The sequence below is a fragment of the Streptomyces sp. NPDC058637 genome (assembly GCF_042717325.1).
Classification (GTDB): domain Bacteria; phylum Actinomycetota; class Actinomycetes; order Streptomycetales; family Streptomycetaceae; genus Streptomyces.
In genome coordinates, this window is sequence record NZ_JBHXRD010000042.1 from 1 (window position 1) to 55035 (window position 55035).

General features: G+C 72.0%; 54 protein-coding genes, 2 pseudogenes and 1 riboswitch. Of the genes and pseudogenes, 31 read left to right on the top strand and 25 right to left on the bottom strand.

Annotation, left to right across the window (positions count from 1 at the left end; all coding sequences use genetic code 11):
- Positions 1–40 precede the first annotated feature (40 nt).
- Positions 41–1561 carry an Rv2231c family pyridoxal phosphate-dependent protein CobC gene (gene cobC / locus ACFWVP_RS30845; protein WP_384501269.1) on the bottom strand — a complete coding sequence of 507 codons (1521 nt, stop codon included), beginning with the start codon at positions 1559–1561 and terminating at the stop codon, positions 41–43.
- Positions 1562–1638: 77 nt separating this feature from the next.
- On the opposite strand from cobC, the gene ACFWVP_RS30850 reads away from it, so the two are divergent.
- Positions 1639–2361 (top strand): ZIP family metal transporter, encoded by a 723-nt coding sequence (locus tag ACFWVP_RS30850; RefSeq protein ID WP_384501270.1) that lies wholly within the window; start codon positions 1639–1641, stop codon positions 2359–2361.
- A gap of 14 nt (positions 2362–2375) precedes the next feature.
- On the opposite strand, the gene ACFWVP_RS30855 is transcribed toward ACFWVP_RS30850, so the two are convergent.
- The 7 genes from ACFWVP_RS30855 to ACFWVP_RS30885 form a co-directional block, all read right to left on the bottom strand.
- A complete protein-coding gene (locus ACFWVP_RS30855; protein ID WP_384501271.1) occupies positions 2376–3722 on the bottom strand; it encodes a cobyrinate a,c-diamide synthase in 1347 nt (448 codons plus the stop codon).
- Positions 3716–4324, bottom strand: coding sequence for a cob(I)yrinic acid a,c-diamide adenosyltransferase (gene cobO / locus ACFWVP_RS30860; RefSeq protein ID WP_384501272.1), 609 nt, complete (start codon positions 4322–4324; stop codon positions 3716–3718). The genes ACFWVP_RS30855 and cobO overlap by 7 nt, the downstream gene beginning before the upstream one ends.
- A complete protein-coding gene (locus ACFWVP_RS30865) occupies positions 4324–6345 on the bottom strand; it encodes a putative cobaltochelatase (protein ID WP_384501273.1) in 2022 nt (673 codons plus the stop codon). Before ACFWVP_RS30865 ends, cobO begins: the two co-directional genes overlap by 1 nt.
- Positions 6342–8027 carry a cobyric acid synthase gene (locus ACFWVP_RS30870; RefSeq protein WP_384501274.1) on the bottom strand — a complete coding sequence of 562 codons (1686 nt, stop codon included), beginning with the start codon at positions 8025–8027 and terminating at the stop codon, positions 6342–6344. Before ACFWVP_RS30870 ends, ACFWVP_RS30865 begins: the two co-directional genes overlap by 4 nt.
- Entirely contained in the window at positions 8024–8971 is a 948-nt protein-coding gene (locus ACFWVP_RS30875; RefSeq protein ID WP_384501275.1) for a cobalamin biosynthesis protein, read from the bottom strand. The genes ACFWVP_RS30870 and ACFWVP_RS30875 overlap by 4 nt, the downstream gene beginning before the upstream one ends.
- 140 nt (positions 8972–9111) lie before the next feature.
- Positions 9112–9241: riboswitch (cobalamin riboswitch) on the bottom strand.
- A gap of 148 nt (positions 9242–9389) precedes the next feature.
- Positions 9390–9605: a hypothetical protein gene (locus ACFWVP_RS30880; protein ID WP_384501276.1), complete on the bottom strand. Its 216-nt coding sequence runs from the start codon at positions 9603–9605 to the stop codon at positions 9390–9392.
- Between the two features lie 12 nt (positions 9606–9617).
- Entirely contained in the window at positions 9618–10880 is a 1263-nt protein-coding gene (locus tag ACFWVP_RS30885; protein WP_384501277.1) for an anion permease, read from the bottom strand.
- Between the two features lie 279 nt (positions 10881–11159).
- Between ACFWVP_RS30885 and ACFWVP_RS30890 the strand changes: the two genes are divergently transcribed.
- The 3 genes from ACFWVP_RS30890 (at position 11160) to ACFWVP_RS30900 (ending at position 14514) form a co-directional block, all read left to right on the top strand.
- On the top strand, positions 11160–11819 hold the full coding sequence (locus ACFWVP_RS30890) for a class II aldolase/adducin family protein (protein WP_384501278.1): 660 nt from the start codon (positions 11160–11162) through the stop codon (positions 11817–11819).
- A 68-nt stretch (positions 11820–11887) separates the two neighbouring features.
- Positions 11888–13018, top strand: a complete 1131-nt coding sequence (locus ACFWVP_RS30895; RefSeq protein WP_384501279.1) for an alpha/beta hydrolase — start codon at positions 11888–11890, stop codon at positions 13016–13018.
- A 185-nt stretch (positions 13019–13203) separates the two neighbouring features.
- Positions 13204–14514, top strand: coding sequence for a hypothetical protein (locus ACFWVP_RS30900; RefSeq protein WP_384501325.1), 1311 nt, complete (start codon positions 13204–13206; stop codon positions 14512–14514).
- Positions 14515–14544: 30 nt separating this feature from the next.
- On the opposite strand, the gene ACFWVP_RS30905 is transcribed toward ACFWVP_RS30900, so the two are convergent.
- The gene (locus ACFWVP_RS30905; protein WP_384501280.1) at positions 14545–14955 is read right to left on the bottom strand and encodes a VOC family protein; all 411 of its coding nucleotides are present in this window, start codon (positions 14953–14955) and stop codon (positions 14545–14547) included.
- 403 nt (positions 14956–15358) lie between these two features.
- Between ACFWVP_RS30905 and ACFWVP_RS30910 the strand changes: the two genes are divergently transcribed.
- The 3 genes from ACFWVP_RS30910 (at position 15359) to ACFWVP_RS30920 (ending at position 18490) form a co-directional block, all read left to right on the top strand.
- Positions 15359–16957, top strand: coding sequence for an ABC-F family ATP-binding cassette domain-containing protein (locus ACFWVP_RS30910; protein WP_384501281.1), 1599 nt, complete (start codon positions 15359–15361; stop codon positions 16955–16957).
- Between the two features lie 359 nt (positions 16958–17316).
- Complete coding sequence (locus tag ACFWVP_RS30915; RefSeq protein WP_006123601.1) at positions 17317–17538, top strand: helix-turn-helix domain-containing protein; 222 nt, start codon at positions 17317–17319, stop codon at positions 17536–17538.
- A gap of 160 nt (positions 17539–17698) precedes the next feature.
- A complete protein-coding gene (locus ACFWVP_RS30920; protein ID WP_384501282.1) occupies positions 17699–18490 on the top strand; it encodes an enoyl-CoA hydratase/isomerase family protein in 792 nt (263 codons plus the stop codon).
- 21 nt (positions 18491–18511) lie between these two features.
- Here the strand turns inward: ACFWVP_RS30920 and ACFWVP_RS30925 are convergent, their stop codons facing one another.
- On the bottom strand, positions 18512–19246 hold the full coding sequence (locus ACFWVP_RS30925) for a hypothetical protein (protein ID WP_384501283.1): 735 nt from the start codon (positions 19244–19246) through the stop codon (positions 18512–18514).
- Between the two features lie 104 nt (positions 19247–19350).
- On the opposite strand from ACFWVP_RS30925, the gene ACFWVP_RS30930 reads away from it, so the two are divergent.
- The 5 genes from ACFWVP_RS30930 to amaP are packed head-to-tail and all read left to right on the top strand — an operon-like array spanning position 19351 to position 21685.
- Positions 19351–19845, top strand: coding sequence for an Asp23/Gls24 family envelope stress response protein (locus ACFWVP_RS30930; RefSeq protein ID WP_384501284.1), 495 nt, complete (start codon positions 19351–19353; stop codon positions 19843–19845).
- Between the two features lie 31 nt (positions 19846–19876).
- Positions 19877–20068 carry a hypothetical protein gene (locus ACFWVP_RS30935; protein ID WP_384501285.1) on the top strand — a complete coding sequence of 64 codons (192 nt, stop codon included), beginning with the start codon at positions 19877–19879 and terminating at the stop codon, positions 20066–20068.
- On the top strand, positions 20065–20418 hold the full coding sequence (locus ACFWVP_RS30940; RefSeq protein WP_384501286.1) for an Asp23/Gls24 family envelope stress response protein: 354 nt from the start codon (positions 20065–20067) through the stop codon (positions 20416–20418). The genes ACFWVP_RS30935 and ACFWVP_RS30940 overlap by 4 nt, the downstream gene beginning before the upstream one ends.
- Positions 20415–21101 (top strand): DUF6286 domain-containing protein, encoded by a 687-nt coding sequence (locus ACFWVP_RS30945; protein WP_384501287.1) that lies wholly within the window; start codon positions 20415–20417, stop codon positions 21099–21101. The genes ACFWVP_RS30940 and ACFWVP_RS30945 overlap by 4 nt, the downstream gene beginning before the upstream one ends.
- Positions 21102–21106: 5 nt before the next feature.
- Positions 21107–21685 carry an alkaline shock response membrane anchor protein AmaP gene (gene amaP, locus ACFWVP_RS30950; RefSeq protein WP_384501288.1) on the top strand — a complete coding sequence of 193 codons (579 nt, stop codon included), beginning with the start codon at positions 21107–21109 and terminating at the stop codon, positions 21683–21685.
- 24 nt (positions 21686–21709) lie between these two features.
- Here the strand turns inward: amaP and ACFWVP_RS30955 are convergent, their stop codons facing one another.
- The 5 genes from ACFWVP_RS30955 to ACFWVP_RS30975 all read right to left on the bottom strand — a co-directional run bounded on the left by ACFWVP_RS30955 (position 21710) and on the right by ACFWVP_RS30975 (position 26502).
- A complete protein-coding gene (locus ACFWVP_RS30955; RefSeq protein ID WP_384501289.1) occupies positions 21710–22465 on the bottom strand; it encodes an SDR family oxidoreductase in 756 nt (251 codons plus the stop codon).
- 4 nt (positions 22466–22469) lie between these two features.
- Positions 22470–24263 carry a glycoside hydrolase family 15 protein gene (locus tag ACFWVP_RS30960; RefSeq protein ID WP_384501290.1) on the bottom strand — a complete coding sequence of 598 codons (1794 nt, stop codon included), beginning with the start codon at positions 24261–24263 and terminating at the stop codon, positions 22470–22472.
- A gap of 70 nt (positions 24264–24333) precedes the next feature.
- Entirely contained in the window at positions 24334–25128 is a 795-nt protein-coding gene (locus ACFWVP_RS30965) for an SURF1 family protein (protein WP_384501291.1), read from the bottom strand.
- A gap of 69 nt (positions 25129–25197) precedes the next feature.
- Positions 25198–25431: a hypothetical protein gene (locus tag ACFWVP_RS30970; protein ID WP_078850781.1), complete on the bottom strand. Its 234-nt coding sequence runs from the start codon at positions 25429–25431 to the stop codon at positions 25198–25200.
- A gap of 63 nt (positions 25432–25494) precedes the next feature.
- Entirely contained in the window at positions 25495–26502 is a 1008-nt protein-coding gene (locus tag ACFWVP_RS30975; protein ID WP_384501292.1) for a DEDDh family exonuclease, read from the bottom strand.
- Positions 26503–26645: 143 nt separating this feature from the next.
- Between ACFWVP_RS30975 and ACFWVP_RS30980 the strand changes: the two genes are divergently transcribed.
- The 4 genes and pseudogenes from ACFWVP_RS30980 to ACFWVP_RS30995 all read left to right on the top strand — a co-directional run bounded on the left by ACFWVP_RS30980 (position 26646) and on the right by ACFWVP_RS30995 (position 30248).
- The gene (locus ACFWVP_RS30980) at positions 26646–27365 is read left to right on the top strand and encodes a VIT family protein (protein ID WP_384501293.1); all 720 of its coding nucleotides are present in this window, start codon (positions 26646–26648) and stop codon (positions 27363–27365) included.
- A 260-nt stretch (positions 27366–27625) separates the two neighbouring features.
- Complete coding sequence (locus ACFWVP_RS30985; RefSeq protein ID WP_384501294.1) at positions 27626–28516, top strand: sterol desaturase family protein; 891 nt, start codon at positions 27626–27628, stop codon at positions 28514–28516.
- A complete protein-coding gene (locus tag ACFWVP_RS30990) occupies positions 28513–29184 on the top strand; it encodes a lysoplasmalogenase (protein ID WP_384501295.1) in 672 nt (223 codons plus the stop codon). Before ACFWVP_RS30985 ends, ACFWVP_RS30990 begins: the two co-directional genes overlap by 4 nt.
- Before the next feature lie 21 nt (positions 29185–29205).
- Positions 29206–30248 (top strand): annotated as a pseudogene (locus ACFWVP_RS30995) (zinc-dependent alcohol dehydrogenase family protein).
- 106 nt (positions 30249–30354) lie between these two features.
- Here ACFWVP_RS30995 and ACFWVP_RS31000 read toward each other — a convergent pair.
- Positions 30355–31884, bottom strand: a complete 1530-nt coding sequence (locus tag ACFWVP_RS31000) for a S8 family serine peptidase (RefSeq protein ID WP_384501296.1) — start codon at positions 31882–31884, stop codon at positions 30355–30357.
- A 301-nt stretch (positions 31885–32185) separates the two neighbouring features.
- On the opposite strand from ACFWVP_RS31000, the gene ACFWVP_RS31005 reads away from it, so the two are divergent.
- From ACFWVP_RS31005 to moaA, 3 genes are all read left to right on the top strand, one after another.
- On the top strand, positions 32186–32551 hold the full coding sequence (locus ACFWVP_RS31005) for a DUF485 domain-containing protein (RefSeq protein ID WP_384501297.1): 366 nt from the start codon (positions 32186–32188) through the stop codon (positions 32549–32551).
- Positions 32548–34185 carry a cation acetate symporter gene (locus ACFWVP_RS31010; protein ID WP_384501298.1) on the top strand — a complete coding sequence of 546 codons (1638 nt, stop codon included), beginning with the start codon at positions 32548–32550 and terminating at the stop codon, positions 34183–34185. The genes ACFWVP_RS31005 and ACFWVP_RS31010 overlap by 4 nt, the downstream gene beginning before the upstream one ends.
- A 174-nt stretch (positions 34186–34359) precedes the next feature.
- The gene (gene moaA / locus ACFWVP_RS31015) at positions 34360–35349 is read left to right on the top strand and encodes a GTP 3',8-cyclase MoaA (protein ID WP_384501299.1); all 990 of its coding nucleotides are present in this window, start codon (positions 34360–34362) and stop codon (positions 35347–35349) included.
- Here moaA and ACFWVP_RS31020 read toward each other — a convergent pair.
- Positions 35332–35580, bottom strand: a complete 249-nt coding sequence (locus ACFWVP_RS31020) for a hypothetical protein (RefSeq protein ID WP_351181222.1) — start codon at positions 35578–35580, stop codon at positions 35332–35334. The two genes, moaA and ACFWVP_RS31020, sit on opposite strands and share 18 nt — an antisense overlap.
- Positions 35581–35771: 191 nt before the next feature.
- Entirely contained in the window at positions 35772–36176 is a 405-nt protein-coding gene (locus tag ACFWVP_RS31025) for a DUF3099 domain-containing protein (RefSeq protein WP_384501300.1), read from the bottom strand.
- A gap of 210 nt (positions 36177–36386) precedes the next feature.
- Between ACFWVP_RS31025 and ACFWVP_RS31030 the strand changes: the two genes are divergently transcribed.
- On the top strand, positions 36387–36671 hold the full coding sequence (locus ACFWVP_RS31030) for a GlsB/YeaQ/YmgE family stress response membrane protein (RefSeq protein ID WP_384501301.1): 285 nt from the start codon (positions 36387–36389) through the stop codon (positions 36669–36671).
- Positions 36672–36751: 80 nt separating this feature from the next.
- Here the strand turns inward: ACFWVP_RS31030 and tyrS are convergent, their stop codons facing one another.
- From tyrS to ACFWVP_RS31045, 3 genes are read right to left on the bottom strand one after another with little or no spacing between them, the layout of a single operon-like run.
- Positions 36752–38020, bottom strand: coding sequence for a tyrosine--tRNA ligase (gene tyrS, locus ACFWVP_RS31035; RefSeq protein WP_384501302.1), 1269 nt, complete (start codon positions 38018–38020; stop codon positions 36752–36754).
- 54 nt (positions 38021–38074) lie between these two features.
- On the bottom strand, positions 38075–39469 hold the full coding sequence (locus ACFWVP_RS31040) for a metallopeptidase TldD-related protein (RefSeq protein ID WP_384501303.1): 1395 nt from the start codon (positions 39467–39469) through the stop codon (positions 38075–38077).
- The gene (locus ACFWVP_RS31045) at positions 39466–40989 is read right to left on the bottom strand and encodes a TldD/PmbA family protein (RefSeq protein WP_384501304.1); all 1524 of its coding nucleotides are present in this window, start codon (positions 40987–40989) and stop codon (positions 39466–39468) included. The genes ACFWVP_RS31040 and ACFWVP_RS31045 overlap by 4 nt, the downstream gene beginning before the upstream one ends.
- 222 nt (positions 40990–41211) lie before the next feature.
- Between ACFWVP_RS31045 and fabG the strand changes: the two genes are divergently transcribed.
- The 3 genes from fabG (at position 41212) to ACFWVP_RS31060 (ending at position 43225) form a co-directional block, all read left to right on the top strand.
- The gene (gene fabG / locus ACFWVP_RS31050; protein ID WP_384501305.1) at positions 41212–41931 is read left to right on the top strand and encodes a 3-oxoacyl-[acyl-carrier-protein] reductase; all 720 of its coding nucleotides are present in this window, start codon (positions 41212–41214) and stop codon (positions 41929–41931) included.
- Between the two features lie 5 nt (positions 41932–41936).
- Positions 41937–42704 carry an enoyl-ACP reductase FabI gene (gene fabI, locus ACFWVP_RS31055; protein WP_384501306.1) on the top strand — a complete coding sequence of 256 codons (768 nt, stop codon included), beginning with the start codon at positions 41937–41939 and terminating at the stop codon, positions 42702–42704.
- A 152-nt stretch (positions 42705–42856) separates the two neighbouring features.
- Complete coding sequence (locus ACFWVP_RS31060) at positions 42857–43225, top strand: hypothetical protein (protein ID WP_384501326.1); 369 nt, start codon at positions 42857–42859, stop codon at positions 43223–43225.
- A gap of 36 nt (positions 43226–43261) precedes the next feature.
- Here the strand turns inward: ACFWVP_RS31060 and ACFWVP_RS31065 are convergent, their stop codons facing one another.
- Complete coding sequence (locus ACFWVP_RS31065; RefSeq protein ID WP_384501307.1) at positions 43262–43936, bottom strand: FadR/GntR family transcriptional regulator; 675 nt, start codon at positions 43934–43936, stop codon at positions 43262–43264.
- 130 nt (positions 43937–44066) lie between these two features.
- On the opposite strand from ACFWVP_RS31065, the gene ACFWVP_RS31070 reads away from it, so the two are divergent.
- The 4 genes from ACFWVP_RS31070 to ACFWVP_RS31085 all read left to right on the top strand — a co-directional run bounded on the left by ACFWVP_RS31070 (position 44067) and on the right by ACFWVP_RS31085 (position 46488).
- Positions 44067–45350 carry a CynX/NimT family MFS transporter gene (locus ACFWVP_RS31070; RefSeq protein WP_384501308.1) on the top strand — a complete coding sequence of 428 codons (1284 nt, stop codon included), beginning with the start codon at positions 44067–44069 and terminating at the stop codon, positions 45348–45350.
- A 17-nt stretch (positions 45351–45367) separates the two neighbouring features.
- A complete protein-coding gene (locus ACFWVP_RS31075; RefSeq protein ID WP_384501309.1) occupies positions 45368–45484 on the top strand; it encodes an SGM_5486 family transporter-associated protein in 117 nt (38 codons plus the stop codon).
- Positions 45485–45654: 170 nt separating this feature from the next.
- On the top strand, positions 45655–45861 hold the full coding sequence (locus tag ACFWVP_RS31080) for a hypothetical protein (protein ID WP_384501310.1): 207 nt from the start codon (positions 45655–45657) through the stop codon (positions 45859–45861).
- A 108-nt stretch (positions 45862–45969) separates the two neighbouring features.
- Positions 45970–46488 (top strand): SixA phosphatase family protein, encoded by a 519-nt coding sequence (locus tag ACFWVP_RS31085; protein ID WP_384501311.1) that lies wholly within the window; start codon positions 45970–45972, stop codon positions 46486–46488.
- 77 nt (positions 46489–46565) lie between these two features.
- Here the strand turns inward: ACFWVP_RS31085 and serB are convergent, their stop codons facing one another.
- The gene (serB, locus tag ACFWVP_RS31090) at positions 46566–47813 is read right to left on the bottom strand and encodes a phosphoserine phosphatase SerB (RefSeq protein ID WP_384501312.1); all 1248 of its coding nucleotides are present in this window, start codon (positions 47811–47813) and stop codon (positions 46566–46568) included.
- Between the two features lie 280 nt (positions 47814–48093).
- Between serB and ACFWVP_RS31095 the strand changes: the two genes are divergently transcribed.
- On the top strand, positions 48094–50697 hold the full coding sequence (locus tag ACFWVP_RS31095; RefSeq protein WP_384501313.1) for an FHA domain-containing protein: 2604 nt from the start codon (positions 48094–48096) through the stop codon (positions 50695–50697).
- Positions 50698–50835: 138 nt separating this feature from the next.
- On the opposite strand, the gene ACFWVP_RS31100 is transcribed toward ACFWVP_RS31095, so the two are convergent.
- Complete coding sequence (locus ACFWVP_RS31100; protein WP_384501314.1) at positions 50836–51588, bottom strand: transglycosylase SLT domain-containing protein; 753 nt, start codon at positions 51586–51588, stop codon at positions 50836–50838.
- A gap of 498 nt (positions 51589–52086) precedes the next feature.
- On the opposite strand from ACFWVP_RS31100, the gene ACFWVP_RS31105 reads away from it, so the two are divergent.
- The 3 genes and pseudogenes from ACFWVP_RS31105 to ACFWVP_RS31115 all read left to right on the top strand — a co-directional run.
- Entirely contained in the window at positions 52087–53232 is a 1146-nt protein-coding gene (locus ACFWVP_RS31105; RefSeq protein ID WP_384501315.1) for a GAF domain-containing sensor histidine kinase, read from the top strand.
- A complete protein-coding gene (locus ACFWVP_RS31110; RefSeq protein WP_384501316.1) occupies positions 53225–53869 on the top strand; it encodes a response regulator in 645 nt (214 codons plus the stop codon). The genes ACFWVP_RS31105 and ACFWVP_RS31110 overlap by 8 nt, the downstream gene beginning before the upstream one ends.
- A gap of 36 nt (positions 53870–53905) precedes the next feature.
- Positions 53906–53980, top strand: a pseudogene (locus tag ACFWVP_RS31115) (chaplin family protein); the annotation flags it as partial.
- Positions 53981–54213: 233 nt separating this feature from the next.
- Here ACFWVP_RS31115 and ACFWVP_RS31120 read toward each other — a convergent pair.
- Positions 54214–54996, bottom strand: coding sequence for a hypothetical protein (locus tag ACFWVP_RS31120; protein ID WP_384501317.1), 783 nt, complete (start codon positions 54994–54996; stop codon positions 54214–54216).
- Positions 54997–55035: the final 39 nt, after the last annotated feature.

Genomic DNA, 55035 nt, shown 5'->3' on the forward strand with positions numbered 1-55035 from the left:
GTGCTCGCACGAGTGAGCACCGCTCCCCGCCCGGGGGCCGTCAGTCCGCGGCCCGCCGCGGCAGCCCCTGCAGCGCCAGATCGAGCGCCTGCAGGAACCGGTTGGTCGTCACCCGGTCACGCACGGCCAGCCGCAGCCAGTCGCCGCCCAGCCCGGGGAAGGTGTCCCCGCGCCGCGCCGCGAAGCCCAGTGACCGCAGCCGCTCCCGTACCTCGTCCGCCCGGTCCAGCCGGAGCAGGACGAACGGCCCCGCGGCCGGCTCCACCACCCGCACCTCACCGAACTCCGCGAGCCCGGCCAGCAGATGCGCCCGGTCCACCGTGACCCGGTCCGCCGCGTCGGCCGCCTCGACCAGGGCCCGCGGCTCCACGCACGCCTCGGCAGCCGCCAGCGCGGGCGAGGACACCGGCCACAGCGGCTGCGCCTCCTGGAGCAGGGCGACCGTCGCCGGATCCGCGAGTACGTAGCCGATCCGCAGCCCCGCCAGACCCCAGGTCTTGGTCAGGCTCCGCAGGACGACGAGCCCCGGGACGTCCGTACGCCCGCACAGCGCCTCCCGCTCGCCCGGAACGGCGTCCATGAACGCCTCGTCGACCACCAGCGTCCGCCCGGGCCGCGCCAGTTGCTCCAGTACGCCGGCGGGATGCAGCACCGACGTCGGATTGGTCGGATTGCCGATCACCACCAGGTCCGCGTCCTCGGGCACCGCCGCCGGATCCAGCCGGAAGCCCTCCTCCGGCCGTAGCACCACGCGTCCGACCTCGTGCCCGGCCGCGCGCAGCGCCGCCTCCGGTTCGGTGAACTGCGGATGCACCACGACCGGACGTCTGGCCGGCAACGCCCGTGCGATCAGCACGAACGCCTCCGCCGCGCCCGCCGTGAGCAGGACCCGTTCCTCCGGGAGCCCGTGCCGTCCGGCGACCGCCGCGCGTGCCGGACGCCCGTCCGGATAGGCGGCGAGCGAGCCCAGCGACGCGGCTATCCGCTCCCGCAGCCACGCGGGGGGCGTACCGGTCCGCACGTTCACGGCGAGATCGGTCAGGTCCAGGCCGCGTACTTCCGCGTCACCGTGGTGCCGCAGATCGGGCCCGGCGCTGTCGGGATGCTTGGTGTGCTTCGTGGGGGGGAGCATGGCAGCCATGGTGAACGGCCGGACGCGATTCGTCGACGCCGGGGTGCCGATCCGTGCGGACCGGCGGGCCACCGCGCAGGTCGCCGACGCCGACTTCCGCTTCGCGACCAGGAGTTCGTCCGCACCGGCGAGTGCGGCGGCCTCCGCGACGGACGGCGTCCCCGTGGCGGCCAGCGGCGCCCCCGACGGGTTCGGTACGCCAACGGCCGCCAGTGCCGCGGCCGTCCAGGAACGCACCGGCACGCCCAGCCCCGCCGCCGCACCCGCGATGCCCGGCTCCTCCGCCCTGGTGTCGAGCGTGGCCAGCTCCACCACGTCGGCGGCGGACAGCCCGGCCGCGCCCAGTGACTCCCGGACGAGCGCGAGCACCTCCGCGGCCGGGACACCACGACGGGCACCGACGCCGACGACCAGCGCGGCGCGGGTCATGAACGGGTCCTTCCGGGGAACACAGGTAAGGGCGGCCTCAGGTGCGGGACCGGGGGGCGATCGGCTAGCAAGGCCCCATGGCGGTATTCGTCGCGCTCGGCGCGTTCCTGATGACCCTGGCGGGTGGCTGGGTCGCGCAGCGCGTCACCGACCGCCGCCACCTGGTGCTCGGCTTCGCCGGAGGGCTGATGCTCGGCGTCGTCGGCCTCGACCTGCTGCCCGAGGCGGTGGAGGCGGCGGGCCAGGAGGTCTTCGGCGTCCCCGCCGCACTGCTGCTGTTCGTCGGGGGCTTCCTCGCGGCCCATCTCGTCGAGCGTTCGCTGGCCGTACGCCAGGCGGCACACGGGGCGGGCCAGGAACGGGTGCCGCAGGTCGGGATGACGGCGGCGGCCGCGATGGTCGGCCACAGCCTGATGGACGGCGTCGCGCTCGGCGCCGCCTTCCAGGTCGGCGGCGGCATGGGCGCGGCCGTCGCACTGGCCGTTATCACCCATGACTTCGCCGACGGTTTCAACACGTACACGATCACCAGCCTCTACGGGAACGCCCGCCGCAAGGCCCTCCTGATGCTGTACGCGGACGCGCTGGCCCCGATCGTGGGCGCGGCGACGACCTTGCTGTTCACCCTTCCGGAGGAACTGCTCGGCTGCTATCTCGGATTCTTCGGCGGGGCGCTCCTCTACCTCGCCGCCGCCGAGATCCTGCCCGAGGCCCACCATGAGCACCCGGCCCGCTCCACGCTGCTGTGCACCGTCGTGGGCGTGGGCTTCATCTGGCTGGTGGTCGGCGTCGCGGAGTGAACCCGCGACGCCGTTCACGCGCGGCACCGCTCCACGAACCGCCGGGCCACAGCGGGCTCGGCCGCCCAGTGGGTGTGCAGATAGCTCGCGTGCACCCCCTGCTGCACGAAGCCCTCCACCCGCCGTTCCGGCTGATGCAGGCCCCAGGCGGGCGTCGCACCCGCACCCGGCTCCAGCACCGTGCGGTGGAACTCGTGCCCGCGCAGCCGCGTCCCCGCCACCGCCAGCACACTGTCGGACACCGCCACCGCCTGCCGGTAGCCGAGCGTGAGGCGCTCTGACATCCGGGCCGACGCGTCCAGCACCCCGCACATCGGACGCCCGTCCAGCTCACGCGCCAGATACAGGAGCCCCGCGCACTCCGCCGCCACCGGGGCGCCGGACCCCGCCAGTTCGGTGACCGCCCTGCGCAGCGGCTCGTTCGCCGACAGCTCCGGCGCGTACACCTCCGGGAAGCCGCCGCCGATGACCAGCCCCGCCGTGCCCGCGGGCAGCTTCTCGTCGCGCAACGGGTCGAAGACCACCACCTCCGCGCCGGCCGCCGCCAGCAGCTCGGAGTGCTCCGCGTACGCGAACGTGAACGCGGCGCCGCCCGCCACCGCGACCACCGGCCGTGCCCCCTGCCCGGCCCGCGGCTCCGGCTCCCACTCCGCGTCGGGCAGCGCGGGCGCCGTACGGGCCAGCGCCAGCAACGCGTCCAGATCGCAGCCGGCCGCCACCCGCTCGCCCATCGCCCGTACGGCGTCGACGGCATCGGCCTGCCGCTCGGCCACCGGCACCAGACCCAGGTGACGCGAGGGCGTCACCACCTGCGGAGCCCGCCGCAGCGACCCCAGCACCGGCAGGCCCGTCTCGTCGAGGGCCTCCCGCAGCAGCGCCTCGTGCCGGTCGGACGCCACCTTGTTGAGGATCACCCCGCCGATCCGCACCTCCGGATCCCAGGAGGCGAAACCGTGCACGAGCGCCGCGACCGAACGGGACTGCGACGACGCGTCGACGACCAGCACGACAGGAGCCCGGAGCAGCTTCGACACCTGCGCGGTCGAGGCCAGCTCACCCTGCCCCGAGGCGCCGTCGTACAGCCCCATCACGCCCTCGACGACCGCCAGACCGGCACCGGCCGCCCCGTGCGCGAACAGCGGGGCGATCAGCTCCGGACCGCACATGTACGCGTCCAGATTGCGCCCCGGGCGGCCGGTGGCCAGCGCGTGGTAGCCGGGATCGATGTAGTCGGGTCCCACCTTGTGCGGCGACACGGCGAGACCCCGCCCGGTGAAGGCGGCCATCAGACCCGTGGCGACCGTGGTCTTGCCGGTGTTGGACGCCGGTGCCGCGATGACCAGACGGGGGACACTCACCACTCGATGCCCCTCTGGCCCTTCTGGCCCGCGTCCATCGGGTGCTTGACCTTCGACATGTCCGTCACCAGGTCGGCGGCCTCGATCAGCTTCGCCGGAGCGTTCCGCCCGGTGATCACCACGTGCTGCGTGCCCGGGCGGTCGCGCATCACCTCGACGACCTCGTCGGTGTCTATCCAGCCCCAGTGCATGGGGTAGGCGAACTCGTCGAGCACGTACAGCTTGTAGGTCTGCGCCGCCAGGTCGCGCTTGACCTGCTCCCAGCCCTCCCGGGCCTTCTCCTCGTTGTCGGAGTTGTCGCCGTGGATGCCCCGCTGGACCCAGGACCAGCCCTCGCCCATCTTGTGCCAGTCGACGCTGCCGCCCTCACCGCTCGCCCCGAGCACCCTCAGCGCGTTCTCCTCGCCGACCTTCCACTTCGCCGACTTCACGAACTGGAACACCCCGATCGGCCAGCCCTGGTTCCAGGCCCGCAGCGCGAGCCCGAAGGCGGCCGTCGACTTGCCCTTGCCGATGCCCGTGTGCACGAACAGAAGAGGACGATTACGCCGCTGACGTGTCGTCAGCCCGTCGTCCGGTACCGATACAGGCTGTCCCTGTGGCATTACGCGGCCCTCCCGGCTGCTTGAACGTCCTTGACCAGCCCGGCGATCGAATCGGCCCGCAGCTCGTCGAGCGTGACCGCGGTGCCCCCCAGATCCCGGGCGAGCTGTGCGGCGAGCCCGAGGCGCACGATCCCCGACTCGCAGTCCACGACGACGGACGCCGTGCCCTCGGCGGCGTGCAGCCGCCCCGCCCGCGCCGCGAGCGCCACCGGTTCGGGGCCACCCGTCGCCCGGCCGTCCGTCACCACGACGAGCAGCGGACGCCGCGACGGATCACGCAGCCGCTCCACGCGCAGCACGTCGTGCGCCCTCAGCAGCCCTGCGGCCAGCGGTGTACGCCCGCCCGTCGGCAACGACTCCAGCCGGGCCGCCGCCGCGTCCACCGACGACGTCGGCGGCAGCACGACCTCGGCGTCCTTGCCGCGGAACGTCACCAGCCCCACCTTGTCCCGCCGCTGGTAGGCATCCAGCAGCAGCGACATCACCGCGCCCTTCACCGCGCTCATCCGCTGCCGGGCCGCCATCGACCCCGAGGCGTCCACCACGAACAGCACCAGGTTTCCCTCGCGCCCCTCCCGCGTCGCCTGCCGCAGATCGTCACGCCGTACGACGAGCCCCCGCCCGGACCGCCCGCGCGCCCGCTGGTGCGGCGCCGCGGCCTGCACGGTGGCCGCCAGGTGCAGCTTCGTCAGGGCGCCCTCCGGCCGCCTGGCCCCGGTGGTCCGCCCGTGCTCCGTACGGGCCCGGGACCGTCGCCCGGCCGCACCCTCGCCGAGACCGGGCACGCTGAGCATCTTCGTACGGAACGGCTCCGAGGCGCGTACGGGCTGCTGCTCCCCGCCGTGCGACGGCGAGGGCCGCCCCTGCTCCGGGGCCTCGCCACCCTGCCCCGGACCGGAGTCACCGCTGCGGTCCGGGGCGTCGGGACCGGAGTCCTGCGGAGGCACCCCGCCACCGCCGCCGGGCCCGTCGGGATCGGGATCGGGCTCGCCGTCGCCCTCGCCCTCGTCGCCCGCCGCGTCCTTGAGCGTGTCGTCCAGCTTGTCCTCGTCCAGCCCCGGCGCGTCGAACGGATTGCGGCGGCGCCGGTGGGGGAGCGCGAGCAGGGCGGCCCGCCGCACGTCCTCGGCGGTGACCTCCTCACGCCCCGCCCACGCGGCCAGCGCGGTCGCGGTCCGGGCCATGACGATGTCGGCACGCATCCCGTCGACCTCGAACGCCGCGCACGTGGCCGCGATCTGCCGCAGCACACCGTCCCCGAGCACCACCCGGGGCAGCAGGACACGCGCGGCGGCGATCCGCTCCCGCAACGCGGCCTCCTCCGCGGCCCACCGGCCGGCGAACCCGGCGGGATCGTCGTCGTACGCGAGCCGCCGCCGCACGACCTCGACCCGCTGATCCGTGTCGCGGGAAGCCGCCACCTCGACGGTCAGCCCGAAGCGGTCCAGCAACTGCGGGCGCAGCTCCCCCTCTTCGGGGTTCATCGTCCCGACCAGCAGGAACCGCGCCGCATGCCGTACGGAGACGCCCTCGCGCTCGACGTACGAGGCACCCATGGCCGCGGCGTCCAGCAGCAGGTCCACCAGGTGGTCATGGAGCAGGTTGACCTCGTCCACGTACAGGATCCCGCGGTGCGCGTCGGCCAGGAGCCCCGGCTCGAACGCCTTCACGCCCTCCGAGAGGGCCCGCTCGATGTCGAGCGCGCCCACCAGCCGGTCCTCCGACGCGCCGACGGGCAGCTCCACGGTCCGCGCCGTCCGTGACACGCCGGTACCGGCCTCGTGCGGACCGTCGGGACACGCCGGATCGGGCCCGGCCGGGTCACACGAGAACCGGCACCCGGAGACCACGGACACCTCAGGCATCAGCGCGGCGAGGGCCCGCACGGCGGTGGACTTGGCGGTGCCCTTCTCACCCCGCACGAGCACCCCGCCGACGGCCGGACTGACGGCGTTGAGCAACAGCCCCAGCCGTAGATCGTCCTGTCCGACGATGGCGGTGAAGGGATACGGGGTACTCACAGTGCCTCCTCTGTCACGTGCACAACATCTCCAGCCACACCGGACGTCCGCTCCACGAACTCCGAACCACCCGGCTCCCGCTCCGCGGCCCGGGGCACGAGAACAAGCCCCTCCGGCGATCGAGGACCGGGGTCCGGGGCGGAGCCCCGATCACGGGAGGCCCCCCGGGGCGCCCCCGGCGGCACGAACGGCAACCCCCGCGGCGCCCCCTCGGAGATCAACCGCCACAACGCGTCCGTGTCCGCGTGCTCCTCGACCAGATCCCCCAGCCGATCCAGCTGCTCCTCCCGCAACGCCGCGAAACTCGTGTCCGGGGCGGCCACGAACCGCCGTCCCGCCGCCCGCGCCACCTCCTCCAGGAACCGCCGCCTAAACCCGTCGCTCTCCAGTGACCCGTGCCAGTGCGTCCCCCACACCGAGCCCACCCGGCACCCGTCCAGGAACGGCTCACCGCCGCGCACCTCGGCGACCCCGTGATGGATCTCGTACCCCTCCACGGGCTCCCCGAGCGCCGAGCCGACCGGCCGGCCCAGCACCTTCTCCCGGCCGAAACGGACCCGCACCGGCAGCAGTCCGAGCCCGTCGACCAGCCCCGCCCGCGACTCCACCTCGTCCTCGATCGACTCACCCAGCACCTGGAACCCGCCGCAGATGCCCAGCACCGGACGCCCCTCGGCGGCCCGCCGCGCCAGCGCGCCGGCCAGCCCCCGCTCACGCAGCCACGCGAGCGCCTTCACCGTGCCGCGCGTACCGGGCACGATCACCAGGTCCGCGTCCGCCAGCTCCTCGGCCCGGTCCACGAACCGCACCACCACACCCGGCTCGGCCGCCAGCGCGTCCACATCGGTGAAGTTCGACATCAGCGGCACGGCACACACCGCGACCCGCAGGACGTCCTCCCCGTGCGGCGGGGCGACGACCGACTCCCGGACGGCGCCGCGCATCGACACGCGCAGCCCGTCCTCCTCGTCGATGCCCAGACCGTGGGCGAACGGCAGCACCCCGTACGTCCGCCGGCCCGTGAGCTCGTACAGCATGTCCAGGCCGGGCTCCAGCAGCGAGACGTCACCCCGGAACTTGTTCACGAGGTACCCCGCGACCAGCTCCTGGTCCTCGGCGGCCAGCAGCGCCGTCGTACCGAAGAACGAGGCGAACACACCGCCCCGGTCGATGTCCCCGACGACCAGCACCGGGAAGCGCGCGGCCCGCGCGACACCCATGTTCACGATGTCCGTACGCCGCAGATTGATCTCGGCCGGACTGCCGGCCCCCTCGCAGATCACGGCGTCATACGTGCCCCGGAGCTGCTCCAGACAGTCCACGACCGTCCCGAACAGGGCTTCCTGGCGCCCCCCGTGATAGCCGCGCGCACTCATCTCACCGACCGGCCTCCCCATCAGGACCACCTGACTGGAACGGTCGCCGCCGGGCTTCAGCAGCACCGGATTCATCAGCGCGGTCGGCTCCACCCGGGCGGCCTGCGCCTGCATCGCCTGGGCGCGGCCGATCTCGGCACCCTCACGGGTGACGAAGGAGTTCAGCGACATGTTCTGGGCCTTGAACGGCGCGACCTTCACCCCCCGGCGCACCAGCCACCGGCAGATCCCCGCCGTGACGACGCTCTTGCCCGCGTCCGAGGTGGTCCCCGCGACCAGCAGTCCGCCGCCCGGTCCTGCGCTCATGCCCGACCCCTCCGTCCCACGGCCAGCCGCCCGGCCACACACACGCCGAGGGCCAGCACACTCACGCGGCGCGACAGCCGCACCGCGCGTTCGATGTCCGCGACCCGCACGTCCCGGCCCGCCTCCCCGTTGAGCACGGGCCGGTGCTCGACCCGTCCGCCGTACGCGAGGGTCCCGCCGAGCCGTACACCGAGCGCACCGGCGAACGAGGCCTCGACCGGGCCCGCGTTGGGGCTCGGATGCTTCCCGGCGTCGGCCCGCCAGGCCCGTACGGCCGCGCGCGGCTTTCCCCCGGAGGCCGCCGCGAGCACGGCCGTGAGGCGCGCGCCGGGCCAGCCGGCGAGGTCGTCGAGCCGGGCGGAGGCCCAGCCGTAGCGCAGGTGGCGCGGCGACCTGTGACCGACCATGGCGTCCAGGGTGTTGACGGCCCGGAACCCGACCAGGCCGGGCACCCCGCCCAGCGCACCCCACACCAGGGCCCCCACGACGGCGTCGGAGGTGTTCTCGGCGACGGACTCCACCACCGCGCGGGCGATCTGCCGCCCGTCGAGGGAGTACGGGTCACGGCCGCACAGGTGCGGCAGCCGCTCCCGGGCCAGCTCGATGTCACCGGCGGCGAGAGCGCCGCCGATGGCGCGGGCCTCGCGGCCCAGCGACGTACCGCCGACGACGGACCAGGTGGCGGCGGCGGTCAGGGCCACGGCCGCGGCGGGACGGTTCCGTACGGCGCGGGCGGCCAGGGCGGCGGCGCCGGCGGCGCCCCCGGCGCAGACCAGCGCGTGCAGGGCGCCCCGGCCGCGGTCGTCGCGCCACAGCCGGTTCTCGACGCCTGCCGCGGCCCGCCCGAAGGCGGCGACGGGATGGCCCCGCCGGGGATCACCGAGCAGCAGGTCGCCGATCAGACCGGCGGCGGCGCCGTACGCGAAGATGCGGTCGGCTCGCACGGCTCAGCCGGCCGTCGCGCCTCGGAGGACCTTCGTCACGGGTGGCGCAACGGGTGATGCAGGGACCGACGCACGGCAGCCAGGCATGGCAGATGTCCTCACTCAGGGTCCGCGCCCTGGTTCGACGTGACCGGCGACGAGAGTCTCCTGGCTTCCGGATCCGCGGCTTCCCCGGCCTTCCGGCCCGCGATGGCGGGCCGTGACCTCCATGAGGGGGCTGCTCCCCGGTGACAGTGGCGGGACCGCGCCGGATTCGCACCGGCTTCCTCTCCTGTCGCCGTAAACGGCTCCGGCAGTCCACCACGCCCCGCGAACGCCCGTCAACCTGCCGTTGACCTGCGAGGCTTCAGTGTGCGCAGACGCACACCGGGCCGGACACACAGGTGTGTGTCCGGCCCGGTGCGACCACCTGCGGTGGTCAGGCGACGATCAGATAGATCCCGTACGCCACGGCCGCCACGCACAGCGCGAAGGAGGCGTACGCGCCGGAGCGCGTCATCACGGAGGAGGCGCCCCCCGCCGTCGGCGCCTTGGCGAGACCGATGATGCCGAGGGTGAAGAGGCCGACCAGTGCGACGGTGACCACGAGGCTGACGCCGAAGACGGAAGCGAGAGCTGCCCAGTCGATGTTCATGCGGATCTGTCCTTACACCGTGGCCGGTCGGGCCGGGTCGGCCGGGGTTCCGGCCGTCGGGGCCGGGGCCGGGATGGTGGTCTTGAGGTCCGGGACGCCGGAGCCGACGGGCGGCGGGCTGACGGCCGCGATGGCGGTGGTGACGACACCCGCGGGCTCGGCGTCGGTCGCGTTGACGTTGGTGTGGTCGACCGGCTTGCGGCGCGACAGCGTCCAGATGGCTCCGGAGCCCGCCACGAGGAGCACCGCGACGACGCCGACGCCCCACGGGCCCTGCTTCGTGAGGAACTCCGCGCCCGCGCCGATCAGACCGGCGGCCGGCAGGGTCAGGCCCCAGGCGACGAACATCCGGGTGGCGGTGGACCAGCGGACCACGCCGCCCTTGCGTCCGAGGCCCGCGCCCATCACGGCGCCGGAGCAGGACTGGGTGGTGGAGAGCGAGAAACCGAGGTGCGAGGAGGCCAGGATGACGGTGGCCGCACTGGTCTGGGCGGCGAAGCCCTGCGGCGGCCTGAGGTCGGTGAGGCCGCTGCCCATGGTGCGGATGATGCGCCAGCCGCCGAGGTAGGTGCCCATCGCGATGGCGATACCGGCGGAGGCGATGACCCAGACCGGCGGGTTGGAGCCGGGGGCGAGGACGCCGCCGGTGACCAGGGCCAGGGTGATGATGCCCATCGTCTTCTGCGCGTCGTTGGTGCCGTGGGCGAGGGAGACGAGACCGGCCGAGGCGATCTGGCCTGCCCGGTAGCCCTTGGCGGTCGACTTCAGCTGCGCCTCGTCGGTGATCTTCCGGTTGAGGCGGTACGTCAGCTTCGTGGCCAGCAGCGCGGCCAGACCGGCGACGAGAGGGGCGGCGATCGCGGGCAGCAGGACCTTGGTGACGACGGTCCCGCCGTTGATGGAGGACCAGCCGGCCGACATCACCGCGGCGCCGATGAGCCCGCCGAAGAGTGCGTGGGACGAGCTGGAGGGCAGGCCCACCAGCCAGGTCAGGAGATTCCACAGGATGGCGCCGACGAGCGCCGCGAAGATGACCTCGGTTCTGAGGCCGTTCTCGTTGATGATCCCGCCGGAGATCGTCTTGGCGACCTCCACCGACAGGAACGCGCCGACGAGGTTGAGAACGGCGGACATGGCCACCGCTGTCTTGGGCTTGAGGGCGCCGGTCGAGATGGTGGTCGCCATCGCGTTGGCGGTGTCGTGGAAACCGTTCGTGAAATCGAACACGAGAGCTGTCACGACCACAATCGCAAGCAGCAGCGTGATGTGTTCCATTTACCCAGGCAATCGTTCGACGTCAGTGGCTGTAGGAACGTAAGCAACCTGGATGAACGGAAGGTGAACTAGGCAGGGCGTTGTGGTGACCCCAAGCGCGTACGGGTATTCCGCTTGTGTGTGCGAGGAGTTGCCGGGACCCTTTGTGGCACTGCGGGTACCGGCCTCCGGCCGACCCCCGCGCGCCTGCCAACTGCCGGATTTGTCCCATTGAAGAGACGTCGGTCACGTCACCGGGACGGCCCCGGCGGAACGACCCGGCCGGCCTAGGATCACCGCATGAGCGACCAGGATCGGGACGCGATCGCACAGGCATGGGCCGGCGTCGTCGCCACGGCCCGCAGGACGGCCGCGGAGGGGCTGGTCGTCGGCACCTCGGGGAACGTCTCGGCACGGGTCGGCGGGACCGTCCTGGTCACCCCCACCGGGGTGCCCTACGACCGGCTGGGACCCGACGACGCCGTCGGCGTCGACCTCGAAGGGCGCCAGGTGCTCGGCGAGCTGGCGCCGACCAGCGAACTCCCCCTCCACCTGGCCGTCTACGGCAGCACCGGCGCCGCGGCCGTCGTCCACACCCACGCCGTGCACGCCACCGCCGTCTCCACGCTCGTCACCGAGGTGCCGCTCGTGCACTACGCCGCCGCGATGCTCGGCGGGCCGGTCCGCACTGCCCCCTACGCCCGCTACGGGACACCCGAGCTCGCGCGCCACATGCTCGCCGCCCTGCGTGACCGCACCGGCTGCCTCCTGCGGAACCACGGCACCGTCACCTACGGGGACACCCTCGAAGAGGCCTACGACCGCACCGCCCAGCTCGAATGGCTGTGCCGGCTCTGGCTCACCGCGAGCTCCGTGCCGGGCCACAGCCCGGCACTGCTCACCCGGGCCCAGCTGCGTGACGTCCAGGACGCCCTGGAGGACTACGGCCAGCCCGGCTGACGGCGGGCCCGGAACCGGACGGCCCCGCCCCACTGGCCGTCCGGACCGCGGGCCGGGACACTGGAGCCGTGCGCCCGGCAACAGCGACGGCAGCAGCCGTCACCACGATCCTCGGCGTCGGAGCGGCAGCGGTCGCGGCCGGCCGGTACGCCAGCGACGCCGCCCTCGGCGCCCCGTCGCCCCGCCCCCTCCCCGGAGACCGCAGACTCACCGTGCACGCCACGGCGGCCGGGCAGATCACCCTGACCCGCTCCTTCGCCGCCCTGCGCCCCGGCACGTACGGACTGACCGGCCGCGGCGTCCACGCCGTCGTCGGCCCGCCGACCGGACAGGCGTCGGACGGCTCCGCCGACACCGTCGTACGGAGACTGGAACGCGTCGACCGCGGCAGCCTGGTGCGGGGCACCAAGGTCCGCATGACTCCGCAGATCCACACCGGCGACCCGCTCGACGCCCTCGGCCTGGCCTACAAGGAGGTCGAGATCCCCGGCGAGCTGGGCTTCCTGCCCGCCTGGTTCGTGCCCGGTGCCCGCGACACCTGGGTGATCACCGTGCACGGCCTCGGCACCAGCAGGGAACACCCGCTGAACGTCATGGGCTTCCTGCACGAGCAGCAGCTCCCCGTGCTCGACCTCGCCTACCGCGGTGACGCCGGCGCCCCCCGCTCCCCGGACGGCCTCGGCCACCTCGGCGAGTCCGAATGGCGCGACCTCGACGCGGCCATCCGCCACGCCGTGCGTTACGGGGCCGAGAACGTCATCGTCCACGGCTGGTCCACCGGTGCCTCGATGGCCCTGCACGCCGCGGTCAACTCCGCCCTCCGGGACCGCATCAGGGGCCTCGTCCTGGACTCCCCGGTCCTGGACTGGGAAACCACACTCCGTGCCCTGGCCCGCGCCCACGGCGTCCCCGCCGCGCTGCTGCCCCTCGCCGTCCGGGCCGCCCAGGGCCGGACGGGGCTGCACGGCGCGCCACTGCTGGACACCTCGCTGCCGAGGGCCCTGCGCACCCCGACCCTGATCGTCCACGGCCCCGACGACACCCTGGCCCCCTGGCAGCCGTCCCTGGAACTCGCCGAGCTCCGCCCCGACCTGGTCACACTGCACTCCGTACCGCAGGCTCCGCATGCGGCGATGTGGAATGCAGATCCGGCCGGCTACGAAGAGGCCCTCAGGCGCTTCCTCACGCCCCTGATGTGAGGTGATGGGACGGATCGGCCCGGTTGGTGACCGGCCCGGGAACCCTGCCCGGCCCTCTGCGGCCGGCTTCCGTTTGGGCTTTCGGGCCGTCAGGGGCAAGACTGCTCCTCGTGACGTCCCGTACCCCGCGCGACTCCAGGCTGCGACTTGTCCGCCCGCGACCCCTTGCCACCGCCCGCAAGGCCGTGACCACCCGGCGCACCAGGCCGGCCCCCCGCCCACCCGAGGGCACACCGCCCCCGGCGGAACTGGCCCGCCAGGCCAGGGTCGTGCTGGCCGACGCCGTGCGGATCGCCCACTGGGCCGCCGACGGCGCGAGCCCGGGTGCCGCCCCGCTCGCCACCCAGGCCCTCGAACGCGCCGCGGCGGCGCTCGACGCGACTCCGGCCCAGATCCAGGCCGGCTGGGACCGCGCCCGGCTCGCCGGACTCATCGAACTCCACGGCGACACCGCGCGCCCCGGCTGGCGGCTGCGCGCCTGGGACCGCGACGACTCCGCCGTGCTCCGCGGCTGGGTGGCGCTCTTCGACGCCTGGTCGCTCGTCCACGCGGCGCCCGAAGGCATCGAGGCCGCCGCGGTCGCCGAAGCCGTCGAGGCCGTACCCCAGGTGCTGTCCCTCCTGCAGCTCTCGGCGGGACCCGTCACCGTGCCCGCCCTCCTCGACCTCCTCGGCCAGCGCGTCGCGGAACTCCGCGAGGAGCGCTGCGAGGTGCCCTACGGGCCGGAGCAGCGCACCGAACCCGGCCCCGGCCCGGCCGCCGGACAGCCCGCCGACCTGAACGCGCTGCTGCTCGACTGGGCCCTGGAAGGCCTCGCGGCCGTCGGCGCCCTCACCCTCGGCGCCGGACAGGCCACCCTCACCCCCCTCGGCAACTGGGCGGTCTGGGTCAAGCTGGAGCAGATCTGCGTCGCCGCCCAGAGCCCGGCCGGCAACATCGAACAGGCCGCGGCCGACATGCTGCTCGGCTGCGCGCGGCTCACCCCGGGCCCCGCCCGCGCCGAGTACCGCGCCTGGCTCGCCGCCCGGACCGTCGGCAGCGCCGTGGCCGAACTGCTCGCCGTCGCCCGCGGTGAGGACGCCCTGCTGCGCGGCCTCGCCTTCGAGGCGCTACGCGTCGTCGGCGCCCCCGCCGAACCCGTGGTGCGCTCCGTCGCCACCGAGCCACAGCTGCGCCCGTACGCCCTGCTCTGGCTCGCCGAGTACGAGGGCGCCGACCCGGACGACGCCCAGGACGTCCTCAGCCGTGAGGAAGCCACCTGGCTCTGGGTCGACACCGCGGCGGCCGTGGCCGATCACGGTGAGACGGGGCTGCTGGTCCGCCACCTCGACTCCGCCGTCCAGGGCACCGTCCCCGCGCTGCTCGACGAGGTCAGGGCCATCGGCCACCCGCGCACCGTCCAGGTGCTGGTCGCCCTGGCCGCCGCCCACCCGGACCCGGCCCTCGCCAAGGCCGTGCGCCGCGCGGCCTTCCAGGTGCACACCGGCGGCGTGTAGCCGCCGGACGCGGCACTCCGGGGGGCGCGGTCAGGCCGCGGCCCCCGGGGCGTACGTCCCGAAGCTCCAGACGTTGCCCTCCGCGTCGCGGGCCATGTAGTCGCGCGAGCCGTAGTCCTGGTCGGTGGGCGGCATCAGGATCTCCACCCCGTGCTCGACCGCCCGCGCGTGGTGGGCGTCCACGTCGTCCACGACCACGTAGACCCCCGAGGGCCCCGCGCCCGCCATCGCCTCGGCGAACACACCCCCGCCCCCCTTGGAACCCAGCATCACCCTGCCGCTGCCGCAGGACAGCTCGGCATGGAGCACGCTGCCGTCGTCGCCCGCGTACACCGCTTCCTCGGTGAACCCCAAGGCCCGGGTCGGGACCTCGATCGCGGCCTTCGCGTCGTCGTACAGGAGCGTCGGAAAGATCGTCGGTGCACCACCCGCGCCGGCCATCGCCCACACCCTCTTCCTGAGTCGTCCGTGGATCCGTGGTGATCTGCGTCTCAGTCTTCCACCGGGCACCGGCAGCGCGCGCCCGTGCGGGTCCCGGATCGGCGAACGTGTCGCGGCGGCTCGGACCACCGGTCGTCGCCGACCGCTGGGCTGCGGCTGCCGCCGCCGCAGGGCCGTCCCGGGTGTCCGCCTCCATGGACTCGGCCGGGTATCGATCAGTTCGATGTGGTATGCCCTTTCGTGTGACGTACCGCGGTGACGCGGTCACGGACCGGAGCACGCGGAAAAGCAGGTGGACACCGCCAGTAGAATGAGCCCCATGGCAATTCTCCTTGTGCATTAGACGGCGTCGAGTCGTGACCCGTAAGTCCCTCCGCCGTCCATACCGCCCTGGAGTTTTTCCGTGATCACCGCTTCCGGTATCGAGCTGCGCGCCGGTGCCCGCATCCTCATCGAGTCCGCCTCCTTCCGTATCGCCAAGGGTGACCGCATCGGTCTCGTCGGCCGCAACGGCGCCGGCAAGACCACCCTCACCAAGTGCCTCGCGGGCGAGGGGACCCCGGCCGGCGGCACCATCACGCGCGGTGGCGAGGTCGGCTACCTCCCGCAGGACCCGCGCACCGGCGACCTCGAGGTCCTGGCCCGCGACCGCATCCTCTCCGCCCGCGGCCTCGACGAGATCCTGCGCAAGATGCGGGAGAACGAGGAGCGGATGGCGAACGGCAAGGGCGCCACCCGTGAGAAGGCCATGAAGCGCTACGAGCGCCTGGAGACGGAGTTCCTCACCAAGGGCGGATACGCCGCCGAGGCCGAGGCCGCCACCATCGCCGCCGCGCTGAGCCTGCCCGACCGGGTGCTCGGCCAGCCGCTGCACACGCTCTCCGGTGGTCAGCGCCGTCGTGTCGAGCTCGCGCGCATCCTGTTCTCGGACGCCGACACCCTGCTCCTCGACGAACCCACCAACCACCTGGACGCCGACTCCATCGTCTGGCTGCGCGACTACCTCAAGAGCTACCGCGGCGGCTTCGTCGTGATCTCCCACGACGTCGAGCTCGTCGAGACCGTGGTCAACAAGGTGTTCTACCTCGACGCCAACCGGGCCCAGATCGACGTCTACAACATGGGCTGGAAGCTCTACCAGCAGCAGCGCGAGGCCGACGAGAAGCGCCGCAAGCGCGAGCGTCAGAACGCCGAGAAGAAGGCCGCGACCCTCAACGCCCAGGCCGACAAGATGCGCGCCAAGGCGACCAAGACCGTCGCCGCCCAGAACATGGCCAAGCGCGCCGACCGGCTGCTCTCGGGCCTGGAGGCCGTCCGGGTCTCGGACAAGGTCGCCAAGCTGCGCTTCCCGGACCCCTCCCCGTGCGGCAAGACCCCGCTCATGGCGGAGGGCCTGTCCAAGTCCTACGGTTCGCTCGAGATCTTCACCGACGTGGACCTGGCCATCGACAAGGGCTCCCGGGTCGTCATCCTCGGCCTCAACGGCGCCGGCAAGACGACCCTGCTGCGCCTCCTCGGCGGTGCCGAGAAGGCCGACACCGGCGAGATCATCCAGGGTCACGGCCTCAAGCTCGGCTACTACGCGCAGGAGCACGAGACGCTCGACCCGGAGCGCACGGTCCTGGAGAACATGCGCTCCGCGGCGCCCGACCTCGACCTCGTCGCGGTCCGCAAGACGCTCGGCTCGTTCCTGTTCTCCGGTGACGACGTCGACAAGCCGGCCGGAGTGCTCTCCGGTGGTGAGAAGACCAGGCTCGCCCTGGCGACCCTGGTCGTGTCGTCCGCCAACGTGCTCCTGCTGGACGAGCCGACGAACAACCTGGACCCGGCCAGCCGCGAGGAGATCCTCGGGGCCCTGCGGACGTACAAGGGCGCGGTCGTCCTCGTCACCCACGACGAGGGCGCGGTCGAGGCCCTTCAGCCGGAGCGGATCATCCTGCTGCCCGACGGGGTCGAGGACCTCTGGGGTGCCGACTACCGCGACCTGGTCGCCCTCGCCTGATCCCCGCCCGGGGCGTCCCGCGCCTCCCCGGCGCCCGGTGATCCACCGCGTATGGATCATTCGGCCCATCGGTGATCCATCATCTGGGTGAGCGGGTCTCGTACCCCGGCGCGGCGCCCGGCGGACGGCTGCCATTCGCACACGTCCGGGGCCCTCATCCCTCTACGGCCCTGACCTGGCGGTTTTTCCGGGAGCCCGCCCCGGATGTCTCCGAGAGCTCACGGAATCTCGCACTCCGGTTGTGCCGGGCCGCTCCAGGGCGCCGAAACCGGTCGTACGGACCTTGCCGAATGGGTGGCCAGGAAGCCGGGTAGGGGTGATCATGAGAGTCCAGAGCGCACTTCCTTGAGGAGGCACGGGTGGCCGAGACTCTGAAGAAGGGCAGCCGGGTAACCGGCGCCGCGCGCGACAAGCTCGCGGCAGACCTGAAGAAGAAATACGACTCCGGTGCGAGTATCCGGGCGCTGGCCGAGGAAACCGGCCGTTCCTACGGGTTCGTCCACCGGATGCTCAGCGAGTCCGGAGTCACGCTGCGGGGACGCGGCGGAGCGACTCGAGGCAAGAAGGCCGCTTCGGCCTGACGGCGGGCAGCGGTCCGGGACGGGTGTGCGTACGCCCGTCCCCGGGGCTCACCGGAACACCGGGTGGCCACCCGGCCGACCATGAGGTCGTCCGGGTGGTTACTGTTCAGTTCAGTTACTTGCCAGTAAGTGCTGACTGCACCCGATCCGGAGGCGTCCCATGACCTCGCTCGACTCTGTGCTCGACAAGGACGGCGTACGGCTCACCGTCGAAGACGCGGTTGCCACGGTGACACTCACCAACCCGGCCAAGCGCAACGCTCAGTCTCCCGCTCTGTGGCGGGCGTTGGCGGAGGCCGGACGGGCACTGCCCGGCAACGTGCGGGTCGTCGTGCTGCGCGGCGAGGGCAAGTCCTTCTCCGCGGGCCTCGACCGGCAGGCGTTCACCCCTGAGGGGTTCGACGGTGAGCCGTCCTTCCTCGACATGGCGCGCGGCCCGGAGTCCGAGCTCGACGCGACCATCGCCGAGTACCAGGAGGCTTTCACCTGGTGGCGCCGCAACGACATCGTGTCGATCGCCGTCGTCCAGGGGCACGCGATCGGGGCCGGCTTCCAGCTCGCCCTCGCCTGCGATCTGCGGATCGCCGCCGAGGACGTGCAGTTCGCCATGCGTGAGACCAGCCTCGGGCTCGTCCCCGACCTGACGGGCACCCACCCCCTGGTGAGCCTCGTCGGCTACGCCCGTGCGCTGGAGATCTGCGCCACCGGCCGCTTCGTGCACGCGGAGGAGGCCGAGCGCACCGGCCTCGCCAACCTCGTCGTCCCCGCCGACCAGCTCGACGGGGCGGCCCATGACCTGGCAGCGGCCCTGCTCGCCGCCCCGCGCGACGCGGTCGTCGAGACCAAGGCGCTGCTCGGCGGCGCCACCTCCCGTACGTACGAGGAGCAGCGCACCGCCGAACGTGCCGCGCAGGGCCGCAGGCTGCGCGACCTCGCCGGCGTCACGGACTGACCGGCGGGCCGGCCCTGCCCCTCACACGGGGGCAGGGCCGGCCCGGTCGACGACGGCCGTGGACACCTGATCCACGACGGCCGTGACCAGCACGGCCACCGTCGGGCCGCCGTCCACCGCGCCGGTCACCGCCTTCCGCACGGCCTGTGCCACATCGAGCGCCCGGTGGTCCCCGGCCGTCGCCAGCTCCACCCGGACGTGCCCGGCGCCGGACTGCACCGCGTTGCCCAGGACCCGCGTCAGCGAGACGACCCCGGGCACCGCGGCGGCCGTCGTCCCGGCGACGCCGTCCGGCCTGGCCTCACGCACCTCGGCAGGGGATCGTCCGACACGCCCGGGCTCCTCGTCGAGTAGTGCCGTCACCCGGAGGTCGACCTCGTCGACCACCAGTCCGAGGCGTTCGGCCGCCGCCGTCAGCAGCGCGGAGCGCAGCGCGTCCGCGGTGGCGGGCAGGGGCCGCCGGGCCGTCGCGGAGAATCCCGCCTCGATCCGCAGGGGACCCGGCGGCAGAGCGCTGGGCGGGCCCGGCACCACCGGATCCGGGGCACCGTCCGCGTAGGCCGGGGCGATCCTGAGCGTCCCCAGCACCGCGCCGGAGCCCACCGCGGCGTCCCGCAGCGCCTCCGCCGCCGCCCGTTCCGCGATCCAGGAGCCGTCCGCGGCGCCGCCCAAAGGGAGCAATCGGCCGAGGCCGAGCCGCTGGCGTACCGCGGCGGTCCATCCGTCGGCCCGGTCCGGGCTGTCAGCCTTTGTCATCACCCCAGCCTGCCGCATCCACGGCGCGGGACGGGGCAAGCGCACCTAATGTGGGCACCGGAAGTTCAGCTAGTCCAACCCTGCCCACGAAGGGAAGAGCGGCGATGAGCGAGACCCCGGAGCGGTACCGGCCCGACAGCGCGAGCAGTGCGTCAGGCGGGGAGGACGGCAGGAAGAGCCCGCTCGCCAAGCGCGGCGGGGGAGACCCCGCCACCCGCGGCCGTACCACCATCGCCGACGGCGTGGTCGAGAAGATCGCCGGAATGGCGGCGCGCGACGTCGTCGGCGTCCACGCCATGGGCAGTGGCTTCTCCCGTACCTTCGGCGCGGTACGCGATCGTGTCCCCGGCGGCGGCAAGTCCGTGACCCGCGGCGTCAAGGCGGAGGTCGGCGAATCGCAGACCGCCCTCGACCTGGAGATCGTCGTCGACTACGGCGTGTCGATCAGCGACGTGGCACGCGACGTGCGTGAGAACGTCATCGCGGCGGTCGAGCGGATGACCGGCCTCGAAGTCGTCGAGGTCAACATCGCCGTCAGCGACGTCAAGCTGCCCGACGAGGACGACGACGAGCCGGAGCCCGAGCCGCGTCTCCAGTAGGCCTCCCACCCGAGGAAGTTGAGGAGCAACAATGAGCATGGCTGTGGTCGGCCTGATGGCCGGCATGGCGCTCGGTTTCGCCGGATACTTCGGCGGCTTCGGGGCCTTTCTGCTGGTGGCCGCGCTGGGCGCGGTCGGCTTCGTCGCCGGCCGCTTCCTGGACGGGGACCTGGAACCCGGCGACTTCTTCCGGAGTCGCGAGCGCGGCGGCCGGCGCCGGTGACGGCGGTGACGGGCCGGGGCGCCCCCGCGGAGCGCGGGGAGACCCGGATCGCCGACCGGGTCGTCGCGAAGATCGCCGCGCAGGCGGCGAAGGAGGCGGTCGCCGAGCGGCCCGAGGCGGGTGCCGCACCGCGCGCCACGGTCACCGTGCACCGGGACACCGCCCGGGTCAGGGTCAGCCTGGAGCTCGGCTACCCCTGTGACATCGGCCGCCGGTGCCGGGCGGTGCGTCGGCGTGTCGCCGAACGGGTAGAAGCACTGGCGGGGATGGAGGTGCCCGAAGTGGCGGTGCGGGTCGAGCGGTTGCACCCCACGGGAGCCGGCGCCGCACCCGAGGGGAGCATCCGATGAGCGAGCCCCACGACCAGCCGGACAGCACGCGGCGCCTGCCCACGGTCGAGTCCGTGCCGGCCGGCGGCGCACGCACGATGGACCAGTCCGCGTCGGGCTCGTCGTACGAGCCCGTTCCCGTGCCCGACCGCCCCGGCGGCCGGGCGGGCCGCTTCTGGTCCCAGCGCCGGATCCCCGCCGCCCTGGTGGCCCTGGTGGTCCTCGGTGGCGCCGGACTCCTGCTCTACGACGTGGCCGCCGTCCGGGCCGACCACCCGGCCATGCGGTGGCGGCGCTCACTGGCAGACGACCTGGCGAGCCGTCATCTCGACGACGTCTGGGTGCTCGCGGGCTCCGCCGCGGCGGCGGCCCTCGGCCTCTGGCTCCTCTTCCTGGCCCTCACCCCCGGGCTGCGGGCGCTGCTGCCGATGCGCCGCGACCACGCCGGTGTCCGGGCCGGACTCGACCGGAACGCCGCAGCCCTGGTCCTGCGCGACCGGGCCGTGAAGGTGCCCGGTGTGCAGTCCGTACGGGTGAGGACGAGCCGCCGCAAGGCGACCGTGCGGGCCGTCTCGCACTTCCGTGAACTCGACGACGTCCGGGCGGACCTGGACACCGTGCTGGGCGCCGGTATCAAAGAGCTGGGACTGGCGAAGCCGCCCCGGCTGTCCGTGTACGTCCGCCGTCCGGCGAAGAAGGGGTGAGCCGCGTGATGGGAACCGTCAACCGGGTACTGCTCGGTCTGGCAGGGCTGATCCTCCTCGTCGTCGGCGGTGCCGTCCTCGCGACGGGGCTCGGCCTCTCCGTACCCTCCTGGTGGCCCTTCGACGGCAAGGACGACGTGCTGCTCAGCCGGTCCGACCGGTCCCGGTGGCGGGACGAGGGCTGGTGGTGGCCCGCCGTCATCGCGGTCCTGGCCGTCCTGGTCGTCCTCGCGCTGTGGTGGCTCCTCGCCCAGCTGCGCCGCGCGCGTCTGGCCGAGGTGCTCGTCGACAGCGGTGACGGCGAAGGCGCGCTGCTGCGGGGCAGGGCCCTGGAGAGCGTCCTCGGGAGTGAGGCCGCGACCCTGGACGGGGTGTCCGAGGCCAAGGTGAGACTGACCGGCCGGCGCACCGCCCCGCAGGCCCGGATCCGGCTGTTGATGGAGCCGCACGCCGCCCCGGAACAGGCACTGCGGGGTCTCACCGACGAGGCGCTTGCTCATGCGCGGACCTCGGCGGGCCTGGACGAACTGCCCGCCGAGGTCAGGCTCAGGGCGGTCAAGCACCGTGCGGAGCGGGTGAGCTGACGACCCGCCCGCGCGGGAGCGTCCTCAGAAGCCGTGCCGGGCGCCGCCGTCGACCGGCACCATGATGCCCGTCAGGTAGGAGGCGGCGGGGGAGAGCAGGAAGGCCGAGGTCTTCCCGAACTCCTCCGGCGTGCCGTAGCGGCGCAGCGGGATGCGCGCCTCGTTCGCCGTACGGGACGCCTCCGCGTCCCCGGAGAGCGCGTCGAGCTCGCGCACCCGGTCGGTGTCGATGCGGGACGGCAGGACGCCGACCACGCGGATGCCGCGCGGTCCCAGCTCGTCGGCGAGGGACTTGGCGAAGCCGGCGAGGCCGGGGCGCAGTCCGTTGGAGACGGTCAGTCCGGCGATCGGCTCATGCACCGAACCGGACAGCACGAAGCCGATGACACCGCCGTCGCCCAGCGCGGCGGCCGCCGTACGGGCCAGACGCACGGCGCCGAGGAAGACCGACTCGAAGGCGGACCGCCACTGCTCGTCCGTGTTGTCGGCCACGAAACCGGGGGCGGGGCCGCCCACGCTGATGAGGATGCCGTCCAGCCTGCCGAAGCGTTCCTTCGCGGTGTCCACCAGACGCTGTGCGGCCGCCGGGTCCGCGTTGTCGGCGACGAGACCGACCGCGTCCGGGCCCAGCTCGGCCGCCGCGGCCGTGACCCCCTTCTCGTCCCGGCCGGAAATGATCACCTTCGCGCCGTCCGCGGCGAGTGCGCGCGCGGTGGCGTTGCCCAGGCCACGGGTCGCTCCGGTGACGACGTACACGCGGTCCCTCAGTCCAAGATCCATGGCCCTATCCTGCCGCGTCCTCCCCGGCGAGGTCGACCGCGCTGTTCACCAGCCCGATGTGGCTGAACGCCTGCGGGAAGTTGCCGAGCTGGCGCCTGGCCACCGTGTCGTACTCCTCGGCCAGCAGCCCCACGTCGTTGCGCAGTTCCAGCAGCCGCTCGAAGAGCTCCTCCGCCTCCTCCTCACGGCCGGTCCGAAGCAGCGCGTCGACCAGCCAGAACGAGCAGGCGATGAACGCCCCCTCGTCGCCGGGCAGACCGTCCACGGACACGCCCTCGGTGCTGTAACGGCGGATCAGCCCGTCACGGGCGAGCCCGGTGCGTACCGCGTCGACCGTGCCGGTGACCCTCGGGTCGTCCGGCGGCAGGAAGCCGGTCCGCACGATGAGCAGCGTCGAGGCGTCCAGCTCCTGGGACCCGTAGTACTGGGTGAAGGTGTTGCGGACGGGGTCGTAGCCCTTCTCGCAGACCTCCGCGTGCACGGCGTCCCGCATCGCCCGCCAGCGGTCGGCGTCGCCGGGCAGCTCGGGGTCCTCCTCCAGGCTGCGCACCGCACGGTCGGCCGCGACCCAGGCCATGATCTTGGAGTGGACGAAGTGGCGGCGCTGCCCGCGGATCTCCCACAGCCCCTCGTCCGGCTCGCGCCAGGTGGACTCCAGGAAGCCGAGCAGGCTGAGCTGCAGGTTCCAGGCGTGCGGCTTGTTGCCGAGCCCCGCCTGGCGGGCCACCCTGAGCGAGTCGATGACCTCGCCGTACACGTCGAGCTGACGCTGGCGCACCGCCGCGTTGCCCGTGCGGACCGGCCGGGACTGCTCGTAGCCGCTCAGCCACGGCAGTTCCGTCTCGGGGAGCCTGCGCTCGCCCGCGAGCCCGTACATGATCTGCAGGTCCGCCGGGTCGCCCGCGACGGCCCGCAGCAGCCAGTCCCGCCAGGCCGCCGCCTCCTCCAGATAGCCGGCCGAGATCATGGCACCGAGCGTGAGGGTGGAGTCCCGCAGCCAGCAGTAGCGGTAGTCCCAGTTCCGTACGCCCCCGATCTCCTCCGGCAGCGATGTCGTCGGGGCCGCGACGATGCCACCGGTGGGCGCGTACGTGAGCGCCTTCAGGGTGATCAGGGACCGGAGCACGGCTTCCCGGTGCCTGCCCGTGTACGTGCACGTGGCCGACCACTCGGCCCAGTCGTCCAGCGTGTGCCCGAGCGCCTCGTACGGGTCGATCAGCTGCGGGCGCGGGGAGTGGGAGGGGTGCCAGGTCAGGACGAACGCGACCTTCTCGCCCTCGGTGACCGTGAAGGAGGAGCAGGTGCTGAACTGCTGGCCCCACGTCTTGACCGGCGGTTCGCTGCGCAGCCAGACCGAGTCGGGGCCCGCGACGGCCACCCGGTGGCCGTGGGAGCGGCGCATCCACGGCACCACGGAGCCGAAGTCGAAGCGCAGCCGCAGGACGGAGCTCATGTCGACGCTGCCGCTGACGCCCTCGATGATCCGCATGACGTCGGGCGCCTTGTCGCGCTGCGGCATGAAGTCGATGACCTTGACCGTCCCGGTCCGGGTCTCCCAGAAGGTCTCCAGGACCAGGGAGTCGTCCACGTAGGCGCGCCGGGTGCAGGTGTCCGTGGTGTCCGTACCCTGGGGGGCGATCCGCCAGTGGCCGTTGTCCTCGTCGCCGAGCAGTGCGGCGAAACAGGCGCCCGAGTCGAAGCGGGGCAGGCACAACCAGTCGACAGAACCGTTCCTGCCGACCAGCGCGGCGGTCTGCAGATCACCGATGAGGGCGTAGTCCTCGATACGTGGGGTCACGCTCTGGCGTCTTCCCGTACCGGGGCCCCGCTAAGCAGCGAGAACCGGTACAACACGCCGGTGTGACGCGTCAGGCGGCCGCGTGCTCCGGCTGTCCGGCCCTCTCGGCGTCCTTCGCGGCCTGTTCGAGGTCGCGCTTGTCGCGGCGGGCGAGGATGACCCAGCCGACCGGGACCGCTGCGGCGAACAGCCACCACTGCACGGCGTACGCCATGTGGGAGCCGATGGAGCTGTCGTCGGGAGCCGCGATCGTCTCGGGGCTGCCGTCGGCCGGCTCCGGCCCGGTCAGTTCGAGATAGCCGCCCAGCACCGGCCGGCCGAGCAGCTGCGACTGCTGGGAGCTGTTGATGAGCATGACCTGGCGGTCCGGCAGGCCCTCCAGGTCCTTGATGCCACTGGCGCCCGTCGTCTCGTCGGCCTTGAGCCGGCCGGTGACGGTCATCTCGCCCTTCGGCGGGGCCGGGACGTCGGGGTAGGCCATCTGGTCGGCGGCGGCCGGGATCCAGCCGCGGTTGACCAGGACCGTGCCGCCGCCCTTGAGGTTCAGCGGGGTCAGGACGAGCACGCCGATGCTCTCGTCCCGCGAGGTACGGCGCCGTACGACCACCTCGTGCTCGGTGTCGAACGTGCCGGTGGCCGTCACCGCCCGCCAGTAGTCGGAGCGGGGAACCGTGTGGCCCGGCGAGGTGAGACGGGTCACCGGGACCGGATCGGCGTCCAGGTTCTTCGTGATCAGCGCGTTCTGCTCGACCCGGTGTTCATGCCGGTGCAGCTGCCAGAAGCCGAGCTCGACCATCGTGGGGATCAGGGCGAGGACGAGGAGGGTGAGGATCACCCACTGCCGGGTCAACAGGAAGCGGTACACCCCATGACCGTACAACCGGGGTCATGGGGTGCGGCACGGAGGGGTCCCCGTGCGGTCGGGCCCGGCCCGTCACACTTTGTCCACGATGCCCGCCCTTCCCTCGGCGCGGGCGCAGTGGCCGCCGCAGTACCAGTGGCCGTCGGCCTCGACGCCCTGGCCGATGACCTGGACCCGGCAGTGCTCACAGATGGGTGCCATGCGGTGGATGGCGCAGGAGAAGCAGTCGAAGACGTGCACCGCGCCCTGCGCGTGCACCTCGAAGGACATCCCGTAGTCGTTTCCGCAAACCTCACAACGTGCCATGCGCCACAGGGTGGGACGCGAGGCGGCGCCGGGCGAGCGGATGCCGGGCGAGTCGCGTCCGGTTCACTCCGATGACGGTGAGGGCTTCGGCACGGAGACCGTCCGGGCCGGAGCCACGTCCCTCAGCAGGTGGGTGAAGGCGCTCTCCTCCAGGATCGGCGTGCCGAACGACTTCGCCTTCACCGTCTTCGAGGTGTCCGCGTCCGGGTCGTTGGTGACGAGCAGGCTCGTCAGCCGGGAGACACCGGTCGCCACGTGCAGACCCGCCTCCACCGCGCGGTCCTCCAGAAGCTCGCGGTCGATCGAGGTGTCCCCGGAGAACGCCACCCGCATGCCCTGCATGAGGGGTTTGTTCGACTCGTACCGTCCCGGGTTCGGATACGGGCAGGCGGGGCGCTTGCGCGAGGGGCGCCAGCCGTTCTGGTTGTGCGAGGGCTGATGGCCGGTGCGCGGGGTGACCGGCGAGTCGTACCACTCGGTCAGCGGACGGCACTCCAGCAGCGGCAGCCGCAGCTCGTCCCGGGCCGCCGCGTGCAGGCTCGGCCGGAACGCCTCGGCCAGCACCCGGGCGTCGTCCAGCGCGTGGTGCGCGTGCTGCTGCACCACGCCGAAGTGCGCGGCCAGCGACGCCAGCTTGTGGTTGGGCAGCGGGAGCCGGAGCTCCTTGGAGAGCGCGATGGTGCACAGCCGCTGCTCGACGGGGGCGGTGACCGCCGCCCGCGCGTACTCCCGGGCGAGCATCGACCAGTCGAACGCGGCGTTGTGCGCGACGAGCACCCGCCCGGCGAGCCGCTCGGACAGCTGCGCGGCGACCTCCGGGAAGAGCGGCGCACCCTCCAGGACGTCGCTGGTCAGCCCATGGATCCAGACCGGTCCGGGATCCCGCTCGGGATTGACCAGCGTGTACCAGTGGTCCTCGACGTCACCCCGCGCGTCCAGGCGGTAGACGGCAGCGGACACTATCCGGTCGTCGCGGGCGAGTCCGGTGGTCTCCACGTCGACGACCGCGTACCCCTTGGGGTAGGCGGCCGGCCACGGCGTTGCGGTCTGACGGTCGTCGAGCATGGTCACAGAGAATACGGGCCGCGACTGACAGCTCCCTATTCGGGCGGTTCGCGACGGCGAACCGGCCGAGGTCTCCGCGCAGTTGGCCGAAGGTGTCGGGAGGGCGGGTCGGGGCGCGCCGGAAGCGGTCGCGGTGAGACGCTCGCGGGGTGACGGAGACACAGGCGCAGACCCACGAGGAACCCCACGAGGGCGGTCTCGGCACCCGGCTCAACTGGCTGCGGGCCGCGGTCCTCGGCGCCAACGACGGCGTCGTCTCCACCGCGGGCCTCGTCGTCGGCGTCGCCGGGGCCACCGGTGACCGCGGCACCCTGCTCACGGCGGGCCTGGCCGGGCTGCTCGCGGGGTCCATGTCGATGGCGGCCGGTGAGTACGTCTCGGTGTCCACCCAGCGCGACTCGGAGCAGGCCGCGCTGGCGACGGAGAAGCGCGAGCTGGAGGAGACCCCGGAGGCCGAACTCGCCGAACTCACGGGACTGCTGGAGGCGAAGGGGCTCAGCGGCGAGGTCGCCCGTGAGGCCGCGGTCCAGCTCACCGAGCGCGACGCGCTGCGCGCCCACGCCGAGGTCGAACTGGGTATCGACCCCGACGAGCTGACGAACCCGTGGCGCGCGGCGGGGGCGAGCTTCCTGGCGTTCACGGTGGGCGCGCTGCTGCCGCTGCTGGCCATCGTGCTGCCGCCGGTCCCGCTGCGGCTGCCCGTCACGGTGGTGGCGGTGCTCGCGGCCCTCGCGTTCACCGGCTGGTGGAGCGCGAGACTGGGCGAGGCGGCGGTGGGGCGTGCGGTGCTGCGGAACATGGGCGGGGGAGCGTTGGCCATGGCGGTGACGTACGGGGCGGGGGCGCTGCTGGGTGCGGCGGGGGTGTGAGGACGGGCACCTGGGGGGGCATGCCCGGCTCGGGTACGGCCTCCCGGGGGCCGCGCTCGGCCCGGGTGCGGTGACCGGCCAGGTGTGGGAGACCAACTTCCTTACCGCGTACGTGCGTTCGTCACCACAGGGGTTGGCGTGCCGAGATCCCGCGACGGCGCTCGTTGGCGGAAGGTGCCAAAGGCTGCTGACAACGCGTCTCGCATACTTGTCGGTAACAACATCTAGCCCCGGCCCGTCCGCGGCCCTACGGTGCTCGCATGGAGCCGAACCTGCCCGATGTCGTGCTGTGGTCGATCCCGGCCTTCGTCCTGCTCACCGTCCTCGAAATGGTGGTCCACCGGCTTCACCCGGACGACGACGCCGCCGGGTACGACGCCAAGGACGCCACCACCAGCGTCACCATGGGCCTCGGCAGCCTGGCCTTCGACCTGCTGTGGAAGATACCCGTCGTCGCGATCTACGCGGCCGTCCACGAGCTGACCCCGCTGCGCGTACCCGTCCTTTGGTGGACGGTCCTGCTGATGTTGCTCGCCCAGGACTTCTTCTACTACTGGTCCCACCGCGGCCACCACGTCGTCCGGATCCTCTGGGCCTGCCACGTGGTCCACCACTCCAGCCGGAAGTTCAACCTCACCACCGCGCTGCGCCAGCCCTGGACCTCGCTGACCGTCTGGCCGTTCTACGTCCCGCTCATCGCCTGCGGCGTCCACCCGGCCGCGCTCGCCTTCTGCTCCTCGGTGAACCTCGTCTACCAGTTCTGGGTGCACACCGAGCGGATCGACAAGCTGCCCCGGCCCTTCGAGTACGTGCTCAACACCCCCTCGCACCACCGGGTGCACCACGCCTCCCAGGGCGGCTACCTCGACCGTAACTTCGGCGGCATCCTGATCGTCTGGGACCGGCTCTTCGGATCCTTCACCGCCGAGACCGAGCGGCCCGTCTTCGGCCTCACCAAGAACATCGCCACCCACAACCCGCTCCGCGTCGCGACCCACGAGTACGCCGCCATCGCACGGGACGTGAGGGCGGCGACCACCTGGAGCGAGCGGGCGGGCCGGATCTTCCGCGGTCCGGGCTGGCAGCCCGCCGGCCGGGCCGGCGCAGCCGTGGCCGTACGGCCGCGCGCGACCGCCGAGCACGCCGGATGAGCCCCCGCGCCGGACTCGTCCGTCCGCTCCTCGTCGCCTTCCTCACCGTCTCCGCCGTCCACCTGGCCGGGCTGGCGGCCGGCGTCGACGCCGCCCACCTGGTCACCAAGCCGCTGCTGATGCCGCTGCTCGCCGCCTACGCCGCGGCCCGGGGCGGCCCCCGGCTGCTCATCGCCGCGCTGCTGTTCGGCTGGGGCGGGGACGTGCTGCTGATGCCCGGCGCGGACGCGGCCTTCCTCGCCGGGATGGGCTCCTTCGCCGTCGGCCACGTCTGCTACCTGCGGCTCTTCGGCCGTGCCCGCGCCTCGCTGCCGGCCGGACTCGCGTACGCCGCCCTGCTGGTCACCTTCGTCGCGCTCCTGTGGCCCGGCCTGCCGGGCGAACTGCGCATCCCGCTGACCGGCTACAGCCTGCTCCTCACCGCGATGGCCTGGCGGGCCGGTGCCCTCGGCCGGTACGCGGCACTCGGCGGCGCGCTCTTCCTGCTCTCCGACGCGCTCATCGCGACGGGGATCGCCGACTGGCCCCAGCTGCCCGCGCACGACTTCTGGATCATGCTGACCTACCTGGGCGCGCAGTACCTGCTCACCCTGGGGGCGCTCCGGCGTCACGGGAATTCCACCGGCGCCGTCCCTGGGGCGTACCGTGAGACGGGTATCAGCATCTGAGACGAGCGAGGACCCCCACGCATGCGCGCCACCGTGATCCATGCCCCCCACGACATACGTGTGGAAGAGGTGCCCGACGCGGCGATCCAGCAGCCCACCGACGTGGTGCTGAGGGTCCTGCGGGCCTGCGTCTGCGGCAGCGACCTGTGGGCCTACCGAGGCGAGTCGGCCCGGAAGCCGGGCCAGCGCATCGGCCACGAATCCTCGGCGTCGTCGAGGAGGCGGGCCCCGGGGTCAACGGCTTCGCCGTCGGCGACCTCGTCGTCGCCCCGTTCGTCTGGTCCGACGGCACCTGCGCCTATTGCGCCGAGGGCCTCACCACCTCCTGCCCGCAGGGCGGATTCTGGGGCTCCGTCGGATCCGACGGCGGCCAGGGCGAGGCCGTCCGGGTCCCGTTCGCCGACGGAACCCTCGTCAAGCTCCCGCCGGCCGCCGCGTCCGACGACCGGCTGCTCACCGCGCTCCTGGCACTCTCCGACGTCCTGGGAACCGGACACCACGCCGCGGTCGGCGCGGGTGTGCGGCGCGGCGGCACCGTCGCGGTCGTCGGTGACGGCGCGGTCGGCCTGTGCGGTGTCATGGCCGCCAAGCGGCTCGGTGCCGAGCGGATCATCGCACTGGGCCGCCACCAGGTCCGTACCGACATCGCCCGCGCCTTCGGCGCCACCGACGTCGTCGCCGAACGCGGCGAGGCCGCCCTCGCCGCCGTACGGGAACTCACCCGGGGCGAAGGCGCCCACGGGGTGATCGAGGCCGTCGGCACCGAGCAGTCCATGCGCACGGCCATCGACATCGTCCGCGACGGCGGCTCCATCGGATACGTCGGCGTCCCGCACGGCAGTGGCACCGGGCTCGACCTCGGCGTCATGTTCGACCGGAACATCACGCTGCGCGGCGGCGTCGCCCCCGTCCGCGCGTACATCCCGGAGCTGCTCCCCGACGTGCTGGACGGCACCCTCGACCCGTCGCCCGTCTTCGACCTCACGGTCGGCCTGGACGAGGTGCCCGGCGGTTACAAAGCGATGGACGAGCGTACGGCGCTGAAGGTCCTCATCAAGCCGTAGGGCCGGGAAACCACGGCCGTAGGGCCGTGGAACCACAGTCGTAGGAACGTGAGCAGGGGCCGGGGAGTCAGTCTCCCCGGCCCCTGCTCACCCGGTGGTGCGGGTGTTACCTGCGGACCGCGTCCAGCGCGTCCACGACACCGGCTCCGTAGAAGCCGTTGTACTGCGTGCCGCCTTCGCAGACCGCGTCGACGGTGCCGTCACCGTTGATGTCGTACGGCGCTCCGCACGCGGTGGCGTCGGCCTGGTGCGTCAGCAGGGCCTTCACCGTGCGCGCCGAGGCGTGCGGGTGGGTCGACTTGATCAGGGCCGCGACACCCGCGACGTGCGGGGAAGCCATCGAGGTACCGGCCTTGTAGCCGAATCCGCCGCCCGGCAGCGTGGACAGGATCAGTCCGCTGGTGGCCGGGGCGTCGGGCGTCTGGTAGATCGTCGAGTCGCCGCCCGGGGCCGCCACGTCGATGACACCCAGGCCGTAGTTGGAGTACGAGGACTTCAGGCCCTTCGCACCGGTCGCGGAGACCGTCACGACGCCCGGGAGCTGCGTCGGGATGTCGGGGCAGAGACTCGGGTCGACGGTCCGGGTGACCGGGTCCGTGTCGTTCGGGCTGCTCGCGTCCACGATCGCGTCGGACGCCAGGTCGAACCGGGAGTTACCGGCAGCCGCCACGTTGACGGTGCCCTTGCTCTCCGCGTAACGGGTCGCGCGGGTGATCGCGTCGACCAGGGCACCCTGGTCGGGATCGTTCTTGCAGTTGAACATCCACGGGTCGGTGTAATAGCTGTTGTTCGTCACGTCGACACCGTGGTCGGCGGCCCACATGAAGCCGCAGACGACGGCCTCCGTGTAGAACCAGCCGCCCGGCGTGGACACCTTGATGCCGGAGACCTTCACGCCCGGCGCGACACCGGTGACTCCCGCGCCGTTCTTCGCCGCGGCTATGGTGCCCGCGACGTGCGTGCCGTGGTCGCTCTCACCGGCGGCCGGCCGCCAGGCGCCGTCCGTCGTGTCCGGCGCGCCGGACACACAGTTCACCGACGCCGCACGATCGAAGTTCGGCGCCAGGTCCGGGTGCGTGTCGTCGACACCGGTGTCGATGACGGCGACGGTGACCTTGCTGCTGCCCAGCGACTTCTGATGGGCCTTGTCCGCCTTGATGGCCGGCAGGTCCCACTGCAGGGGCTCCAGCGGGTCCTGGTCCGCAGCCGCGTCCGCCGCGGCGGACCGCGCCTGCTCGGCGGTGAGGGGCTGCTCGACCCCGATGTCCTTCGTGGCCTGCGGGAGGATCGGGCTGGTCCGCGTGGACCCCGCCGACTGGACACCCTTGGCCTTGCGGATCACCGGGCCGAAGTCCGGGTTCTGCGAGTGGACGACGATGACGCCGATCTTGTCGTACGACGTCACGACGGTGCCGCCGGCCTCGGCTATCGCCTTCTTCACCTGCTTGACGGTGCCGTGACCGGCCCGCGTGTTCACGACGTACGACAGCTTCGGGCCGTCGGTCGACACCGCCGCGGTCGGCTCGTCCGCCGGAGCGGCCGTCGCGGTCCCCGGAAGGAAACCGAGCGACGCCGTGAGCGCCAGTCCGACGGGCAGCGTGAGTGCGCGTGTCCGTCCGGATGCCAGATGAGCCATGGGTTCTCCACATCATCCGTGCCTGTCGACCGGACACACGGCGTGTCCGGTCGGGTACATGACGAGTGAAGCTATCGCTGATCATCCCGGTGTATCAACAAATACGGGCAAGTGAGTTCGAGGTGTGACCTCCAGGAGGCGCATCCGCGGACGTCCTTCCGAGAACGGCGAATCTGCGGTGAACCGCTTCACCGTGCCCTCCGTGCCGTTGTCAGGGAGTCGCACGCCGGCCACCACGAGCAGAGGACTCCCCGTGAAGACCACCGTCCCGACCACCGCACCCGCGTCGCGAGGAGAATCCGTGGCTACCGATGCACCGCCGCCCCCGGGCCCTGAGGACGACAGTCCCGTCCAGCCCACGACCGAGGCATTCCTCGAGACGCAGAACAGTGCGGAATTCGCCGAACTGCGCCGCTCCCACCGCTCCTTCGCCTTCCCGCTGACCGTCGGCTTCATCACCTGGTACCTGCTGTACGTGCTGCTGTCGAGCTACGCCGGCGACTTCATGGGCACCGTCGTGGTCGCCAACTTCAACGTGGCGTTCGTGTTCGGCCTCGCCCAGTTCGCCACCACGTTCCTCATCGCCTGGCTGTACTCGCGCCACGCCTCGACGAAGCTCGACCCCAAGGCGGAGGCCATCAAGTCCCGTATGGAGGCCGACGTATGAGCGCCGTGTACCACTCGCACTCCGTGATCCAGCTCGCCGCGTCGTCCACCTCGGAACACCGGCCGCTGATCATCAGCCTCTTCGCGGTCTTCGTCGCCGCGACCCTCGCCATCACCGTCTGGGCGGGCCGGCAGACCAAGAGCGCCTCCGACTTCTACGCGGGCGGGCGCCAGTTCACCGCCTTCCAGAACGGCCTCGCCGTCTCCGGCGACTACATGTCCGCCGCGTCCTTCCTCGGCATCGCCGGCGCCATCGCGCTCTTCGGCTACGACGGCTTCCTCTACTCCATCGGCTTCCTCGTCGCCTGGCTCGTGGCGCTGCTGCTCGTCGCGGAACCGCTCCGCAACTCCGGCCGCTACACCATGGGCGACGTCCTCGCGTACCGGATGCGGCAGCGCCCCGTCCGTACCGCCGCGGGTGTCTCCACCATCGTCGTGTCGATCTTCTACCTGCTGGCCCAGATGGCGGGCGCGGGCGTCCTCGTCTCGCTGCTCCTCGGCATCACCAGCGACGCGGGCAAGATCCTTATCGTGGCGCTGGTCGGCGTCCTGATGATCGTCTACGTCACCATCGGCGGGATGAAGGGCACCACCTGGGTGCAGATGGTCAAGGCCGTGCTGCTCATCGCGGGCGCACTGCTGATGACGTTCATGGTCCTGTGGAAGTTCAACTTCAACGTCTCCGACCTGCTGGGCACCGCGGCCGAGAAGAGCGGCCACGGCGCCGCGTTCCTGGAGCCGGGCCTCAAGTACGGCGCCACGGACATCTCGAAGCTGGACTTCATCTCCCTCGGCATCGCGCTCGTCCTGGGCACCGCCGGCCTGCCGCACATCCTGATCCGCTTCTACACCGTGCCGACCTCCAAGGCCGCCCGTAAGTCCGTCAACTGGGCCATCGGCATCATCGGGGCCTTCTACCTGATGACGATCGCCCTCGGCTTCGGCGCCGCGGCCCTGATCGGACCCGAGGAGATCAAGGCGAAGAACCCGGCGGGCAACGCGGCGGCACCTCAGCTCGCCGAATACCTCGGCGGTGTGGGCACCACGGGCGGCGCCATCATGCTCGCCGTCATCTCGGCCGTCGCCTTCGCCACCATCCTCGCCGTCGTCGCGGGCCTCACCCTCGCCTCCTCGTCCTCCTTCGCCCACGACATCTACGCCAACGTCATCCGCAAGGGGAAGGCCACCGAGAGGGAGGAGATGCGGGCCGCGAAGTGGGCCACCGTCGCCATCGGTGTCGTCTCCATCGCACTCGGCGCGATGGCCCGCGACCTCAACGTGGCGGGACTCGTCGCCCTGGCCTTCGCCGTCGCCGCGTCCGCCAACCTGCCGACCATCCTCTACAGCCTCTTCTGGAAGAAGTTCACCACCCAGGGCGCCCTGTGGTCGATCTACGGCGGACTCTTCTCGTCCGTCTTCCTGGTGCTGTTCTCCCCGGTCGTCTCCGGCAAGGCCAGCTCGATGTTCCCGGGCGTCGACTTCGCCTGGTTCCCGCTGGAGAACCCGGGCCTCATCTCCATCCCGCTGGGCTTCCTGCTCGGCTGGATCGGCTCGGTCGTCTCCAAGGAGGAGCCCGACGCCGCGAAGTACGCCGAGCTGGAGGTCAAGTCCCTCACCGGCACCGGAGCCCACTGACGCCGGAGCCCGTCGTCACACGCGCGGTACCGCTCACGGGCCCCGTCGTAGAGATCTACGACGGGGCCCCGGCGCACCTCGTGCCAAACGGGCTTCCCTCGATGTCACCGCTCTCGCGTAGTCTCGTAGACGTCAGACCGCAACCGCGTACACCACCGGGGGAGGGGGCCCACAGTGCTCATCGACACCTACGGCCGGGTCGCCACCGACCTGCGTGTTTCACTGACCGACAAGTGCAATCTGCGCTGCACCTACTGCATGCCCGAAGAGGGCCTGCAGTGGCTCTCCAAGCCCGACCTGCTCACCGACGACGAGATCGTCAGGCTCGTCCGGATCGCCGTCACCGATCTCGGCGTCACCGAAGTCCGCTTCACCGGCGGCGAGCCGCTGCTGCGTCCCGGCCTGGTCTCCATCGTCGAGCGGTGCGCCGCTCTGGAGCCCCGCCCCCGGATGTCCCTCACCACCAACGGCATCGGACTCAAGCGCACCGCCGCGGCCCTGAAGTCGGCGGGACTGGACCGGGTCAACGTCTCCCTGGACACCCTGCGGCCCGACGTCTTCAAGACGCTCACCCGCCGCGACCGCCACCAGGACGTGCTCGACGGACTCCGGGCCGCCGGTGACGCCGGACTCACCCCGGTCAAGGTCAACTCCGTCCTCATGCCGGGACTCAACGCCGACGAGGCCCCCGAGCTGCTCGCCTGGGCCGTGGACAACGCCTACGAGCTGCGCTTCATCGAGCAGATGCCCCTCGACGCCCAGCACGGCTGGAAGCGCGACGGGATGATCACAGCAGGTGACATCCTCGCCTCGCTGCGCACCCGCTTCACCCTCACCGCGGAGGACGAGGAGACCCGCGGGTCGGCCCCCGCCGAGCGGTGGACCGTGGACGGCGGGCCGCACCGCGTCGGCGTCATCGCCTCCGTGACCAGGCCCTTCTGCCGGGCCTGCGACCGCACCCGGCTGACCGCCGACGGCCAGGTCCGCACCTGCCTCTTCGCGCGCGAGGAGACCGACCTGCGTGCCGCCCTGCGCTCCGGCGTGCCGGACGAGGAGATCGCCGGGATCTGGCGGCTCGCGATGTGGGGCAAGAAGGCCGGCTCCGGACTCGACGACCCGTCCTTCCTGCAGCCGGACCGCCCCATGTCAGCGATCGGCGGCTGAGGACTCCCACTCCGCGAGCGGCACGACATCCTTCAGGAACCCGCGCACCCCGAGGAAAGAGGAGAGGTGCTCCCGGTGCTCGTCACAGGCCAGCCAGGTCTTGCGGCGCTCCGGGGTGTGCAGCTTCGGGTTGTTCCAGGCGAGCACCCATACGGCATCGGCGCGGCAGCCCTTGGCGGAACAGACCGGTGCACCGGTGGCGCTCTCGGCGGAAGTCTCGGGGAGGTTCACGACCTCAACCCTAGGGCCTCTCGTCCGGCCTGCTGACGGCATCCCCGCCGGAGAAAGGGCGACGCCGAGCAGCCACGGGGGGAGCTGCCCGGCGTCGGTCCGTCGCTCCGACGGGGGATGCGGAGCGCGTACGAAGTATGTCACGGGGACCGGGGTGCGGCGCACGGGAACTTCGTGATTGACCCCGGCCCCTATCGGGCTTCGCGGCCCGTCCCGGCGTCGTCGTTCCCCCGCGGATCCGTGTCGCCGGCCGGCGCTCCGGCCTCCTCGGCAGGCTCCGCCCGACCGGTCGCGGAAGCCGTGCCGAGAGCGGGCCGCATCGGCGCGGATACAAAGGTCGAAGGGAGCGAAGGGACGCTCTCCCGTCCCGCGTTGGCGATGACCACCGCGACATAAGGGAGCAGGACGCCCAGCGCGAGCGCCACCACGGCCACATGCCGCTCCACGTTCCACAAGGTCGCGGCCAGCACCACGGAGACGGTCCGTACGGACATCGAGATGATGTAGCGCCGCTGCCTGCCGCGCACGTCGTCGGCAAGCCCCTGCCGGGCGCCGGTGATCCGGAAGACCTCCGCGCCGTTCCGCTTCCGCACCATGTTCCACCACCGGATCGCCGTGCCGGACCGCCGCGGACCGGGCCGCTCCTACGGTACGCCCGGCATGCGCCGGGTTCGAGACCGGGGCGTGTCCCGGTCCGACCGGGCCAGCACCGCCGTGGCACGTACGGCCCTGTCCGGCATGCGCCGTACGCCGGGCGGGCCGAGACTGGGCGAACGTGCGCACATCGCGCCGCGCAAGGAGGCGTTATGAGTTGGTTGTGGGCCATCATCGTGGGGCTGATCCTGGGCCTGCTCGCCCGGGCCATCCTGCCGGGCAAGCAGAACATCCCCCTCTGGCTGACGGCGGTGTTCGGCATCCTCGGCAGCATCCTGGGCAACGCCGTCGCGTCCTGGATCGGCGTCGAGGACACCAAGGGCATCGACTGGATCCGCCACCTCCTGCAGCTGATCGGCGCCGTGGCCGTCGTCGGAGTCGGCGACATGGTCTGGCAGTCGATCAGGGGCAACCGGAACAGCGGCCGGAGAACCTGACCCGTACCGCACAGCACCGCGGCCGGTCACGCGTCGTGCGCGCGACCGGCCGCGGTGCCGTGCGGTGGGCGTACCGGAAGTCAGCCGGCCGTGACCTCGACGGCGGCGAGGTTCTTCTTACCCCGGCGCAGCACCAGCCAGCGCCCGTGCAGCAGCTCCTCGCGGGCCGGGGCGGCCTCGCCGTCCACGACCTTCGTGTTGTTCACGTACGCCCCGCCCTCTTTGACCGTGCGGCGGGCGGCCGACTTGCTGGCGGCCAGGCCGACCTCGACCAGGAGGTCCACCAGCGGGCCCAGCTCGGTGACCCGGGCGTGCGGCACCTCGGACAGGGCGGCGCCGAGCGTCGCCCTGTCCAGCTCGCCGAGATCACCCTGGCCGAACAGCGCCTTCGACGCCGCGATGACCGCCGCGCACTGGGCGCCGCCGTGCACCAGCGTCGTCAGCTCCTCGGCCAGCGCGCGCTGCGCCGAGCGGGCCTGCGGGCGCTCCGCGGTGAGCTGCTCCAGCTCCTCGAGCTCCTCGCGGCTCCTGAAGCTGAGGATGCGCATGTACGTCGAGATGTCCCGGTCGTCGACGTTCAGCCAGAACTGGTAGAACGCGTACGGCGTCGTCATCTCCGGGTCGAGCCAGACCGCGCCGCTCTCGGACTTCCCGAACTTGGTGCCGTCGGCCTTGACCATCAGCGGTGTCGCCAGGGCGTGCACCACGGCATCCGGCTCCACGCGGTGGATCAGGTCGATCCCCGCCGTGAGGTTGCCCCACTGGTCGCTGCCGCCCTGCTGGAGGGTGCAGCCGTGGCGCCGGTACAGCTCCAGGAAGTCCATGCCCTGCAGCAGCTGGTAGCTGAACTCCGTGTAGCTGATGCCCTCCTGGGACTCCAGCCGGCGGGCGACCGAGTCCTTGGTGAGCATCTTGTTGACCCGGAAGTGCTTGCCGATGTCCCGCAGGAACTCGATCGCGGACAGGCCCGCGGTCCAGTCCAGGTTGTTCACCATCGTCGCGGCGTTCGGGCCCTCGAAGGTGAGGAAGGGCTCGATCTGACCGCGCAGCCGCCCCACCCACGCGGCGATGGTCTCCGGGTCGTTCAGCGTGCGCTCCGCGGTCGGCCGGGGGTCACCGATCTGACCGGTGGCCCCGCCGACCAGGGCGAGCGGACGCAGTCCGGCGAGCTGGAGCCGGCGCATGGTGAGCACCTGCACCAGGTGACCGACGTGCAGACTCGCCGCGGTCGGGTCGAACCCGCAATAGAACGTGACCGGGCCGTCCGCGAGAGCCTTGCGCAGTGCGTCCTCGTCAGTGGACTGGGCGAACAGCCCGCGCCACTTCAGCTCGTCGACGATGTCCGTCACGGTCTTTTCTCTCCTTGGAAGGGTTCGATCGGTCGTCCGGTCAGTCTATGGCGGTCATACACCCCGGCTGACCGAGCTCATGTGGAAGTCCGGGATCCGCAGCGGAGGCATCGCGGCACGGGTGAAGTAGTCGCCCCACTCACGCGGCAGCGTCTTCTCCGTGCGGCCCGCCTCCGAGGCCCGGGACAGGAGCCCCACCGGCGACTCGTTGAACCGGAAGTTGTTCACCTCGCCGAGGACCTCGCCGTCCTCCACCAGATAGACGCCGTCCCGGGTCAGCCCGGTCAGCAGGAGCGTCGCGGGATCGACCTCCCTGATGTACCAGAGGCAGGTCAGCAGCAGGGCCCGGCCGGTCGTCGCCGCCACCATCTCCTCCAGCGACCGCTCACCGCCGCCGTCCAGCACGAGGTTGTCCATGGACGGGGCGACCGGCAGGCCCGTCAGCCCGGCGGAGTGCCGCGTCGTCGTCAGCCGCTCCAGCTTGCCGTTCCCGATCCAGGTCGTCGGCGCGAGCGGCAGCCCGTTGTCGAAGACGGAGCCGCCGTCGCCGGACGCGTGGGCGATCACGAACGGCGCGGCCTCCAGCCCCGGCGTGTACGGGTCGCTGCGCAGGGTCAGCGGCAGTGCGGAGAGCGACTCGCCGAGCCGTGTACCGCCGCCCGGCCGGGAGAAGACCGTCCGGCCCTCCGCGGCGTCCCGGGCCCCGGCCGACCAGTACTGGTAGATCAGCAGGTCGGCCACCGCGGTCGGCGGGAGCAGCGTCTCGTACCGTCCGGCCGGCAGCTCGATCCGGCGCTCCGCCCAGCCGAGCCGCTGCGCGAGCTCCGCGTCCATGGCCCCCGGGTCGACGTCCCTGAAGTCACGGGTGGACCGGCCGGCCCAGGCGGACCGGGTCCGGTCGGGGGACTTGGCGTTCAGCTCCAGCGTCCCGTTCGGCTGGTCGTGGCGCAGCCGCAGCCCCGTCGACGTACCCAGGTAGGTCGAGGTCATCTCGTGGTGGGCGAAGCCGTACAGCTCACGGCCGCCGGAACGGGCGCGGGCGAAGGCGTCGCCGAGCGCCGGGGCGAAATCGGCGAAGACGTCGGAGCCCGTCTCGGCCGGTGCGTCCGTGAAGGCGGCGGAGACCGGCACCCCGGACACCAGCGGCTGCGCGTCCTCGGCGGGACCGGCTCCGCGCGCGGCGGCCTCGGCGGCCCGCACGAGCGGTTCCAGGTCGTCGGTGGTGACGGCCGAACGCGAGACCACACCGGACGCCGTCCCCTGCGCGCCGTCCACGGTGGCGATCACGGTCAGGGTGCGGCCCCGCGTGACCCCGTTCGTGGTGAGCGCGTTGCCGGCCCAGCGCAGGTTCGCGGACGAGTCCTCGTCCGCGATGACGACACAGCCGTCCGTGGTGGACAGTTCGAGCGCCCGCTCGACGATCTCGTAGGGCTTGCTGACGCGGCTCATCGTCCGGCCTCCTGCGTCGTGTTGAGGATGTTCACGCCTCGGAAGAGGGCGGAGGGGCAGCCGTGCGAGACGGCTGCGACCTGGCTCGGCTGGGCCTTGCCGCAGTTGAACGCGCCGCCCAGGACGTAGGTCTGGGGGCCGCCGACCTTCTCCATCGAGCCCCAGAAGTCCGTGGTGGTCGCCTGGTACGCCACGTCCCGCAGCTGGCCCGCGAGCCTGCCGTTCTCGATCCGGAAGAACCGCTGGCCGGTGAACTGGAAGTTGTAGCGCTGCATGTCGATCGACCAGGACCGGTCGCCGACCACGTAGATCCCGCGCTCCACCCCGCCGATCAGGTCCTCCGTGGACAGCCCGCCCGGATCCGGCTTCAGCGACACGTTCGCCATGCGCTGGACGGGGACATGGCCCGGCGAGTCCGCGTACGCGCACCCGTTGGACCGGCCCAGGCCCGTCAGCTTCGCGATCCGCCGGTCCGTCTGGTAGCCCACCAGCGTCCCGTCCTTGACCAGGTCCCAGGACTGCGCCTCGACGCCCTCGTCGTCGTACCCGATCGTCGCGAGCCCGTGCTCGGCGGTGCGGTCGCCCGTCACGTGCATCGCGGGGGAGCCGTACGCGAGCCTGCCCAACTGGTCGAACGTGGCGAACGAGGTCCCGGCGTACGCCGCCTCGTAACCCAGCGCCCGGTCCAGCTCGGTCGCGTGGCCGATCGACTCGTGGATGGTCAGCCACAGGTTGGACGGGTCGACGACCAGGTCGTACGTCCCCGCCTCGACGCTCGGGGCCCGCATCTTCTCGGCGAGCAGACCGGGGATCCGCTCCAGCTCCGCGGCCCAGTCCCAGCCGGTCCCGGTCAGGTACTCCCAGCCCCGGCCCACCGGCGGCGCGACGGTCCGCATGGAGTCGAACTCCCCGGTGGTGCCGTCCACGGCCACCGCGGTGAACTGCGGATGCACCCGCACCCGCTGCTGCGTGGTGACGGTACCGGCCGTGTCCGCGTAGAACTTGTTCTCGTGGACGGTCATCAGGGAGGCGTCCACGTGCGCGACGCCGTCGGCCGCCAGCAGCCGCGCGCTCCACTCGGCGAGCAGCCCGGCCTTCTCCTCGTCCGGTACGGAGAACGGGTCGGTCTTGTACGAGGAGACCCAGGTCCGCTCGCCGTGCACCGGCTCGTCCGCCAGCTCGACCCTCTCGTCCGACCCGGCCGCGGCGATCACCTTCGCGGACAGCTTGGCCATGGCGACGGCCTGCGAGGCCACCTTCGCCGCCGCGTCCATCGTCAGGTCCACCCCGGAGGCGAACCCCCAGGCCCCGCCGTGCACCACCCGGACCGCGTACCCGAGGTCGGTGGTGTCGGAGGTCCCGGACGGCCGGGCGTCCCGCAGCCGCCAGGAGGCGCCGCGCACCCGCTCGAGCCGGAAGTCCGCGTGCGCCGCGCCGAGCGCACGCGCGCGTGCGAGCGCCGCGTCGGCGAGGGCACGCAGCGGCAGGGCCAGGAACGACTCATCTACCTCGTGGGCCACGAGGGCCTCCCCTTCTCCACCTCTGGAACTGTCTCCGCAGTGAATCATGAGGGGTCGGGGCCCTCCGGTGCGCTCGTTTTACGTGGTACGGGCCCGGACCGGTCCGTTCTGTAGGGATCCGACAGTCGTGGCCCGGCGGCGCTGTCAAAGGACGATTCTCCGTAGGCGGTGCGGTACCGATAGGTTTTCGATGTACCAGACCGCCAAGGAAAGGGTGATCCGTTGAGCCGCTCGGTTCTCGTCACCGGAGGAAACCGGGGCATCGGCCTCGCCATCGCCCGCGCCTTCGCCGACAACGGCGACAAGGTCGCGATCACATACCGCTCCGGCGAGCCGCCCCAGGCCCTCGTCGACGCGGGCTGCCTGGCGGTCAGATGCGACATCACCGACACCGAGCAGGTGGAGCAGGCCTACAAGGAGATCGAGGAGAAGCACGGTCCCGTCGAGGTACTGGTCGCCAACGCCGGTATCACCAAGGACCAGTTGCTGATGCGGATGTCGGAGGACGACTTCACCTCCGTGCTCGACACCAACCTCACCGGCACCTTCCGCGTCGTCAAGCGCGCCAACCGTGCGATGCTGCGCGCCAAGAAGGGCCGCGTCGTCCTGATCTCCTCGGTCGTCGGCCTCCTCGGCTCGGCCGGACAGGCCAACTACGCGGCGTCCAAGGCGGGCCTCGTCGGCTTCGCCCGGTCGCTGGCCCGTGAGCTCGGCTCGCGGAACATCACGTTCAACGTCGTCGCACCCGGGTTCGTCGACACCGACATGACCCAGGCACTCACCGACGAGCAGCGCAAGGGCATCGTGGCCCAGGTGCCGCTCGGCCGCTACGCGCAGCCCGCTGAGATCGCCGCCGCGGTGCGCTTCCTCGCGTCCGACGACGCGTCGTACATCACTGGAGCCGTCATCCCCGTTGACGGCGGATTGGGCATGGGTCACTGATCACCATGAGCGGAATTCTCGACGGCAAGCGCATCCTCGTCACAGGGGTGCTGATGGAGTCGTCCATCGCGTTCCACACCGCGAAGGTGGCCCAGGAGCAGGGCGCCGAGGTCATCCTGACGGCCTTTCCCCGGCCGACCCTGACCGAGCGCATCGCCCGGAAGCTGCCCAAGCCGGCCAAGGTCATCGAGCTCGACGTGACCAACGTCGAGCACCTCGACCGGCTCGCGGGCCTGGTCAAGGACGAGCTCGGCTCGCTGGACGGCGTCGTGCACTCGATCGGCTTCGCCCCGCAGGACGCGCTCGGCGGCAACTTCCTGAACACGCCGTTCGAATCGGTCGCCACGGCCATGCACGTCTCGGCCTTCTCACTGAAGTCGCTCGCCATGGCCTGCAAGCCGCTGATGAACGACGGCGGCTCGATCGTCGGCCTCACCTTCGACGCGCAGTTCGCCTGGCCCCAGTACGACTGGATGGGCCCGGCCAAGGCCGCGCTGGAGGCCACCTCCCGCTACCTCGCCCGTGACCTGGGCAAGGACAGCATCCGCTGCAACCTGATCTCGGCCGGGCCGCTCGCGTCCATGGCCGCCAAGTCCATCCCGGGCTTCACCGAGCTCGCGGACGTCTGGAACCACCGCTCCCCGCTGGAGTGGAACATGGGTGACCCCGAGCCGGCCGGCCGCGGTGTCGTCGCGCTCCTCTCGGACTTCTTCCCGAAGACCACGGGCGAGATCATCCACGTCGACGGTGGCGTGCACATGATGGGCGCCTGAACCCCGGAGACCCCTCCACGGCCGCGTACCGCCCCTCCCGCGAGGGAGGCGGTGCGCGGCCGTCGCGCGTCTCGACTCGAAAAGATGGTCGTTGCACCGCAGAATGTGGAGGAAGCGGACTTTGGTCAGGCTGTGGGGAGGAGATCGCCGTGCTGCGCTCCACACGTCGCCGAACCTGGGCCTTCATGGCCGCGGCGGCGGTCGTCGCCGGTCTCCTCGCCCCGGTCGCCGTGAACGCGGCGAACCGGGCGGGGAACGGGGCGGCCGCCCCCCTCGCACCGGTCCCGCAGCCTTCGGGCGCCGAGTGCCGGACCTCGGTCGAGGGCTCCCGGGTCGTCGCCCACTGCCACAACCCGCACTCCACCACCGACCTCGTCCGGCTCCACACCGAGTGCAGCCGCTGGTGGGACGTCGACGCGGACGGCGAGGCGGTCGCCGTACAGCCGGGCCGGACCGTACGGCTCGAGGACCGGTGCTGGAAAGAGGTCGGCTCGGCCTGGGTCAGCCACCACTCCGTCTAGGGTCCTTCCGCCGGGGGTCCTCGGGATCCGCCGGGCTCAGACCCGCTCCCGCAGGCAGTTCAGGGCATGGCTCGCGGCCTCCGCCGCGGCGGTCTCGGCGTCGCCCGCCCGGATCGCCTCGACCAGCCGCGCGTGGTCCATGTGCTCCTCGGGACGCAGCTCGGAACCCACGTCGTCGCGCAGATAGTCCCGCAGCAGATCGTTCAGGTCGGCGTACAGCTCGGTGAGTACGTCGTTGTGCGAGGCGGCGACCACCGCGAGGTGCAGCGTCGCGTCGGCCGCGACGAACGCCTCCGCGTCCCCCGCGGCCCAGGTCTCCTCGCGCCGCGCCATCAGTGTGTCCAGCTGCCGCAGATCCCGGTCCGTGCGGCGGAGGGCGGCGAGCCTGGCCGCCGAGGACTCCAGCGTGGAACGCAGCTCCGCGACGTGCCGGGGGTCGGCGTCCGCGAAACGCCGCTGCATCACGCCGGCCAGCTCGCTCGTGGCGACGACATACGTACCGGAACCCTGCCGGATGTCCAGCAGCCCGTTGTGCGCGAGCGCCCGCACGGCCTCGCGCACGGTGTTGCGGGCGACCCCCAGCTGCTCGACCAGCTCGGGTTCGGTGGGAATCCGCGCACCCACGGGCCACTCGCCCGAAGTGATCTGGTTCCTCAGCTGGGCAATCACCTGGTCGGCGAGAGCCGAACGCCGCGGAGACGTCAGCGCCATGGTGCTCCTTGCTCGTGGTCCGGGAGGGGGCGGTCGGAGAAGCGGGGTGTGTACGGGTGCTCCGGATTCTCTCAGGGGCGGGAGACCAGGAGTGGACAACCAATCATCCCATGATTCTATGATGGGTCTCATGCCCGATGACGAGACCAGGACCCTGAGCGCCGCCGCCGCCCCCCTGCACGCCTCCCCGGGCGCCCCCGGGCCCCGGACGGCACCCGCCCCCGGCCCCGCCCCCTGGCTGCTGCGCCTGGTCACCATCGGTCTCGTCCTCGCCGCGCTCAACCTGCGGCCCGCCATCACGAGCCTGGGCCCCCTCCTCGAAGAGGTGCGGGACGGGCTGCACATGAGCGGCAGCGTCGCGGGTGTCCTCACCTCCGTACCCCCGCTGTGCTTCGCCCTCTTCGGGTTCATGGCACCGCGACTGGCCCGCCGCTTCGGACCGGGCGCCGTCGTCTGCGCGGGCATGGTCGCCATCACGGCCGGGCTGCTGATCCGCCCCTTCGCGGGCAGCACCGCAGGCTTCGTCGCCGCCAGCGCACTCGCCCTGATGGGCATCGCCGTCAGCAACGTCCTGATGCCCGTCATCGTGAAGCGCTGGTTCCCGGACCGCGTGGGCAGCGTGACCGGCCTCTACTCGATGGCCCTCGCCCTGGGCACCGCCCTGGCGGCGGCCGTCACCGTGCCCATGACCGACCTCCTCGGTGGCAGTTGGCAGACCGGGCTCGCCGTCTGGGCCGCGCTCGCCGCCGTCGCGATCGTGCCGTGGGTCCCGCTCGTACGGGACCGCGGCGGCGCCCAGGGGCAGGGTGCGGGCCGTCGGCAGCAGGCCCCCGCCCTCCGGATCACCCGCAGCCGGACGTCCTGGGCGCTCGCCTGCTTCTTCGGCCTCCAGGCCACGGCCGCGTACATCACCATGGGCTGGATGCCGCAGATCTTCCGCGACGCGGGGATCTCCGCGGGCACCGCCGGTGTGCTGCTCGCCGTGACCATGGCCATGGGGGTACCCCTCGCCTTCGTCATCCCCCGCGCCGCCGCCCGGCTGCGGAACCAGGGACCGATCGTCCTGGTCCTCGGCGGCTGCGGCCTCCTCGGCTACACGGGCCTCTACCTCGCCCCCGCGGGCGGCGCCTGGCTCTGGGCCCTGCTGCTGGGCGTCGCCAACTGCGCCTTCCCGCTCGCCCTCACCATGATCGGCATGCGGTCCCGCACCGGCGCCGGAGTCGTCAGGCTCTCCGCCTTCGCGCAGTCCACCGGCTACCTGCTCTCGATCCCCGGCCCGCTGCTCGTCGGGGTGCTCTACCAGCACAGCGGCGGCTGGGGTCTGCCGCTCGCCCTCATGGCGGGCCTCATGGTGCCGCAGATGATCGCGGGCGTACTCGCCGGACGGGACCGGACGATCGAGGACGAATGCTGAGATGCGAGACTGGGCCCATGCCCGTACTCGATCCGAATCCTCCGAACGGCCAGAAGAAGCTCCTCCTCGTCTTCGGGGCGATGCTGCTCATCGGTGCCGTCATCAGTGTCATCGCCACGATCGCCTCGCCCTGACAGAGGCACCGCCGCTCCGTGACCGCCCTCCCGCGCGGGGATGGTAGGGCCAGCCCCACCATCCCCTAGGGGGCCAGGTTCAGGGTCGAGTGGGTGGGCCACCGGATGGGACCGCCGCCCGCCGGCCCGTAGGTTCTGGGTACCAGAGCCGAGGACCCACGGAGGCGGACATGTCGGCCCGTACACACACCCGGACCCACCGCCCTGCCCCGGAGACCGTCGAGGTCCGGCTGCCCTGGTGGGCGGTGGCACTGCCCGCCCTCGCCTTCGCCGCGCTCCTCCTGCTGATCGCGGGCCCCGGCCAGGCACAGGCCGCGACCGGCGACCCGGCACTCGGCCGACTGCTCGGGCTGATACTGGAGCTGCTCACCCCCTGACATGCCCCGGACAGGGTGCGTGCGGGCCGCCGGGCGCCGTTCACCCTCAGCGGGGGAGCACGTCAACACCCTGCGCCCGGACGCGCAATTCGTGCGAAGCTGAGGTGTATGAGCGCCGATACACCTCGCAGGATCGCCCTTCTCAGGCACGCAAAGGCGGAATGGTCGCAGCAGTCCGACCATGAGCGGCCCCTGGCCGAACGGGGCAGGAAGGACGCCCCCGTCGCCGGCCGCAGGCTCGCCGATTCGGGTACCGAATTCGATCTGGCTCTGTGCTCGACCGCCACCAGGACCCGCGAGACCTGGAAGCTCGCGGTCCACGAATTCCCCCAGCGCCCCAAGACCGTCTACGAGGAGCGGCTGTACGAGGCCTCCCTCGGCGAACTGATCGCGCTGTTCAACGAGACCCCCGACGACGTACGCAACCTGCTGGTCATCGGCCACAACCCGGGCATGCACGCCGCCGCCGACGCCCTTTCCGGCCAGGCCGAGGGGCAGGCGCTCGCCCGGATGACCAGGGACGGCTTCCCGACCGCCGCCTACGCCGTCGTCGAGTTCTCCGGCTCCTGGAAGGGCCTGGAGCACGGGGCGGGCAAGCTCGTCGAGTACTGGACGCCCAACGACTGAGCGGGACGTACGAAGGGCCCCCTGCGCGGCAGCTGCGCCTGGGGGCCCTTCGTACGTACGTCCGCCGCCCGGAGCGGTCAGTCGACGAGGCCGTCGGCGGCCTCGACCTCCTCGCGCGTGATCCCGAGCAGATACAGCACGGTGTCCAGGAACGGGACGTTAACCGCCGTGTGGGCGGCCTCGCGGACCACGGGCTTGGCATTGAAGGCGACGCCCAGACCGGCCGTGTTCAGCATGTCCAGATCGTTCGCACCGTCCCCGATGGCCACCGTCTGCGCCAGCGGGACCCCAGCCTGCGCGGCGAAGCTGCGCAGCAGCCGGGCCTTGCCCGCCCGGTCCACGATGTCACCGACGACCCGGCCGGTGAGCTTGCCGTCGACGACCTCCAGCGTGTTGGCGGAGGCGAAGTCGAGCCCGAGACGCTCCTTGAGGTCGTCCGTGACCTGGGTGAAGCCGCCCGAGACCACGCCCACCTGGTAACCGAGCCGCTTCAGGGTGCGGATCAGCGTGCGGGCACCGGGGGTCAGCCTGACCTCGGCCCGCACCTTCTCCACGACCGACACGTCGAGTCCCGCCAGCAGCGCCACCCGGGCGTGCAGCGACTGCTCGAAGTCGAGCTCTCCGCGCATCGCCTGCTCGGTCACCTCGGCGACCTTGTCCTCACAGCCGGCGTGCGCGGCGAAGAGCTCGATGACCTCGTCCTGGATGAGCGTGGAGTCCACGTCCATCACGACCAGCCGCTGCGCCCGCCGGCTCAGACCGGCCGAGACGACGGCGATGTCGACACCGATCCCGGCGGCCTCCGTCGCCAGCGCGGTCCGAAGCTCCTCGGTCCGGGTGCCGGACACCGCGAACTCGACCGCGGTGACGGGGTACTTCGCCAGCCGGAAGATCCGGTCGATGTTGCCGCCGGTGGAGGTGATCCTGGCCGCTATGGCCGCCGTGGACTCCGCGGTCAGCGGGTGCCCCAGCACGGTCACATGGGAACGGCCGACGCCGCGGGGCCGGTTGTCACCCGTGCCGGAGATGATCTCGGCCTGCAGCTTCAGCGACTCCGCCCAGCTGTGCACGGTGGCCCGGAGGTCGCCCTCGGTCGTACCGTCCGATGCCGGGGAGGTCACCAGGGCGCAGAGGACTATGCGGCCGCGGGTCACGACCTGCTCGATGTCCACGACGTCGACGGAGTAGGCGGCCAGGGTGTCGAAGAGGCCTGCGGTGATACCAGGGCGGTCCTTCCCGAAGATCTTGACGAGAAGGGTGGGTTCGTCCGCGACCTGAGAGGGCTCAGGGGGCTCAGGGGACCGGGGGGGCTGAGGTGCGCTCATGGTGCTCCCACCGTATAGGTCCCGCGCGCGGCCCCCCAGCCCGTCCCGAGTAGCGGACAGCCCGTGGCCAGGGCGGCGGGCGGACGGCGCGCCACGGGACGGTCGCCCCGGATGCCGCGGTCCGGGCCGGTTACTCCCCGGCCCCGCAGGAGGGCCGCGCAGGCCTCCCCAGCGTCTTCACGCGCCCGGCTTTCCGTTACGGGACTGCTCCTGGAATAGTTCCCCACGATGTTCAGCATCCCTGGACTCCCCGCAACGGGGGTAACTCGGGGGACGACTAGTGGGGCGCGGAGTGCCGGAACTCGTACTGGAATTGAATGGAAGGACCTGGACGCTCGATCCGTCCAGGTCGTACACCCTCGGGCGTGATCCGCAGGGTGACCTGATGATCGACGACGCCAGGGTGTCGTGGCGGCATGCCACGATCAGCTGGAACGGCCGCAGTTGGTTCATAGAGGACCACGGCAGCACCAACGGGACCTATGCGCAGGGCCGACGGATCCAGCAGATGGAGATCGGTCCCGGTGCGGCCCTGAACCTGGGCAACGCCACCGACGGACCGAGGCTGAGCCTCACCGGCGCCGCCATGCCCGGCGGGCAGGCGGTGGCGGCGCAGCAGCAGGCGCCCGTACAGCCGCAGCAGCCCGCACCGGGTGCCGCTGGCCGGCCCGATCCGGCACAGCGACAGCAGCATGCCTGGCAGCAGCAGGCCCCGGCCCCGCACCAGCAGGGCCCGGCCCCGCAGCAGCAGGCCCCGGCCCCGCACCAGCAGGGCCCGGCCCCGCAGCAGCAGGCCCCGGTCCCGCACCAGCAGGGCCCGGGCCGGGTGCCGGGAGCGGGCGGTGCCGCGGGGGCGCCGCCGGTCTACGGGGACCGGAGTCCGACCACCTTCCACCAGCTCGACCTCGGCCGGGTCATGCGCATCGGCCGTGCGCTGGAGAACGAGCTGGTCGTCTCCGACCTGCAGGTCTCCCGGCTGCACGCCGAATTCCGGGCGACGCCGGACGGCCGCTTCGAGATCCGCGACCTCGGATCCCACAACGGCACGTACGTCAACGGCCAGCCGCTCAACAAGTCCGGCTCCGCGCTCATCGGCCCGAACGACATCGTCGGTGTCGGTCACTCGGCCTTCCGCCTGGTCGGGGACCGGCTCGAGGAGTTCGTCGACACGGGTGAGGTCTCCTTCTCCGCCCGCCACCTCACGGTGACGGTCGACGGGGGCAAGGACATCCTCAAGGACGTCTCGTTCGGCGTCCCGGAGAAGTCCCTGATCGCCGTCATCGGCCCGTCGGGCTCCGGAAAGTCCACCCTGCTCAAGGCGCTCACCGGCTACCGGCCCGCCAACCAGGGTGACGTCCTCTACGACAACCGGAACCTGTACAAGCAGTTCGCCGAGCTCCGGCAGCGCATCGGCCTGGTCCCGCAGGACGACATCCTGCACAAGGAACTCACGGTCACCAGGGCCCTGCGGTACGCGGCCAAGCTCCGCTTCCCCGCGGACACCACCGAGGCCGAGCGCACCGCCCGGATCCACGAGGTCCTCGCCGAGCTGAAACTCGACATCCACAAGGACAAGAGGATCACCTCGCTCTCCGGCGGCCAGCGCAAGCGCGTGTCGGTCGCCCTGGAGCTGCTGACCAAGCCGTCGCTGATCTTCCTGGACGAGCCGACCTCCGGCCTCGACCCGGGCATGGACCGCGATGTCATGCAGCTGCTGCGCGGCCTCGCCGACGACGGCCGTACGGTCCTCGTGGTCACGCACTCCGTGGCCGAGCTGGCCATCTGCGACAAGCTCCTGGTGATGGCGCCCGGCGGCTCCGTCGCCTACTTCGGGCCTCCCGAGGAGGCGCTGAACTTCTTCGGCTACACCAGCTGGGCCGACGTCTTCTCCGCGTTCGAGAACTACCGCGACTACGACTGGGCGGGACGCTGGCGCGGCTCGCAGCACTACCAGATGTACGCGGCGGACATCGACGCCGTCGCCGCGCAGCCCGTGCACATGCACCCGCCGCAGCAGATCCGCCCCCCGAAGCCCTCGGGCTGGGCGGCCCAGCTGTGGACGCTGATGCGCCGCTACGTCTCGGTGATCGTGTCCGACAAGGGCTTCCTCGCTCTCATGGTGATCCTTCCGGCGGTGCTCGGCATCGTCAGCGTGGTCATTCCCGCGGAGTTCGGCCTGGCAGAGCCCGACGTGCCCAACAAGCAGTTCAACGCCAAGGCCGGGACCATCATGCTGATCCTCGCGGTCGGCATGTGCTTCGCCGCCGCGGCGAACTCGGTACGAGAACTGATCAAGGAGCGGGTGATCTACGAGCGGGAACGGGCCACCGGTCTCTCCCGTTCGGCCTACCTGCTCTCCAAGGTGATCGTCCTCGGTGTGATCACGGCCTTCCAGGGCGTGATCCTCTGCGGGATCGGCTTCTCCACCCGCCGGCTGCCGGAGGAGGGCCTGTTGATGCCCCCCGCGGTGGAGATGTGCCTGTCGATCACCGTGCTCGGCTTCACCTCGATGATGGTCGGCCTGCTGATCTCCGCGCTGGTGAAGACCGCCGAGAAGACCATGCCGCTGCTCGTCATGTTCGCCATCGTCCAGGTCGTCTTCACGGGCGTGCTCTTCCAGGTCTACGGATCCCCGGGCCTGGAGCAGTTCGCCTGGCTGATGCCGTCGCGCTGGGCGGTGGCCGCGGCCGGCACCACGCTGGACCTCGCCCACCTCATGCCGCCGTGGGATCCGGAGAACCCGACCGACCTGGATCCGCTCTGGGAGCACTCGGCCGGGCAGTGGGGGATCAACATCACGGTGATGCTCGTGATGAGCGCCGTGCTGTTCTTCGCGGTCTCGCGGATGCTGCGCCGCCACGAGCCCGAGGTGATGCGCAAGTAACGCGCCCCGGGCCCTACCGGACCCGGAAACGCCCGAGGGCGGCACCCCGTGGGGTGCCGCCCTTCGGCATGTACCGGCCGGTCACGCGACGCTGCGGACCGGCAGGTCGGCTATGCCGGGCCTTGCTCGGTGCGTGGCTCAGTACGCGCTGTCGACGTTGTCGATCGAGCCGTACTTGTCCGCGGCGTAGTTGGCCGCGGCGGTGATGTTGGCGACCGGGTCGTACTGGTCGTGCTTGGTGCCCTTGACGTGGTAGAAGTCGAAGGTCGGCTTGATGACCTGCAGCAGGCCCTTCGACGGGACACCGTTGATCGCGTTGATGTCCCAGTTGTTGATCGCGCGCGGGTTGCCGCTGGACTCACGGATGATGTTGCGGTGCAGCCCCTCGTACGTGCCGGGGATGTTCTTCTTGTCCATGATCGAGAGGGCCTCGCGGATCCAGCCGTCCAGGTTGTCGGCGTAGACCGGCTTGCGGTCGGCCGCACGGCTCGCCTTCTTGGCGGAACGTTTCTTCGCGTCGGCCTTGGCCTTGGCGGCAGCCTTCTTCTTGGCCGCGGCTTCCTTCTTGGCCTCGGCGACGGCCTCGGCCTTCGCCTCGCTCCTGGCGGCGGCCTTCTTCTCGGCGGCCTTGGCGGAGTCGGCGGCCTTCACCAGCTGTGCGGCGGTGGAGTGCTGCTCGATGACACCGGACTGGACGGACTTCGTCTGCGACGCACCGGCGAAGGCCACCGGCGCACCGGAGACGGCCTGCGGCTCGGTCGTGGCCGAGGCGCTGTCCGGGACGAGCGAGAACGCGAGTGCGGCTGCGGCCAGGGTGGAGACACCGGCGACGGAGAGCTTCTGCGCCTTGTTCAGGCGACGGCTACGGCTGGAGATGCGGGACACGGACATGCAGTCGTACCTCTTCGAATAGCAGGAGTCCTCACGGAGGACGCGGACGGGACGCGGTTCGCATCTCCGTCGTGGACAGATGCAATTCTTAGCGCCAGCAAAATGCGCTGGCAAAGGTGTGACGTACGAAGCTGGATAGTGGATCAGGGAGGCGTTCGTACCTCCTTGTCCGGTTTGCCGGTAGGCGTCTTGCCCGTTTTACGCCAACTATCCGACTTCGTAAGTGACGTGGGTCCTATGCCTGGGCTCACATGGGGTGCCCTCCGTGTTTACGAATAGTTGCTCCTGTAATGCGGAGCGTTAGGTTCCTTCTCTGGTGAGGAAGGGCGAAGCGCCGCCGCTGCGGAAAGGACCTCCCTACGCAGGGGGAGCCCGGCACGCCCCCGGCCCCGCGCCGGGCTCCGGCCGACCCCGGCCGGGGCCCTAGGCCTCCGGGACCATCCGGCAGCCGTCCACAGCCCGATACGGCCCCTGCGCCCCCGCCGGTACGGTGAGGTCATGAGCCATCGCCCACCGTCGGGCCTCGCCTCGGTCAGTGCCGCGCTGCTCGCCATGAGCCGGCACCTCGACGTGCGGGACGTCCTCAAGACGATCGTCGCCTCCGCACGCGAACTGCTGGACGCCGAATACGCGGCCCTGGGCGTCCCCGACGACCACGGCGGCTTCGCCCAGTTCGTCGTCGACGGAATCAGCGACGAGCAGTGGAAGGCCATCGGCCCGCTGCCCCGGCAGCACGGCATCCTCGCCGCGATGCTCCACGAGGCGAAGCCCGAGCGGCTCGCCGACGTCCGCCAGGACCCCCGATTCGAGGGCTGGCCCGACGCGCACCCGGACATGTCCGACTTCCTCGGCCTGCCCATCCAGGACGGCGACGAGATCATCGGCGCGCTCTTCCTCGCCAACAAGCGGTGCCCCAAGCCCGAGGGCGGCTGCGGCTTCACCGAGGAGGACGAGGAACTCCTGGGCATGCTCGCCCAGCACGCCGCGATCGCCCTCACCAACGCCCGGCTGTACGAACGCAGCCGCGAGCTCACGATCGCCGAGGAGCGCTCCCGGCTCGCCCACGAGCTGCACGACGCGGTCAGCCAGAAGCTCTTCTCGCTCCGGCTGACCGCGCAGGCCGCAGCCGCCCTGGTCGACCGCGACCCCGCCCGCGCCAAGGGCGAGCTCCAGCAGGTCGCCGTCCTGGCCGCGGAGGCCGTGGACGAGCTGCGCGCCGCCGTCGTCGAACTGCGCCCCGCCGCACTGGACGAGGACGGCCTGGTCGCCACGCTCCGTACCCAGATCCAGGTCCTGGACCGGGCACACAGTGCCCGCGTCACCTTCGAGAGCGCCGGAGTGCGCGCCCTGCCCTCCGCCCAGGAGGAGGCGCTGCTCAGGGTGGCGCAGGAAGCCCTGCACAACGCACTGCGTCACTCGGGCGCCGGACGGGTCACCGTCACCCTCGGCCGGAACACCTCCGCCGCGGTGCTCCGGATCACCGACGACGGCCGCGGCTTCGACCCCCACGCGGTCCGGCACGCCGGCCGTCATCTGGGCCTCGTCTCGATGCGCCACCGGGCCGGCAGCGTCGGAGGCAGGCTCACCGTTGCATCGGAGCCCGGCAAGGGCACCACGATCCAGATGGAGGTCCCCTGTGGCTGACAAGATCATCAAGGTGCTGCTGGTCGACGACCACCAGGTGGTCCGGCGCGGACTGCGTACGTTCCTGGAGGTCCAGGACGACATAGAGGTCGTCGGGGAGGCCTCCGACGGGGCCGAGGGCGTCGCCAGGACGGAGGAGCTCAGGCCCGACGTCGTCCTGATGGACATCAAGATGCCGGGCACCGACGGGATCGAGGCCCTGCGCAGGCTCAGGGAGCTGGAGAACCCGGCGAAGGTGCTGATCGTGACCAGCTTCACCGAGCAGCGCACGGTCGTGCCCGCCCTCCGCGCGGGAGCGTCCGGCTACGTGTACAAGGACGTCGACCCGGACGCACTGGCCGGAGCGATCCGCTCGGTCCACGCGGGCCACGTCCTGCTCCAGCCGGAGGTCGCAGGCGCACTGCTCGCCCAGGAGGGCACCGGCAGCGGCGCGGGCCGGGGGAACACCCTGACCGAACGGGAACGGGAGGTGCTCGGCCTGATCGCCGACGGCCGCTCCAACCGGGAGATCGCCCGGGCCCTGGTCCTCTCGGAGAAGACGGTCAAGACACACGTGTCGAACATCCTGATGAAACTCGACCTGTCGGACCGCACCCAGGCCGCGCTCTGGGCGGTCAGGAACGGGGCGGCGGACTGAGGAACGGGCCCCCAGGAAACGGACGGTTCCACTCCATTCCCGGTGAACGTGGTCGGCAACACCGTCGACGTGGTGGGCCCGCTCAACCCCCCTTCGGCAACTTCGGCCTGAACCGCCGACCCGGCCCCGCACCGCCGGACGGGCGCCCGGCCCGACCGGCGGCCGGCGCCGCGACTCCGTGGGCAACGCGGGCCGGCCTGCCCGGGCTCGGCGTGCAGGCAGCCCCCTGAACCGTGGGGCGTACGTACGCAGCCCTCTGGCCGTGGCGCGTAAGCACCGGGTCAGCTCCCCGGGGGCCGGCCCGTGCAGACCCCGGCCGCCCCGGGGACGATCCCCCCACCCGGTCAGCGCCGGTCCCGCTCCTCCACGTACGCGTTGTACGCGGCGACCTGCGCCCGCCGGGCCACCCGCTCCACCGGCCGCAGCGCCTCGCCCCGCGCCGCGATCTCCGAGGCGCTCACCGCACCGCCGTGCCCGTTCTGACGGGCCACCGAGATCAACAGCCCCACCCGCTGGGCGAGCTCGAGCACCCGTACCGCCCTCGGCGGATAGCCCGGGGCCAGCACCTCGCGCCCCCGCTCCGTCCGCGCCCGGTACGCCTCCACCGCCGCCTCGGCCACCGGACCGGAACCGGCGACGTCCAGCCGGGCCAGTACCGCCGTCGCGTCCCGCAGCGCCTCCGCGAGCTCCCGCTCCGCCTCGCCCAGCGAGGGGACATCGGCCGGCGGCGCCTCCCGTACCGCCAGGCAGTGCCACACCACCTCGGCGTGCACGTCCCCGGCGGGCCCCACCTCGCTCACCTCCGGCACGAGCCCGAACGGCGCCCCGGACGTGACCACCGCCTCCTCCGCCTCCAGCGCCCGCGCGTTGAAGTCGGGCGGTCCGCTGAGCCCCAGCGGATGCCCGGGCACCGGCAGCGCCACCCGGAAGCCGGTCGCCCCGAGTCCCCTCAGTCTGCCGAGCGCGAGCGTGAGCCCGACCGGCCCCGCCTCACCCGGCAGCCCCTCGACGCGGTGCGCCGCGTCCTCACCGACAATCGCGAGCGCTGCGTCGTCCGGTGACACAAGTCCGGCCAAAAGCGCGTTTCCCCATGCGGCGAGCCGCCCTGAGCGTGGTTCCGAAAGCATGGGAACAGCCTAGGGAACGGACCTCGGAGTCGGAGCACT

What these genes read in the sequence shown, in the direction of transcription:
- cobC (WP_384501269.1), bottom strand. Translation starts at nt 1,561, where the DNA reads ATGACCCGCGCCGCGCTGGTCGTCGGCGTCGGTGCCCGTCGTGGTGTC.
- ACFWVP_RS30955 (WP_384501289.1), bottom strand. Translation starts at nt 22,465, where the DNA reads ATGGATCTTGGACTGAGGGACCGCGTGTACGTCGTCACCGGAGCGACC.
- ACFWVP_RS30930 (WP_384501284.1), top strand. Translation starts at nt 19,351, where the DNA reads ATGAGCGAGACCCCGGAGCGGTACCGGCCCGACAGCGCGAGCAGTGCG.
- ACFWVP_RS30945 (WP_384501287.1), top strand. Translation starts at nt 20,415, where the DNA reads ATGAGCGAGCCCCACGACCAGCCGGACAGCACGCGGCGCCTGCCCACG.
- ACFWVP_RS31075 (WP_384501309.1), top strand. Translation starts at nt 45,368, where the DNA reads ATGCCCGTACTCGATCCGAATCCTCCGAACGGCCAGAAGAAGCTCCTC.
- ACFWVP_RS31070 (WP_384501308.1), top strand. Translation starts at nt 44,067, where the DNA reads ATGCCCGATGACGAGACCAGGACCCTGAGCGCCGCCGCCGCCCCCCTG.
- ACFWVP_RS31065 (WP_384501307.1), bottom strand. Translation starts at nt 43,936, where the DNA reads ATGGCGCTGACGTCTCCGCGGCGTTCGGCTCTCGCCGACCAGGTGATT.
- ACFWVP_RS31085 (WP_384501311.1), top strand. Translation starts at nt 45,970, where the DNA reads ATGAGCGCCGATACACCTCGCAGGATCGCCCTTCTCAGGCACGCAAAG.
- ACFWVP_RS31040 (WP_384501303.1), bottom strand. Translation starts at nt 39,469, where the DNA reads ATGAGCCGCGTCAGCAAGCCCTACGAGATCGTCGAGCGGGCGCTCGAA.
- ACFWVP_RS30880 (WP_384501276.1), bottom strand. Translation starts at nt 9,605, where the DNA reads ATGAACATCGACTGGGCAGCTCTCGCTTCCGTCTTCGGCGTCAGCCTC.
- ACFWVP_RS31100 (WP_384501314.1), bottom strand. Translation starts at nt 51,588, where the DNA reads ATGTCCGTGTCCCGCATCTCCAGCCGTAGCCGTCGCCTGAACAAGGCG.
- ACFWVP_RS31010 (WP_384501298.1), top strand. Translation starts at nt 32,548, where the DNA reads ATGAGCGCCGTGTACCACTCGCACTCCGTGATCCAGCTCGCCGCGTCG.
- ACFWVP_RS30890 (WP_384501278.1), top strand. Translation starts at nt 11,160, where the DNA reads ATGAGCGACCAGGATCGGGACGCGATCGCACAGGCATGGGCCGGCGTC.
- cobO (WP_384501272.1), bottom strand. Translation starts at nt 4,324, where the DNA reads ATGCCACAGGGACAGCCTGTATCGGTACCGGACGACGGGCTGACGACA.
- ACFWVP_RS31105 (WP_384501315.1), top strand. Translation starts at nt 52,087, where the DNA reads ATGAGCCATCGCCCACCGTCGGGCCTCGCCTCGGTCAGTGCCGCGCTG.
- serB (WP_384501312.1), bottom strand. Translation starts at nt 47,813, where the DNA reads ATGAGCGCACCTCAGCCCCCCCGGTCCCCTGAGCCCCCTGAGCCCTCT.
- ACFWVP_RS30870 (WP_384501274.1), bottom strand. Translation starts at nt 8,027, where the DNA reads ATGAGCGCAGGACCGGGCGGCGGACTGCTGGTCGCGGGGACCACCTCG.
- ACFWVP_RS31000 (WP_384501296.1), bottom strand. Translation starts at nt 31,884, where the DNA reads ATGGCTCATCTGGCATCCGGACGGACACGCGCACTCACGCTGCCCGTC.
- ACFWVP_RS30885 (WP_384501277.1), bottom strand. Translation starts at nt 10,880, where the DNA reads ATGGAACACATCACGCTGCTGCTTGCGATTGTGGTCGTGACAGCTCTC.
- ACFWVP_RS30970 (WP_078850781.1), bottom strand. Translation starts at nt 25,431, where the DNA reads ATGGCACGTTGTGAGGTTTGCGGAAACGACTACGGGATGTCCTTCGAG.
- ACFWVP_RS30850 (WP_384501270.1), top strand. Translation starts at nt 1,639, where the DNA reads ATGGCGGTATTCGTCGCGCTCGGCGCGTTCCTGATGACCCTGGCGGGT.
- ACFWVP_RS31080 (WP_384501310.1), top strand. Translation starts at nt 45,655, where the DNA reads ATGTCGGCCCGTACACACACCCGGACCCACCGCCCTGCCCCGGAGACC.
- fabI (WP_384501306.1), top strand. Translation starts at nt 41,937, where the DNA reads ATGAGCGGAATTCTCGACGGCAAGCGCATCCTCGTCACAGGGGTGCTG.
- ACFWVP_RS30985 (WP_384501294.1), top strand. Translation starts at nt 27,626, where the DNA reads ATGGAGCCGAACCTGCCCGATGTCGTGCTGTGGTCGATCCCGGCCTTC.
- ACFWVP_RS30925 (WP_384501283.1), bottom strand. Translation starts at nt 19,246, where the DNA reads ATGACAAAGGCTGACAGCCCGGACCGGGCCGACGGATGGACCGCCGCG.
- ACFWVP_RS31120 (WP_384501317.1), bottom strand. Translation starts at nt 54,996, where the DNA reads ATGCTTTCGGAACCACGCTCAGGGCGGCTCGCCGCATGGGGAAACGCG.
- ACFWVP_RS31025 (WP_384501300.1), bottom strand. Translation starts at nt 36,176, where the DNA reads ATGGTGCGGAAGCGGAACGGCGCGGAGGTCTTCCGGATCACCGGCGCC.
- ACFWVP_RS30990 (WP_384501295.1), top strand. Translation starts at nt 28,513, where the DNA reads ATGAGCCCCCGCGCCGGACTCGTCCGTCCGCTCCTCGTCGCCTTCCTC.
- ACFWVP_RS30920 (WP_384501282.1), top strand. Translation starts at nt 17,699, where the DNA reads ATGACCTCGCTCGACTCTGTGCTCGACAAGGACGGCGTACGGCTCACC.
- ACFWVP_RS31030 (WP_384501301.1), top strand. Translation starts at nt 36,387, where the DNA reads ATGAGTTGGTTGTGGGCCATCATCGTGGGGCTGATCCTGGGCCTGCTC.
- ACFWVP_RS30905 (WP_384501280.1), bottom strand. Translation starts at nt 14,955, where the DNA reads ATGGCCGGCGCGGGTGGTGCACCGACGATCTTTCCGACGCTCCTGTAC.
- ACFWVP_RS30935 (WP_384501285.1), top strand. Translation starts at nt 19,877, where the DNA reads ATGAGCATGGCTGTGGTCGGCCTGATGGCCGGCATGGCGCTCGGTTTC.